This is a genomic window from Microbacterium alkaliflavum, from assembly GCF_044325405.1.
In the GTDB taxonomy this organism is placed as follows: domain Bacteria; phylum Actinomycetota; class Actinomycetes; order Actinomycetales; family Microbacteriaceae; genus Microbacterium; species Microbacterium alkaliflavum.
The window spans coordinates 53,110-108,429 of sequence record NZ_JBIQWL010000004.1 but is presented as its reverse complement, the minus strand read 5'-3'; the positions used below and the strand labels follow the sequence as shown (position 1 = coordinate 108,429).

At 70.3% G+C, this 55,320-nt stretch carries 54 protein-coding genes (1 of these 54 only partly in view); 22 read left to right on the top strand and 32 right to left on the bottom strand.

The features are described from left to right. From ACH3VR_RS12385 to ACH3VR_RS12355, 7 genes are all read right to left on the bottom strand, one after another. A protein-coding gene (locus ACH3VR_RS12385) for an acyl-CoA thioesterase (RefSeq protein WP_397556617.1) crosses the window boundary here: on the bottom strand, window positions 1–9 show its 5' portion. The gene continues 999 nt to the left of window position 1, outside the view; 9 of the gene's 1,008 nt are visible here — the first part of the coding sequence; the start codon lies at window positions 7–9; its stop codon lies beyond the left edge, outside the window. Window positions 10–787: 778 nt separating this feature from the next. Next, a complete protein-coding gene (pcaC, locus tag ACH3VR_RS12380) occupies window positions 788–1,183 on the bottom strand; it encodes a 4-carboxymuconolactone decarboxylase (protein WP_397556616.1) in 396 nt (131 codons plus the stop codon). Continuing rightward, on the bottom strand, window positions 1,180–1,962 hold the full coding sequence (locus ACH3VR_RS12375; protein ID WP_397556615.1) for an alpha/beta fold hydrolase: 783 nt from the start codon (window positions 1,960–1,962) through the stop codon (window positions 1,180–1,182). Before ACH3VR_RS12375 ends, pcaC begins: the two co-directional genes overlap by 4 nt. Continuing rightward, a complete protein-coding gene (locus ACH3VR_RS12370; protein WP_397556614.1) occupies window positions 1,959–3,302 on the bottom strand; it encodes a lyase family protein in 1,344 nt (447 codons plus the stop codon). Before ACH3VR_RS12370 ends, ACH3VR_RS12375 begins: the two co-directional genes overlap by 4 nt. 31 nt (window positions 3,303–3,333) lie before the next feature. After that, window positions 3,334–3,924 carry a protocatechuate 3,4-dioxygenase subunit alpha gene (gene pcaG / locus ACH3VR_RS12365; RefSeq protein ID WP_397556613.1) on the bottom strand — a complete coding sequence of 197 codons (591 nt, stop codon included), beginning with the start codon at window positions 3,922–3,924 and terminating at the stop codon, window positions 3,334–3,336. A 73-nt stretch (window positions 3,925–3,997) separates the two neighbouring features. Then, window positions 3,998–4,861, bottom strand: coding sequence for a protocatechuate 3,4-dioxygenase subunit beta (pcaH, locus tag ACH3VR_RS12360; protein WP_397556612.1), 864 nt, complete (start codon window positions 4,859–4,861; stop codon window positions 3,998–4,000). Window positions 4,862–4,941: 80 nt separating this feature from the next. Next, window positions 4,942–5,703 carry an IclR family transcriptional regulator gene (locus ACH3VR_RS12355; protein WP_397556611.1) on the bottom strand — a complete coding sequence of 254 codons (762 nt, stop codon included), beginning with the start codon at window positions 5,701–5,703 and terminating at the stop codon, window positions 4,942–4,944. 102 nt (window positions 5,704–5,805) lie between these two features. On the opposite strand from ACH3VR_RS12355, the gene ACH3VR_RS12350 reads away from it, so the two are divergent. Together ACH3VR_RS12350 and ACH3VR_RS12345 are read left to right on the top strand one after the other, a co-directional pair. Continuing rightward, window positions 5,806–6,555, top strand: a complete 750-nt coding sequence (locus ACH3VR_RS12350; protein ID WP_397556610.1) for an IclR family transcriptional regulator — start codon at window positions 5,806–5,808, stop codon at window positions 6,553–6,555. Window positions 6,556–6,802: 247 nt separating this feature from the next. Then, window positions 6,803–7,987 (top strand): 4-hydroxybenzoate 3-monooxygenase, encoded by a 1,185-nt coding sequence (locus ACH3VR_RS12345; protein ID WP_397556609.1) that lies wholly within the window; start codon window positions 6,803–6,805, stop codon window positions 7,985–7,987. Between the two features lie 76 nt (window positions 7,988–8,063). On the opposite strand, the gene ACH3VR_RS12340 is transcribed toward ACH3VR_RS12345, so the two are convergent. Continuing rightward, window positions 8,064–8,972: a hypothetical protein gene (locus ACH3VR_RS12340; RefSeq protein WP_397556608.1), complete on the bottom strand. Its 909-nt coding sequence runs from the start codon at window positions 8,970–8,972 to the stop codon at window positions 8,064–8,066. A gap of 333 nt (window positions 8,973–9,305) precedes the next feature. Between ACH3VR_RS12340 and ACH3VR_RS12335 the strand changes: the two genes are divergently transcribed. Beyond that, window positions 9,306–10,505: an MFS transporter gene (locus ACH3VR_RS12335; RefSeq protein WP_397556607.1), complete on the top strand. Its 1,200-nt coding sequence runs from the start codon at window positions 9,306–9,308 to the stop codon at window positions 10,503–10,505. Window positions 10,506–10,596: 91 nt separating this feature from the next. On the opposite strand, the gene ACH3VR_RS12330 is transcribed toward ACH3VR_RS12335, so the two are convergent. The 9 genes from ACH3VR_RS12330 to ACH3VR_RS12290 all read right to left on the bottom strand — a co-directional run bounded on the left by ACH3VR_RS12330 (window position 10,597) and on the right by ACH3VR_RS12290 (window position 20,485). Continuing rightward, window positions 10,597–12,084 carry an aldehyde dehydrogenase family protein gene (locus ACH3VR_RS12330; protein WP_397556606.1) on the bottom strand — a complete coding sequence of 496 codons (1,488 nt, stop codon included), beginning with the start codon at window positions 12,082–12,084 and terminating at the stop codon, window positions 10,597–10,599. 71 nt (window positions 12,085–12,155) lie between these two features. Further along, window positions 12,156–13,061, bottom strand: a complete 906-nt coding sequence (locus ACH3VR_RS12325; protein WP_397556605.1) for a sugar phosphate isomerase/epimerase family protein — start codon at window positions 13,059–13,061, stop codon at window positions 12,156–12,158. 16 nt (window positions 13,062–13,077) lie between these two features. Beyond that, window positions 13,078–13,860: an SDR family NAD(P)-dependent oxidoreductase gene (locus ACH3VR_RS12320; RefSeq protein WP_397556604.1), complete on the bottom strand. Its 783-nt coding sequence runs from the start codon at window positions 13,858–13,860 to the stop codon at window positions 13,078–13,080. A 77-nt stretch (window positions 13,861–13,937) separates the two neighbouring features. After that, complete coding sequence (locus ACH3VR_RS12315; protein WP_397556603.1) at window positions 13,938–14,927, bottom strand: sugar ABC transporter substrate-binding protein; 990 nt, start codon at window positions 14,925–14,927, stop codon at window positions 13,938–13,940. 102 nt (window positions 14,928–15,029) lie between these two features. Further along, window positions 15,030–16,034 carry an ABC transporter permease gene (locus ACH3VR_RS12310; protein WP_397556602.1) on the bottom strand — a complete coding sequence of 335 codons (1,005 nt, stop codon included), beginning with the start codon at window positions 16,032–16,034 and terminating at the stop codon, window positions 15,030–15,032. After that, window positions 16,031–17,557: a sugar ABC transporter ATP-binding protein gene (locus ACH3VR_RS12305; RefSeq protein WP_397556601.1), complete on the bottom strand. Its 1,527-nt coding sequence runs from the start codon at window positions 17,555–17,557 to the stop codon at window positions 16,031–16,033. The genes ACH3VR_RS12310 and ACH3VR_RS12305 overlap by 4 nt, the downstream gene beginning before the upstream one ends. Next, window positions 17,554–18,618, bottom strand: a complete 1,065-nt coding sequence (locus ACH3VR_RS12300; protein WP_397556600.1) for a zinc-dependent alcohol dehydrogenase — start codon at window positions 18,616–18,618, stop codon at window positions 17,554–17,556. Before ACH3VR_RS12300 ends, ACH3VR_RS12305 begins: the two co-directional genes overlap by 4 nt. An 11-nt stretch (window positions 18,619–18,629) precedes the next feature. Then, on the bottom strand, window positions 18,630–19,595 hold the full coding sequence (locus ACH3VR_RS12295) for a transketolase family protein (protein ID WP_397556599.1): 966 nt from the start codon (window positions 19,593–19,595) through the stop codon (window positions 18,630–18,632). Next, window positions 19,595–20,485, bottom strand: a complete 891-nt coding sequence (locus tag ACH3VR_RS12290; protein ID WP_397556598.1) for a transketolase — start codon at window positions 20,483–20,485, stop codon at window positions 19,595–19,597. The genes ACH3VR_RS12295 and ACH3VR_RS12290 overlap by 1 nt, the downstream gene beginning before the upstream one ends. A gap of 204 nt (window positions 20,486–20,689) precedes the next feature. Here ACH3VR_RS12290 and ACH3VR_RS12285 point away from each other — a divergent pair, with 204 nt between their 5' ends. Both ACH3VR_RS12285 and ACH3VR_RS12280 read left to right on the top strand, forming a co-directional pair. Further along, a complete protein-coding gene (locus ACH3VR_RS12285; protein ID WP_397556597.1) occupies window positions 20,690–22,186 on the top strand; it encodes an aldehyde dehydrogenase family protein in 1,497 nt (498 codons plus the stop codon). Window positions 22,187–22,292: 106 nt separating this feature from the next. After that, on the top strand, window positions 22,293–22,832 hold the full coding sequence (locus ACH3VR_RS12280; protein ID WP_397556596.1) for a MarR family winged helix-turn-helix transcriptional regulator: 540 nt from the start codon (window positions 22,293–22,295) through the stop codon (window positions 22,830–22,832). Window positions 22,833–22,940: 108 nt separating this feature from the next. On the opposite strand, the gene ACH3VR_RS12275 is transcribed toward ACH3VR_RS12280, so the two are convergent. The 3 genes from ACH3VR_RS12275 to ACH3VR_RS12265 are packed head-to-tail and all read right to left on the bottom strand — an operon-like array spanning window position 22,941 to window position 26,911. Then, entirely contained in the window at window positions 22,941–23,879 is a 939-nt protein-coding gene (locus ACH3VR_RS12275) for a PDR/VanB family oxidoreductase (RefSeq protein WP_397556595.1), read from the bottom strand. A gap of 3 nt (window positions 23,880–23,882) precedes the next feature. Next, window positions 23,883–25,709 carry a dihydroxyacetone kinase family protein gene (locus ACH3VR_RS12270; protein WP_397556594.1) on the bottom strand — a complete coding sequence of 609 codons (1,827 nt, stop codon included), beginning with the start codon at window positions 25,707–25,709 and terminating at the stop codon, window positions 23,883–23,885. Beyond that, window positions 25,706–26,911 carry a cytochrome P450 gene (locus ACH3VR_RS12265; protein ID WP_397556593.1) on the bottom strand — a complete coding sequence of 402 codons (1,206 nt, stop codon included), beginning with the start codon at window positions 26,909–26,911 and terminating at the stop codon, window positions 25,706–25,708. The genes ACH3VR_RS12270 and ACH3VR_RS12265 overlap by 4 nt, the downstream gene beginning before the upstream one ends. 95 nt (window positions 26,912–27,006) lie before the next feature. On the opposite strand from ACH3VR_RS12265, the gene ACH3VR_RS12260 reads away from it, so the two are divergent. The 7 genes from ACH3VR_RS12260 to ACH3VR_RS12230 all read left to right on the top strand — a co-directional run bounded on the left by ACH3VR_RS12260 (window position 27,007) and on the right by ACH3VR_RS12230 (window position 32,747). Continuing rightward, on the top strand, window positions 27,007–27,561 hold the full coding sequence (locus ACH3VR_RS12260) for a MarR family winged helix-turn-helix transcriptional regulator (RefSeq protein ID WP_397556592.1): 555 nt from the start codon (window positions 27,007–27,009) through the stop codon (window positions 27,559–27,561). 243 nt (window positions 27,562–27,804) lie between these two features. Beyond that, entirely contained in the window at window positions 27,805–28,626 is an 822-nt protein-coding gene (locus ACH3VR_RS12255) for a methylenetetrahydrofolate reductase (RefSeq protein ID WP_397556977.1), read from the top strand. Window positions 28,627–28,639: 13 nt separating this feature from the next. Then, window positions 28,640–29,515, top strand: coding sequence for a formyltetrahydrofolate deformylase (purU, locus tag ACH3VR_RS12250; protein ID WP_397556591.1), 876 nt, complete (start codon window positions 28,640–28,642; stop codon window positions 29,513–29,515). Between the two features lie 61 nt (window positions 29,516–29,576). Continuing rightward, window positions 29,577–30,986, top strand: a complete 1,410-nt coding sequence (gene ligM / locus ACH3VR_RS12245) for a vanillate/3-O-methylgallate O-demethylase (RefSeq protein WP_397556590.1) — start codon at window positions 29,577–29,579, stop codon at window positions 30,984–30,986. A 131-nt stretch (window positions 30,987–31,117) separates the two neighbouring features. After that, complete coding sequence (locus tag ACH3VR_RS12240; RefSeq protein ID WP_397556589.1) at window positions 31,118–31,699, top strand: PadR family transcriptional regulator; 582 nt, start codon at window positions 31,118–31,120, stop codon at window positions 31,697–31,699. Continuing rightward, complete coding sequence (locus tag ACH3VR_RS12235; RefSeq protein ID WP_397556588.1) at window positions 31,696–32,208, top strand: hypothetical protein; 513 nt, start codon at window positions 31,696–31,698, stop codon at window positions 32,206–32,208. The genes ACH3VR_RS12240 and ACH3VR_RS12235 overlap by 4 nt, the downstream gene beginning before the upstream one ends. Window positions 32,209–32,246: 38 nt before the next feature. Continuing rightward, a complete protein-coding gene (locus ACH3VR_RS12230) occupies window positions 32,247–32,747 on the top strand; it encodes a hypothetical protein (protein WP_397556587.1) in 501 nt (166 codons plus the stop codon). Between the two features lie 8 nt (window positions 32,748–32,755). Here the strand turns inward: ACH3VR_RS12230 and ACH3VR_RS12225 are convergent, their stop codons facing one another. After that, window positions 32,756–33,676, bottom strand: coding sequence for a serine hydrolase (locus ACH3VR_RS12225; protein ID WP_397556586.1), 921 nt, complete (start codon window positions 33,674–33,676; stop codon window positions 32,756–32,758). Between the two features lie 101 nt (window positions 33,677–33,777). Then, on the bottom strand, window positions 33,778–35,805 hold the full coding sequence (locus tag ACH3VR_RS12220) for a M13 family metallopeptidase (RefSeq protein WP_397556585.1): 2,028 nt from the start codon (window positions 35,803–35,805) through the stop codon (window positions 33,778–33,780). A gap of 148 nt (window positions 35,806–35,953) precedes the next feature. Here ACH3VR_RS12220 and ACH3VR_RS12215 point away from each other — a divergent pair, with 148 nt between their 5' ends. Next, a complete protein-coding gene (locus ACH3VR_RS12215; protein ID WP_397556584.1) occupies window positions 35,954–37,273 on the top strand; it encodes an MATE family efflux transporter in 1,320 nt (439 codons plus the stop codon). 120 nt (window positions 37,274–37,393) lie between these two features. After that, window positions 37,394–37,606: a hypothetical protein gene (locus ACH3VR_RS12210; protein ID WP_397556583.1), complete on the top strand. Its 213-nt coding sequence runs from the start codon at window positions 37,394–37,396 to the stop codon at window positions 37,604–37,606. Between the two features lie 6 nt (window positions 37,607–37,612). Here the strand turns inward: ACH3VR_RS12210 and ACH3VR_RS12205 are convergent, their stop codons facing one another. Next, window positions 37,613–38,242: a TrmH family RNA methyltransferase gene (locus tag ACH3VR_RS12205; RefSeq protein WP_397556582.1), complete on the bottom strand. Its 630-nt coding sequence runs from the start codon at window positions 38,240–38,242 to the stop codon at window positions 37,613–37,615. A gap of 293 nt (window positions 38,243–38,535) precedes the next feature. Between ACH3VR_RS12205 and ACH3VR_RS12200 the strand changes: the two genes are divergently transcribed. After that, a complete protein-coding gene (locus ACH3VR_RS12200; RefSeq protein WP_397556581.1) occupies window positions 38,536–39,870 on the top strand; it encodes an Nramp family divalent metal transporter in 1,335 nt (444 codons plus the stop codon). A gap of 9 nt (window positions 39,871–39,879) precedes the next feature. Further along, window positions 39,880–40,515 (top strand): metal-dependent transcriptional regulator, encoded by a 636-nt coding sequence (locus ACH3VR_RS12195; protein ID WP_397556580.1) that lies wholly within the window; start codon window positions 39,880–39,882, stop codon window positions 40,513–40,515. A gap of 131 nt (window positions 40,516–40,646) precedes the next feature. Here the strand turns inward: ACH3VR_RS12195 and ACH3VR_RS12190 are convergent, their stop codons facing one another. After that, window positions 40,647–41,600, bottom strand: coding sequence for an SDR family NAD(P)-dependent oxidoreductase (locus ACH3VR_RS12190; RefSeq protein WP_397556579.1), 954 nt, complete (start codon window positions 41,598–41,600; stop codon window positions 40,647–40,649). A 43-nt stretch (window positions 41,601–41,643) separates the two neighbouring features. On the opposite strand from ACH3VR_RS12190, the gene ACH3VR_RS12185 reads away from it, so the two are divergent. From ACH3VR_RS12185 to ACH3VR_RS12175, 3 genes are all read left to right on the top strand, one after another. Further along, window positions 41,644–42,453, top strand: a complete 810-nt coding sequence (locus tag ACH3VR_RS12185; protein WP_397556578.1) for an HAD-IIA family hydrolase — start codon at window positions 41,644–41,646, stop codon at window positions 42,451–42,453. Next, complete coding sequence (locus ACH3VR_RS12180) at window positions 42,453–43,028, top strand: YdeI/OmpD-associated family protein (protein WP_397556577.1); 576 nt, start codon at window positions 42,453–42,455, stop codon at window positions 43,026–43,028. Before ACH3VR_RS12185 ends, ACH3VR_RS12180 begins: the two co-directional genes overlap by 1 nt. Window positions 43,029–43,144: 116 nt before the next feature. Continuing rightward, on the top strand, window positions 43,145–43,456 hold the full coding sequence (locus ACH3VR_RS12175) for a hypothetical protein (RefSeq protein WP_397556576.1): 312 nt from the start codon (window positions 43,145–43,147) through the stop codon (window positions 43,454–43,456). A gap of 6 nt (window positions 43,457–43,462) precedes the next feature. Here ACH3VR_RS12175 and ACH3VR_RS12170 read toward each other — a convergent pair whose 3' ends face one another. Continuing rightward, entirely contained in the window at window positions 43,463–44,515 is a 1,053-nt protein-coding gene (locus tag ACH3VR_RS12170) for a C1 family peptidase (RefSeq protein WP_397556575.1), read from the bottom strand. Window positions 44,516–44,609: 94 nt separating this feature from the next. On the opposite strand from ACH3VR_RS12170, the gene ACH3VR_RS12165 reads away from it, so the two are divergent. Beyond that, the gene (locus tag ACH3VR_RS12165; RefSeq protein WP_397556574.1) at window positions 44,610–44,792 is read left to right on the top strand and encodes a hypothetical protein; all 183 of its coding nucleotides are present in this window, start codon (window positions 44,610–44,612) and stop codon (window positions 44,790–44,792) included. Between the two features lie 20 nt (window positions 44,793–44,812). Here the strand turns inward: ACH3VR_RS12165 and pyrE are convergent, their stop codons facing one another. Next, window positions 44,813–45,391: an orotate phosphoribosyltransferase gene (gene pyrE, locus ACH3VR_RS12160; protein WP_397556573.1), complete on the bottom strand. Its 579-nt coding sequence runs from the start codon at window positions 45,389–45,391 to the stop codon at window positions 44,813–44,815. Window positions 45,392–45,546: 155 nt separating this feature from the next. Between pyrE and ACH3VR_RS12155 the strand changes: the two genes are divergently transcribed. Together ACH3VR_RS12155 and pntB are read left to right on the top strand one after the other, a co-directional pair. After that, window positions 45,547–47,085 carry a Re/Si-specific NAD(P)(+) transhydrogenase subunit alpha gene (locus ACH3VR_RS12155; protein ID WP_397556572.1) on the top strand — a complete coding sequence of 513 codons (1,539 nt, stop codon included), beginning with the start codon at window positions 45,547–45,549 and terminating at the stop codon, window positions 47,083–47,085. Continuing rightward, window positions 47,082–48,524: a Re/Si-specific NAD(P)(+) transhydrogenase subunit beta gene (pntB, locus tag ACH3VR_RS12150; protein WP_397556571.1), complete on the top strand. Its 1,443-nt coding sequence runs from the start codon at window positions 47,082–47,084 to the stop codon at window positions 48,522–48,524. The genes ACH3VR_RS12155 and pntB overlap by 4 nt, the downstream gene beginning before the upstream one ends. A gap of 153 nt (window positions 48,525–48,677) precedes the next feature. Here pntB and ACH3VR_RS12145 read toward each other — a convergent pair whose 3' ends face one another. The 6 genes from ACH3VR_RS12145 to ACH3VR_RS12120 all read right to left on the bottom strand — a co-directional run bounded on the left by ACH3VR_RS12145 (window position 48,678) and on the right by ACH3VR_RS12120 (window position 55,255). Then, window positions 48,678–49,943, bottom strand: a complete 1,266-nt coding sequence (locus tag ACH3VR_RS12145; protein WP_397556570.1) for a sugar ABC transporter permease — start codon at window positions 49,941–49,943, stop codon at window positions 48,678–48,680. After that, window positions 49,940–50,728: an ATP-binding cassette domain-containing protein gene (locus ACH3VR_RS12140; RefSeq protein ID WP_397556569.1), complete on the bottom strand. Its 789-nt coding sequence runs from the start codon at window positions 50,726–50,728 to the stop codon at window positions 49,940–49,942. The genes ACH3VR_RS12145 and ACH3VR_RS12140 overlap by 4 nt, the downstream gene beginning before the upstream one ends. A gap of 73 nt (window positions 50,729–50,801) precedes the next feature. Then, a complete protein-coding gene (locus tag ACH3VR_RS12135; RefSeq protein WP_397556568.1) occupies window positions 50,802–51,830 on the bottom strand; it encodes a sugar ABC transporter substrate-binding protein in 1,029 nt (342 codons plus the stop codon). Between the two features lie 210 nt (window positions 51,831–52,040). Next, a complete protein-coding gene (locus ACH3VR_RS12130) occupies window positions 52,041–53,237 on the bottom strand; it encodes a sugar ABC transporter permease (RefSeq protein WP_397556976.1) in 1,197 nt (398 codons plus the stop codon). 56 nt (window positions 53,238–53,293) lie between these two features. Beyond that, complete coding sequence (locus tag ACH3VR_RS12125) at window positions 53,294–54,172, bottom strand: ATP-binding cassette domain-containing protein (RefSeq protein WP_397556567.1); 879 nt, start codon at window positions 54,170–54,172, stop codon at window positions 53,294–53,296. A 3-nt stretch (window positions 54,173–54,175) separates the two neighbouring features. Then, window positions 54,176–55,255, bottom strand: a complete 1,080-nt coding sequence (locus tag ACH3VR_RS12120; RefSeq protein WP_397556566.1) for a substrate-binding domain-containing protein — start codon at window positions 55,253–55,255, stop codon at window positions 54,176–54,178. Between the last annotated feature and the right edge of the window lie 65 nt (window positions 55,256–55,320).

Here is a 55,320-nt window from a genome sequence, read left to right as displayed (position 1 = left end):
GTCGGTCACGGCGCCAGCCTAAAGGCGTGGCATCCCTCCGGACAGGCGGATGCCGGGGCGGTACCGCGCCGGATTGCCGCTCGCGAAGGATTCCGGATCCTTACTCGTCCGCTGCGCTCGCAGACCCTCGAAGGCTGAGACTCGACCCCTCGACAAGCTCGGGGACCAATTCCTGCCGATCGCCGAACCGGGCGCCGGACCCTCCCCGGTCGCTGAGCTTGTCGAAGCGTCGAAGCCCCAGCCCGCGAGGAACACCCTGGCGCACGACCCCTCGACAAGCTCGGGGACCAATCCCTGTCGATCACCGAACCCGGCGCCGGACCCTCCCCGGTCGCTGAGCTTGTCGAAGCGTCGAAGCCCCAGCCCGCGAGGAACACCCTGGCGCACGGCCCCTCGACAAGCTCGGGGACCAATCCCGGTCGATCACCGAACACGGCGCCGGACCCTCCCCGGTCGCTGAGCTTGTCGAAGCGTCGAAGCCCCAGCCCGCGAGGAACACCCTGGCGCACGGCCCCTCGACAAGCTCGGGGACCCATCCCGGTCGATCACCGCACCCGACGCCGGACCCTCCCCGGGCGCTGAGCGTGTCGAAGCGTCGAAGCCCCACCCCGCGAGGAACACTCTGGCGCACGGCCCCTCGACAAGCTCGGGGACCAATTCCTGCCTCTCGCCGCACCGGGCGCCGGACCCTCCCCGGTCGCTGAGCTTGTCGAAGCGTCGAAGCCCCAGCCCGCGAGGAACACCCTGGCGCACGACCCCTCGACAAGCTCGGGGACCGCGGCGGGCTTCACTCCTCGTCGGCGAGGACCTCGGACGCGATGCGGAAGGCCGTGTTGGCGGCGGGGACCCCGGAGTACACGGCCGACTGGAGGATGATCTCGCGGATCTCGCCGACCGTGAGGCCGTTGCGCACGGCCGCGCGCAGGTGCATCGCGAGCTCCTCGTGATGGCCGTGCGCGATGAGCGAGGTCAGCACCGCGATCGACCGGGAGCGACGATCGAGCCCGGGCCGCGACCACACGTCACCCCACGCGACGCGCGTGATGAAGTCCTGGAAGTCTGCCGTGAGGTCGGTCGTGTTCGCGATCGAGCGGTCGACGTGCTCGTCGCCGAGCACCTGCCGGCGCACCTTCATGCCCTGTTCCCAGCGCTCGGCGTCTGAGAGTCCTTCGTTCGTCGTCATGCGGCATCCTCCTCGGCGAAGAAATCGTTGAGCAGCGTCGCGACTCCCGCGGCGTCGTCGGCGGGCGGCAGATGCGAGGCGCCTGGCAGTCCGACCGCGCGCCCATCCTGCACGCCCTCGGCGATGAGGCGCAATGAGCTCTCGGGCGTGACCTCGTCGTGGTCGCCCCACAGGGCCAGCACGGGCACGGCGATCTCGCCGAGCCGGTCGCGCACGTCGTACGCAGCGAGTGCCTCGCAGCACTTCGCGTAGCTCTCGTCGTCGGTGTCCTGCAGCACGTGGAGCAGCCGGCCCGTGATGACGGGGTTGCGCTCGATCGACCCGGGCGCGAACCAGCGCTGCGCCGACCCGATGATGAGGGTCGAGGTGCTCATCGCGCGTACCTGCGCGGCGCGATCGATCCAGCCCTGCGGCTCGCCCAGCGTCGCACCCGACGCGATGATCGCGGCGGCCGAGACGAGTCCGGGATGCCGCAGCAGGAGCTCCAGGCCCACGGCTCCGCCGAGCGACACCCCCGCGTAGAGGACGTGCTCCTCGCCGAGCTCGGCGACGGCGCGCGCGACGGCATCCGCGATCTCGCCGATCGTGAACGGCTCCGTCACGGGAGCGGATGCCCCGTGCCCCGGCATGTCGACGACGGCGACGCGGTACTGCGCGGCGAGGGCGGGCAGCGCGTCCTCCCACAGCACGCTCGACGTGCCGAGCGACGCGCCGAGCACGAGCAGCGGCGCCCCTTCCGGGCCGACGGGTGCGGTGACGGCGATGGGCGGAACGGTCATGGAACCTCGTTCTGATCGTCGGCGAGGGCGCGATCGACGAGGTCGACGGCCAGTCCGGTGTAGTTCGCGGGGTCGAGGAGGGGGCCGACGTCGACGCGCGACGTGCCCGCCTCGATGAGGGCCTCGTCGACGAGCCCTTCGAGGTCCTCGCCCTCGCCCGCGGCGCCGACGATCTCGGCGACGCGCTCGGCGCCGATCACGGGCCCGAGCACGAGCGACAAGCGCTCCGCGACGATGAGTCCGCGCGTCGCGGCGAGGTTGCGCGCGACGGCGTCGAGGTCGACGCGCAGGCCCGCGACGAGCGTCACGGCGTGCGCCGTCGCGCCGAGCGCGAGGCGCAGGAGCTCGCGCAGGGTCGGCCATTCGGCGTGCCACGCGCCGTCGGGACGCTCATCGACGGCGAACGCGGCGGCCAGGTGCAGGGTCGCACCCAACTGCGGCGCGCGGAGGGCCGCGGAGCGGATGAGGACGGATGCCGCGGGATTCTGCTTCTGCGGCATCGCCGACGATCCCCCGCCCGAGCCCTCGGCGAGCTCGCCGATCTCGGTGCGCGAGAGCGTCGCGACATCGGCCGCGATCACTCCGGCCGCGTCGATCGCCTGCACGAGAGCGTCGCCGAGCTCGGTGACGGGCCAGCGCGTCGTGTGCCAGGGCGCCTCGGGCTCGGCCAGGCCGACCGCGTGCGCGAACGCTCCGGGAAGGGTCGCGGCCGCCTGGGCACCCGCGGCCTCGACGGACGCCGCGAGTGTGCCGCCTGCTCCGCCGAGCTGAGCGGGAAGGGCGCGGGTCGCGGCATCCACCCTCTCCTCGGCCCGGCGCACGGCGCGCAGCCAGGCGGTGGCGCGGAGCCCGACCGTCGTGGGCACGGCGTGCTGCGTCAGGGTGCGGGCCGCGGCGACGTCGTCGCGGTGCGCCGCGGCGAACGCCCGGAGCGCCTCGGCGGTCTCGCGCAGCGCCCCGGCGACGAGGTCGGACGCGTCGCGCGCGACGAGCATGAGGGCGGTGTCGACGATGTCCTGGCTCGTCGCACCCCGGTGGACCCACATGCGCACGTCGGCGGGCACGCGCTCCTTGAGGAGTCCGACGAGCGGGATCACGGGGTTGCCGCCTGCGACGGCGTCGGCGGCGAGCGCCGCCGCGTCGATCGGGGCCGACGCGTTCAGGGCCGCCTGCATCGCGTCGCCCGTGCCGGACGGTGCCGCCCCCACGGCTTCGTAGGCACGGGCGAGCGCGACTTCTGCGTGCACGAGCGCCGCGAGGATCGCGGCATCCGTGACGGCGTCGTCGTTGCCGACGGCGACGGGATTGACCAGACCGACGTCGAGAGGCGGCTCACTCATGGTCGGTCCCTTCTCACGAGGGTCAGCGCACTCAATACGCGAGGAAGACCGTCTCCTGCTCGCCCTGCAGCCGGATGTCGAAGTGCAGCGACCCGTCGGGCTCGCGCGTCGCGATGAGCGTAGCGCGCTCGCGCTCGTCGAGGGAGGCCAGCAGCGGATCCGCTGCGAGGCGCGCTTCGTCCTCCGGCAGGTAGATGCGCGTGTGCAGCTTGTTCGGCAGGCCGCGCGCGAACACGATGGCGGCGAAGAAGGGCGCCTCGCCGTCGACCGAGCCGGGGTTGCGGGTCCAGAACTCGTAGCGGCCCTCGTCGGTCGTGTAGGACCGTCCGAAGCCCGTGAAGGTGTGGTCGTCGCGACGGCGGGACCCGCGGCCGCGCGGGATCGTCCCGTCGGAGTCGGCGCCCCAGATCTCGATGCATGCGTCGGGGATGGGGCTGCCCGCCCCGTCGTACACCGTGCCCCCGAGCACGATCGCTCCCGGCGAGTGCGGGAAGGCGACCTCGTGCATCTTCGGGTAGTTGATGCCGAACGCGAAGAACGGGCCGATCGTCTGGCCGGGCGCGGGCTCGTGCGTCTTGGCGGGCCGGGCGGCGAGGGCTGCGGCGGTGTCGTGCGCGGTCATCAGTGCTCACCCTCCTCGGGCTCGCCCTTCGACAGGCTCAGGAACCGGCTTCGACTCGTTGCTGTTCGCATGTTCACTCTCCGTCCTGCTCGAACCAGGTGGCATCGGGGCCGTCGACGACGATGTCCCAGCGGTAGCCCATCGAGAACTCGGGCACCGTGAGGTCGTGGTCGTACGTCGCGATGAGGCGGTCGCGGTCCTTCTGGCTGCGGATCGTGTTGTAGATGGGGTCGAGCGCGAACAGCGGGTCGCCGGGGAAGTAGACCTGCGTGATGATCCGCTGCGTGAAGCCCGCGCCGAAGAGCGAGAAGTGGATGTGCGCCGGACGCCACGCGTTGATGTGGTTCTTCCACGGGTACGGGCCGGGCTTGATCGTCGTGAACTTGTACTCGCCGTTGTCGTTCGTGACGATGCGCCCGGCGCCCGTGAAGTTGGGGTCGAGCGGAGCGGGGTGCTGGTCGCGCTGGTGGATGTAGCGCCCGGCGGCGTTGGCCTGCCAGATCTCGACGAGCTGGTTGCGCAGGGGCCGGCCCCACGAGTCGAGGAGGCGGCCCTCGATCGTCATGCGCTCACCCTGCGGCTCGCCCGTGTGCTGCAGCGTCAGGTCGGACTCGATCTGCGCGACGTCGCGCTGCCCGAAGGCGGGCGACCACAGCTCGATGGTCTCGGGGTCGACGAGTCGCGGGTTCTTCGTCGGGTGGCGCAGGATGCTCGAGCGGTACGGCGCGAAGTCGTACAGCGTCGCGGGCACGCGCTCGCCGGCGGCGACGCGGGCTCCCGCCTCGGCGTGCAGATCGATGATCTCCTGCGTGATCTGGCTCTGCGACGGCATGTCGTGCGAGGCGAGCAGCGTCTCCGGCGCAGCCGCCGTCTGCTCGAGCACGACGGAGGACGAGAACGCCTCCTCGACCCGCGAGTCGGGATCGACAGCGGTCATGGGGTCTCCTTCGACGGTCCGCTGGATAGGTCTCGACCAGCGTGACATCCGGCTCCGCGAGCGCCGGAGAGGACTCCCATTCAGCGGGAGAGGAGGGCCGTGCGGATGTCTCGCGCAGCCTGCACGACGAGCGGGCCCAGCCGGCGCTCGTCGGCGCGGTCGAGACGCACGACGACTCCGACGGCGGCCTGCGGCAGGCCTTCGACCGCGCCGAGGGGAGCTGCGACCGAGACGTTGCCGAGCGTCATCTCCTCGTGCGTCGTGGCGTAGCCGCGGGTGCGCGCGCGCTCGAGCTCGGCGCGCAGCTCGGTCTCGCTCGTGATCGAGTGCGTCGTCTCGCGTTCGAGCGGATGCGCGAAGAACCGCTGCAGCCACAGCTCGTCGCGGGTCGCGAGGAGCGCCTTGCCGACTCCCGTCGTGTGGAGCGGATGCCGCCCGCCCATGCGGCTGAGCGTGGGGATCGACCCCGATCCGGTGATGCGTCCGACGAACAGCGCGATCGCCGTCTCGGGCGTCGGCGCCTCGAGCACCGCGAGGTGCACGTTCTCGCCCGTCGCCTCGTAGAGGCGCAGCATGTGCGGCAGGGCCGTCTCGCGCAGTTCGAGCGAGAGGGGCGAGAGCTCACCGAGCTCCCACAGCCGCACGCCGATCGTGTACCGGTGTCCAGGCGCCTTCGCGAGCATCCCGAACGTGGTCAGCTGCCCTAACAGCCGGTGCAGCGACGACGACGGCAATCCCGTCAGCTCGCCGATCCGCGCCGCCGTGAGCGCCGGCTCATCATCCGTGAAGCATTGCAGCACGCGCATCGCGCGCGTCAGCAGGCCCTCGCCGTCGTCGGCCACCGCGTCCTCCCGCGTCGAGGCTACTCCCGCCCGCGGGCACAGTGGGGTCGCCGGGCGCCGGCTTCGACTGCGGGCGCGATGGGGCGTGGCATCCTGGGGCGCATGGCCAACTCGCCGTCAGGCGACTCGATGACGCAGCGTCTCGTGCGCGTGCTCGAGACGTTCACGGCCGAGCGCACCGTGCAGACGGCCTCCGAGATCGGGCGCCGTGCAGGCCTCCCGTCGTCGACGGCGCACCGGGTCGTCGACGAGCTCGTGCGCGAGGGACTGCTCGAGCGCGACGACGAGCACCGGGTGCGCCTGGGGCTGCGGCTGTGGGAGCTCGCGCTGCGCGGGTCGCGCGCCCTGCGCCTGCGGCAGGCCGCGCTGCCCTCGATGGAGCGCATCCAGGCGCGCGTGCGCGAGCACACGCAGCTCGCGGTGCTCGAGCAGGACTCGGCGCTCTTCCTCGAGCGCCTTTCGCACCCCGAGGCGGGCGCGAACATCACGGCCATCGCAGGCAGATTGCCGTTGCACGCATCGTCGTCGGGGCTCGTGCTGCTCGCCTACGCCGATCCGGAACTGCAGGACCGCGTGCTGATGGGACCGCTGCCCGCGCTCGGGCCGGAGACGGCGACGGATGCCTCAACCCTGCGCCGCACGCTCGCCGAGGTGCGCCGGCAGGGCTTCGTCGTCGCGCGCGGCACGGTCGCGGCCGTGTCGACGGGGGTCGCCGTGCCGGTGCGCGACGAGAACGGCGCGGTCATCGCCGCACTGTCGGTCGCGCTTCCACGGGACGCGGCGCCCGAGGTCGCGATCACGGAGCTGCTCCGCGCGGCGCGCGAGATCAGAGCGGCACTCTCCGCGCGTTGACCCCTGCGGGCGATCCCTCTCTCAAACCCCATTGAACTTCGGGCTCACGCAGCCCCAGGCCGGAGAGGTGCTTGCCCTCAAACGACCTGTGTGAGCCTCAAGTTCAATGGGGTTTTCGAAGAATGAGAGAGCTCAGCCGACAGGACAGAACTTGCCTTCCCGTTGATCGGGAAGGCAAGGCGGACAACGGCACGCGCGCCCGCACACTGGAGCGCAGCATCCTGAATCGTCCGTCGAAGGAGACGTCATGACCGCCACCGTCCGCACCCGCGTCGCGATCGTCGGCGCAGGACCCGCGGGACTCCTGCTCTCGCACCTGCTCGCAGGCTCCGGCATCGAGTCGATCGTCATCGACCAGCGCAGCCGCGAGGAGATCGAGACGACGATCCGCGCCGGCATCCTCGAGCAGGGCACGGTCGAGGTGCTCGCATCGTCGGGCGCGTCGGACCGCGTGCTCACGGCAGCCCACCGCCACGAGGGCATCGAGCTGCGCTTCGCGGGGGACGGGCACCGCATCGACTTCGCGGCCCTCGTCGACCGCGCCGTCTACCTCTACCCGCAGCACGAAGCGCTCAAAGACCTCATCACGGCGCGCCTCGCGGCGGGCCAGGACCTGCGCTTCGGCGTCACGGCGCAGCGCGTGGAGGGCGCCGAGACCGACCGCCCCGCCGTCATCGCAACAGACGCCGACGGGCAGGCCCTCACGATCGAGGCCGAGTTCGTCGTCGGCGCCGACGGATCGCGCAGCGTCGCCCGCGCGGCGGTCTCGGGATCGCGCAACGGCTACTTCCGCGAGTACCCGTTCGCATGGTTCGGCATCCTGTGCGAGGCGCCGCCCAGCGCCGAGGAGCTCATCTACTCGAACTCCCCCGACGGTTTCGCCCTCATCAGCCAGCGGAGCGACACCGTGCAGCGCATGTACTTCCAGTGCGACCCCGAGGTCGACCCGGACTCGTTCAGCCAGGAGCAGCTCTGGGACGAGCTGCAGAAGCGCGTGCCCGGCACGACCCTCAAAGAGGGCCCGATCTTCCAGCGCGACGTGCTGCGGTTCCGCAGCTTCGTCGCGCACGAGCTGCTGAAGGGACGCGTCGCGCTCATTGGCGACGCCGCGCACACCGTCCCGCCGACGGGCGCGAAGGGCATGAACCTCGCCGTCGCCGACGTGCTCGTGCTCGAGAAGGCACTGCGCGCGCTTCTCCTGGAAGACGACCACCGCCTGCTCGAGGCCTTCCCCGAGACGGCGCTGCACCGCATCTGGAAGGCCCAGCACTTCTCCTGGTGGATGACGAGCATGCTGCACGTGGCACCGGAGGCGTCGGACTTCGACCGCCTGCGCCAGCTCGGCGAGCTGCGCTCGGTCGTCGAGTCGGAGGCGGGCCGCCGCTTCCTCGCCGAGGCGTACACGGGCTGGCCGCTGGAAGGCCTGCAGTAGAACCCAGACGGCCGGGTTCTACCTCCGTCAGGTTGGGGTCATCTGTACCTTCGTCGAGCGGATGACCTCACGCCCGTTATGGCTTACCCCGAGGTTTCCCCAAACGTCGAAGCCTCACCTTGAGTCTGCCCCAGCGAGTCGTCGGCGCCGGGGTAGCCGGCATCACAGGAGCCGTAGCGCTTGACGCAGCGACTTCGACAAGCGGCCGAAAGCCGATCAGTTCGTCCAAGAGTCCGCCGATTCCGACTGCAAGAAACGACGCGAAGAGGCCCGCGAGTACGCCGGCGAAGAAGACAGTCGAGTTGCGCTCCGACTCGGCGATGGTGTCCGAATATCGGGCGATGATCGCGTCGTTTATGCCGGACAGCGAATCGGGGCTCCCGGCCCAGCCAGCAGTCGACTTGGCAAACGAATCCTTGGTCTGGTCGCGAGAACTCGGCGCCGGATATCCCTCTTGATAGTAGAGACTGTCTCCACGCTGAACGTTGATCCGAGAATTGATGTCGAGATCAATGGCGTCTGTGTCGATTGCCGGCGCTGATGCGGCGACTCCCACGATAGGTGTCTCGAGATCCCAGAACGCGCTCTGCGCCCGATTCCAGATCTCCTCGGTCGACATCACGCAATTCATCCATAGCGACTGAGTGGTCTGAGATCCGGTTGGCGGATCGAAGTCCTTCGAGAACTGCACTCGAGTGAATGCGAGCCCACTTGCACGTTCGGCCAGTTCCAGGTTGTTGGTGGTGGCTTCCTCTGGCGAAGCCCGCCTGAGGAGGCTGAAGGTGATGGTCTTCTGCAGTTCGGTGAAGTCGTTGAAGGAGACCTCCGAGGACTGGCCGACATCGCACGTCCTATGGGCCCGCGCGAGCCGGCCTTGCAGAAGCACCGCGCCGGAGAATTGCCAAGGCTCCGTTTGCGCAGGGAACTGGATCACAACGGTGAGCTTGGAAGTCTTCTCCTGGTCCGCTCCGTCTCGGGGCGCCATCGCATCCAGTGTGACCCAGACGTCTGGCGGGGAGGCAACCGGAGTGTCGACAGACACGGCCAGGAACTCGTGGGATGTCTGGAGCGGCGGACGTGGTTGATTCGACGACTGGTACATCGGCCAAACAATGACCGCCAGACCGAGAATTCCAAGTACTGCGAACACAATGAATCGAATTGACGCACTAAACCAGCGACGCATTCAGTTGCCCCTTCTGTCGCGCCGTATTGGATTTGCATATCCCCAAACGAACATCTAGCAGTGCGAGCACCACTATGACAAATCGCCTCGCCTCCCCTCGGCCTGCTCGGAGGGGTGTAGCATCCCTTGCCTATGGGCGTAGGCAAACGCAGCGAAGCGATCGTCGGACTCGTCGTCGCGACGTGCCTCGTCGCGGCCAACATGCGGCCGACGATCACGGCCGTCGGTCCCCTGCTCGCCCAGATCGGCGACGACACGGGGCTGCCGCCGACGATGCTCGGCCTGCTGGGCGCCGTGCCGCTCATCACGTGGGCCCTCGTCTCGCCCCTCGCACGCGACGTGAGCCGCCGCTTCGGGATGTCGCGGGCCGTGACGTGGTCGCTCGTCGTCCTGTCCGTCGGCACCGTCGTGCGATCGCTGCCGGGCCCGACGGCGAGTCTGTGGCTCGGCACGGCGATCATCGGCTGCGCCCTCGCGATCGTCAACGTGCTCATGCCCGCGGCGATCAAGCGCGACTTCCCGGAGCGCGTGCCGGCCATGATGGCCGCCTACACGGCGCTCCTCGGCGGGCTCGGAGCCGTCGCGTCGGGCATCGCGGTGCCTGTGTCGCACCTCGAGCTGCCGACCGGCGAGGCCGGCTGGCGCTTCGCGCTGTTCCTCATCGGGTTCGCCCTGCTCCCGTTCGCGATCGGGGCGTGGGCGTGGGCGACGCGCGGCGCGGGACGCGAAGCGGCGAACGGGGCCGCGCACGGCCGCACCGGCATCTGGCGCGACCCCGTCGCGTGGACCGTCGCGGCGTACATGGGCTTCCAGGCATCCACCTTCTACATGCTCCTGACGTGGCTGGCCTCGATCTCGACGTCGACGGGCCGCAGCGCCGTCGTCGCGGGCGTCGACGTCATGATCTTCCAGATCTTCTCGGTCGCAGGTTCCCTCGTCATCCCGTTCCTCCTGCGCGGACGTCTCGAGCGGTGGGTGCCCGCCCTCATCCCGCCGCTCGGCATCGTGGGCGTCGTGGGCCTCATGGCCGCCCCCGACGCGATCCTCGCGTGGGTCGTGCTGATCGGCCTGTCGTCGGGCGCATCGCTCGGCATGACGCTGACGCTCATGGCGCAGCGCGCCCGCGACCACGACGCGTCGGCGGCCCTCTCGGGCATGTCCCAATCGGTCGGCTACGTACTCGCGGCGCTGGGCCCCGTACTGTTCGGCTGGGTGCACGCGACGGTCGGCGGCTGGGTCGTGCCGCTCGCCCTCGTGCTCCTCGTCATGGTCGGGCAGACCGTCACCGGCGTCTTCGCAGGGCGCGAGACGTACGTGCTGGAACGCCGCTGACGCTCTCCGAGCCGTCTGGGAATCGCAGATTCCGGATGCCTCGAACCGGCGATTCCTGGACCGGGGACGCGTTCCTCGGCGGCGACGGGGACTAGAGCGGGTACTGGCCGGGCTCGCGCCGGAGCGTGATCCAGCGCGTCTCGGTGAAGGCGTCGATGTTCGCCTGCGCGCCGCCGTGACGCGACCCCGTGCCCGACGCGCCCACGCCGCCGAACGGGGCGTTCGCCTCGTCGTTGACGGTCTGGTCGTTGATGTGCACGATCCCCGACGGGATGCGCTGCGCCATCGCGAGCGCCGCCATGACGTCGCGGCTCACGATGCCCAGCGCCAGTCCGTACTCGGTCCTGGCGGCGAGCTCGACGGCTTCGTCGTCGGTCGAGTACGGCACGACGGATGCCACGGGCCCGAAGACCTCGTCGTGGTAGGCCGCGGCATCCTGCGGCGTGTTCGCGAGCACCGTCGGGCGGTAGAAGAGGCTCTCGTAGTCGCCGCCGGCACGGAGGTCGGCGCCCTGCGCGACGGCGTCCTGCACGAGGGTGTGCACGCGGTCGCGCTGCACCTCGTCGATGAGCGGACCCAGGTGCACCTGGCCTGCGGCGGGGTCGCCGACGACCATGGAGTCGGCCTTCGCGCTGAGCCTCGCGACGTACTCCTCGAAGATCGACTCGTGCACGATGTGCCGGCCGACCGTCATGCAGATCTGACCCTGGTGCAGGTACGAGCCCCACGTCGCGAGGTTGACGGCCTGGTCGACGTCGGCGTCCTCGCGGATGATGAACGCGGAGTTGCCGCCGAGCTCGAGGTGGACGCGCTTGAGGTGCTTGCCGGCGAGCTCGCCGACGATCCGGCCGGCGCGGGTCGACCCCGTGAAGGCGATGACGTCGACGTTCGGGTCGGTCACCATGGCCTCGCCGACGTCGGCCCCGCCCGGCACGAGCTGCAGGAGGCCGGCGGGCAGGCCCGCCTCCTCGAAGATGCGCACCATCGAGACGCCGCCCGTGACGATCGTGCGGGGGTCGGGCTTGAGCAGCACGGCGTTGCCGAGCGCGAGCGCGGGGGCGACGGCGCGGATGCCGAGGATGAGCGGCACGTTGAACGGCGAGATGACGCCCACGACCCCGACAGGCACCTGCTGAGCGAGCGACAGGCGCGGCTCCTCGCTCGCCAGGATCGAGCCGAGCGGCGCGGACGGCAGCGACGCGGCCTCGTAGCACTCGGCCGCCGTGACGTGCAGGGCGAAGCCCGCGAGCGGCGGAATGGCGCCGACCTCGCGCACATTCCAGCTCATGATCTCGTCGGCGTGCTCCTCCCAGAGCTGCGCCGCCCGGCGGAGCACGGCGGCGCGGGCCGGGTGCGGCGTCGCGGCCCACTCCTTCTGCGCCTTCGCGGCGCCGGCCGCGGCGCGCGCGACGTCGGCGGGCGAGGCGATGCCCACCGTCGCGATGGTCTCGCCGGTCGCGGGGGCGACGGAGGCGATCTCGCCGCCTCCCGCGGCGACCCACTCCCCGTCGATGAAGATCCGGCCGCTGAACGCGGTCTCGTCGATGAGCGGTGTCGTCGCTTGGATCGTGGTGGACATCGTCGTTCCTTCCGTCGGGTGCGGGGCTGAGTCGTCTCGGGTGCGGGTGCCGGCTCCGCCGGGTGCGGGTGTCAGCCGGCGCTGCGGGAGAGTCGGTGGGCGCGCCGGCCGGGTGCGCTCTCGGCCCAGCCTCTGCGGACCACGCGGACCGCATCCGAGGCCTGCTCGAATCCATCATCGAACGGAGCGCGCCAGATCGCGAGCATGTCTCCCGCGCCCTCGCCGACGAGCGGCCGGGAGAACGCCTCGACGCCCCAGCGGCCCTCGTAGCCGTCGTCGAGTGTCTGGCGCACGACGCCCGAGATGTCGACGGCGCCCGTGGAGAGCAGGCCGCGACCTGACTGGCCGAGCTCGAGGTAGCCGAGCTTCGGGAGCGCGGCGCGGATGGCGGCCGCCATGTCGGCCTCCTCGATCGCCATGTGGAACGTGTCGAGGTGGATGCGCAGGTTGTCGGAGCCGCTCGCCTCGACGAACTCGAGCGCCTGCGCCGCCGTGTTGATCGCCGACGTCTCGTAGCGGTTCAGCACCTCGAACGTCATCATGACGCCATGGTCGGACGCGTAGTCGGCGACGACCCCGACCTCGCGGGCGGCGCGCTCCAGCGCACCTGCGGGCGTGGGCCGTCCGGGCGGCCCGAACAGCCCGTACGGCACGCCGTTGAGCTGATCGGCACCGAGGGCGACGGCGAAGTCCACTGCGGCACGGAGTGCCGCGGCACCCGCCCGGCGCTCGGCGTGGTCATCCGACGAGACGTCGGCGCCGGGGCGCTGCCCCGTCATCGCGATGGGGTTCATGCCCGCCTCCGCGAAGGTGCGGTGCAGGGCCGCGGCATCCGTCCCCGCGGGATCGAGGGGTGGGAGCACCGCACGGCGGTAGCCCGCCGTGGCGAGCTCTTCCAGGAGCGGGCCGAGCGCGGCCGGCGTCGGATCGGCCACGGCGATGCTGACGTGGAAGGCGAGGTCCAGATCGAGGTTCACGCGCTCGGCCCCCTGCTCAGAAGACCGGCAGGTCGAGGCGCTGCTTGAACACCGAGTAGCCGTCGTCGACGCTCACGACGGTGCCGTTGATGACGTTGGCCTCGTCGGAGGCGAGGAACGCCACGACGTTGGCGATCTCCTCGGGCTCGGTGAGCTTGTTGCGCAGCTGCTCCGAGGCGAAGACGGCCTTCAGCTCCTCGCTGAACTGGTTGATGATCGGCGTGCCCACCCGTCCGGGCGTGATGGCGACGGCGCGCACGCCGTACTCGGCGAGCTCGTACGCGGCCGAGCGCGTGAAGGAGATGACGGCGGCTTTCGCGGCGCTGTACGTGAACGACAGCTCGGCCGCCTGCTCGCCGTAGATCGAGGACGTCGAGATGATGACGCCGCCCGTGCCCTGCGCGCGGAACTGGCGGCCCGCGGCGAGGATGCCGTAGTAGACGCCGTCCTGGTCGACGCGGATGATCGGCTCGTAGTCGGCGACCGGGTCGTGCTCCAGGAGCGGCTTGCCCCCGGCGATGCCGGCGTTGTTGAAGATGACGTCGAGCTTGCCGAAGACCTCGACGGCGCGCGCGACGGCGGCCTCGACCTCGGCGAACACCGACACGTTGACGCGCACCGCCGCGACGGAGCCCTCGAAGCCCTCCGCGGCGATCGCGGCGGCCGCGGCCTCCGCCTGGTCGAGGTTGATGTCGGCGATGACGACCTTGGCCCCTTCGCGGACGAACTTCCGCGAGGTGGCGAGACCGATTCCGCTTGCGCCGCCCGTGATGAGGGCGACTTTGCCGTCGAGGCGCATGGGTTTCCTTCTTTCGTGGGGAGGGGTGGGCGCGGGGGCGGCCCGATGGCCGGGCCGCCCCCGCGAGTGGATGTCGGTCAGCCGAGCTTGTCCGACGGGGTGATGGTCGCCGCGTTGTCCTTGTTGACGAGAGTCACGTCGACGGCGACGAACTTGTCCTTCGGCAGCGTCCCGTCGGCCTGGTACGCCTGCACGTCCTTGACGAGCAGGTCGAGGATGCTGGGCCACGGCTGCTCGATCGTCGCGAGGAAGTTGCCGTCCTTCTGGATCGCCGCGAGCGTCTCGCTGAGGGCGTCGACACCCGTGACCTTGGCGTCGGAGCCGGCCTCGCCCAGTGCCTGCGCGGCACCCAGGCCCGCGTCGTCCCAGCCTGCCCACACGGCGTCGAGGCCATTGGGGTTCGCGGAAAGGTAGTCGGCGACGAGGTTGAGCGCCTCGGTGCGTCCGGTCGCGGGGTTGGTCACCTGCTGCGGCTCGCCCCCGACGACCGTTGCGCCGGCCTTCTCGAAGGCATCGACCGCGAGGTTCGAGCGCAGGCGGATGCCGGCGTGCGGGTCGTGGCCGATCACCATGACGGTCTTGCCGTCGAGGCCGCCGATCGAGTCGCCGATCGCGCCGACCGTCTTGTCGACGATCTGCTGCTGGTCGGTGGTGATGTTCGTGACGAAGGCGGGATTCTCCTCGGTCACGGCATCCATCGCGAAGATCGGGATCTCGGCGTCCTTGGCCGCCGTGACGATCGAGCCGATCGAAGCGGCGTCGGTGAAGCCGTCGAGGATGACGTCGGCGCCCTGGCCGATCGCGCTCTCCACGGCGGGGTTCATCTTCTGGAAGTCGAAGTCGCCCTGGATCATCGTGAGATCCCAGCCCTCCTCCTTCGCCTTCTCGGTGACGGCCTTGACCCACCAGGCGCCGACCGGCGTCTGGTTGCCCGACGTGAACGCGATGACCTTGAAGGGTGCGTCGCCGCCGCCCGCGCCGGCCGAGTCGCCGCCAGACGAGCAGCCGGTGAGGGCCAGTGCCGCTGCGACACCGAGGGCCGCGATCGCCTTGAAACGTGTACGCACGAGTTACTCCTTTGTGTGGTTGACGTACCTGGATGGACACGCGGGCCGGGCGCCCGCGCGACGTGTGCCCGCGGGCCGGGTGCCCGCGGACGAGGAGAGCGGCTAGCGCTCGCGATGGCGCAGCGACGACAGCGTCACGGCGGCGATGATGATGATTCCCGTGACGACCTGCTGGATGTAGGCGTTGACGCCGAGGATGTTCAGGCCGTTGCTCATGACGCCGATGATCGCCACGCCGATCATCGTGCCGCCGAGGTTGGCGGCGCCGGAGCGGATGACGGTCATGCCGAGGAAGACCGCCGCGACCGAGAACATCATGTTGTCGCCGCCCTGCTCGGCGCTCGCGCTGCCGAGCCGGGCCGCCAGCAGGATGCCGCCGATCGCCGACACGAAGCCGGCCAGCGTGAAGGCGAGCAGCCGCGCGAAGCGCACGTTGACGCCGGAGAGGCGGGCGACCTCGACGTTGCCGCCGATCGCGTGCCAGCGGCGGCCGACCGTCGTGAACCGCAGCATCGCCCAGATGACGAGCGAGATCACGATCGCGAAGTACACGGGCAGCGGGATGTTGAGGAAGCGTCCCTGTCCCAGCTGCGTGAACGAGTCGGGCATGCCGAACAGCGTCGTGCCCGCGGTCACGAGGTACGCGAGGCCCACGACCGAGGTCATCGTCGCGAGCGTCGCGACGAACGCCGAGAGGTTGAGGTACGCGATCAGCACGCCGTTGATGAGGCCGACGAGGAGGCCGACGCCGAGACCCGCGAGGATCGCGACCGGCACCGACGTCGGGTCGTCGGCGATCATGAGCGCCGCCGCGACCGAGCCCGCGAGCGACGAGGTCGCGCCCACCGACAGGTCGAAGTCGCCCACGACCATGACGATGGTCTGCGCACCGGCGATGATCGCGAGGATCGACACTTGGTAGAGGATGTTCCGCACGTTCACGAACGAGAGGAATGTGTCGGGCCGCATCGCGAAGAAGAACGCGACGAGGAGGATCAGCGCGACGACCGTGCCGCCCGACAGGAGCAGGCGCCCCGCCGTCCGGGACTGCTGGGCGACGATCGTCGCCGTCGACGTCGTCGTGGTGGATTCTTTCTGGCTGGTCATGACCGTTCCGACCTTCCGTAGGCGTAGGAGAGAAGAAGCTCGTCGTCGGCGCCTTCGGCGGGGACGACACCCGAGACCGCACCCTCGTGCATGATGAGGATCCGGTCGCTCATCCCGATCAGCTCGGGCAGCTCGGAGCTGACGGCGATGACGGCAGTGCCGCCCGCCGCCAGTTCGCGGATGAGGCGGTAGATCTCGGCTTTCGTGCCGACATCGATGCCGCGCGTGGGCTCGTCCATGAGGAGCACCTTGGGCCGGCGTGCGAGCATCTTCGCGAGCACGACCTTCTGCTGGTTTCCGCCGGACAGCTCGCCCACAGGCTGGCGGGTGCTGCGCGCCTTGATCTGGAGGTCGGCCATGCCGCGCTTGGCGATCTTGGCGATCTGTCCGCCCGACACGAGACCGCCGCGGCTCACCGAGGCGATGTTCGCGAGGGCGATGTTGTCCTGGATCGAGGCACCGAGCATGACGCCCTGGCTGCGCCTCTCCTCGGGCACGAGCGCGATGCCCGCGTCGAGCACGCGGCCCACGGCGGGCCGGGCCGGCAGCGTCTCGCCGCCGATCGTGATGACACCGCCGCGGTGGCGCTGGGCTCCCGCGAGAATACGCAGCAGCTCGCTGCGGCCCGACCCGGCGAGGCCGCCGATGCCGAGCACTTCGCCCGCGTAGGCGGTGAAGGAAACGTCTTTGACGCGACGCCCGTCGAGGTTCGCGACGTCGAGGACGACGTCGGTCGTCGCCGTGCCGCGATCGGGGTAGAGCGACTCGGGGGCACGGCCGACCATCGTCGAGATGACCTCGTCGATGTTCGTGTCGGCGACGTCCTTCGTGATGATCGTCTGGCCGTTGCGCATGATCGTGAGGCGGTCGCAGAGCTCGAAGACCTCCTCGAGCCGGTGCGAGACGTAGACGATCGCGACGCCTTCGTCGCGCAGCGACCGCAGCACCTCGAACATGTCGCGGATCTCGGTGTCGGTGAGGGATGCCGTCGGCTCGTCGAGGATGAGCACGCGGGCGTCGGCGGCGAGGGCCCGGGCGAGCGAGACCATCGTCTGCTGCACGGGCGACAGGTCCATGCCGAGCTTGCGCGTCGGGATCTTCTGGTGGAGTCGCTCGAGCTGCGCCTTCGCGGTCTTCACGAGCGCCCGCCCGTCGACGACGCCCGCCCGCGTGGGCATGTGCTCGCCGAGCAGGATGTTCTCGGCGACGCTGATCGTCGGCACGACCGAGAGCTCCTGGTAGAGCGCGACCACGCCCGCGCGACGCGCATCGCGCACGCTCGAGAACTGGTGGTCCTCGCCGCCTCGCCGGATGCGGCCCGAGTCGGGGGCGTAGAGGCCCGTCACGACCTTGATGAGCGTCGACTTGCCGGCGCCGTTCTCGCCGAGGAGCGCATGGATCTCGCCGGGCCGCACGTCGAAGGTCACGCCGCGCAGGGCGTGCACGCCGTCGAAGCTCTTCACGATGTCGATCGCCTCGAGCGCGGCGGGCCGCTCGTCGAGGGCCGTCTGCACGATGGTCATGCCGCTTCCTCCTCGAGGTCGTTGCAGCGGATGACGACCTTGGGATGCTGCCCCGAGACGTGGGCCGCGAAGGCTTCGACGGCGTCTTCGAGCGGGAAGATCGCCCGGGTGAGCTCGTCGACGTCGAGGTGCGGCAGGATCTGCAGGGCGCGCGGGAACGCGTACGGCGAGACGAAGACGCCCGTGAGCGTGAGCTCCTTGAGGTAGAGGTAGCCCGAGAGGTTGAGCGGCAGCGCGAAGTGCTCGGGGTACATCGCGCCGTAGACGATGGTCGCCCCCTTGGCGGCGAGGTCGAGGAGGCCCGCGACGGCGTGGACGGAGCCGGAGGCATCCACCACGACGTCGTAGCCGCGACCGCCGGTGATCTCGGCCGCGCGCGCGTTCTGGTCCTCGTTCAGGGGGTCGATGACGTGCTGGGCGCCGTGACGGAGCGCCATCTCGCGGCGCTCCGCGATCGGCTCCACCATGGTCAGCGAGGTCGCGCCGTGTATCTTGAGCACCTGCAGCACGAGCTGCCCGATGGGTCCGCCGCCGCACACGAGCACGCGGTCGCCGACCTTGATGTTCGTCTTGTCGGCGATGCGCACGGCCACCGAGGTGGGCTCCAGGAGGCATCCCTTCAGGAGCGACACGTCGTCGGGCAGCTTGTAGACCTGCGATTCGTGCCACGTGACGGTCTCGGCCATGCCGGGACGGTTGTAGTCCTGGATGTGCTCGCAGAACTGCTGGCGGCCCTCCTGGCAGGGACGGCATGTGCCGCAGAAGCGCAGGAAGTTTCCCGCGACGCGGTCGCCGACCTGCAGCCCGTTGCGGTGCGCGCGCTCGCCGAGCGCCTCGACGACGCCCGACAGCTCGTGCCCCAGGCCGATCGGCACATCGGTGCCGAAGAACCCCTCGGCCAGGTGCGGGTCCGACCCGCAGATGGCCGAGTACGCGACGCGGATGCGCACGTCCTCCGCTCCGAGCTCCTGCTCGGGGAAGTCGACGACGCCGATACGGCCGCGGGTGTCGTCGTCGGGGTCGCGGAGACTCCCGATCTTGGTGACGGCTACGGTCCTCATGCCCGGGCTCCTCAGCGCACCGCGGCGATCGCGCGGCGCACCGCGGCGACCGTCGCCGACAGGCCGTAGCCGTGCTTGTCACGCAGCTGCTCGTCCTCGCCGAAGCCGGCGTACACCTGCGGGATGCCGAGCCGCTCGAACGACGTGAGGTGGATGCCGCGGTCGGCGACGACGTCGGCGATGCGCGTCGCGAGGCCGCCGTAGGAGAGGTGGTCCTCGAGCACGACGAATCGTCCGCCGGTCTCGGCCGCGCACTGCGCGATGAGCTCGTCGTCGATCGGCTTGAGCGTGAACATGTCGACGACGCGGACCGAGTGGCCGTCCTGTGCGAGGTCGTCGGCGGCCTGGATCGCCTGCGCGACCGTCGTGCCGTGCGTGAAGATCGTGGCATCCGTCCCCTGGCGGGCGACGATCCCCTTGCCGATGCGGATGTCGTGCTCGCCGGGCTCGTAGAGCACCATGTCCTTCTTGCCGACCGCCAGGCGGATGTAGATGGGGCCCTGCATCGTCATCGACTGGCGGATGATCTCGCCGACCATGAGCGGGTCGCCGATCGACGTCACCGTCATGTTGGTGAGGGCGCACATGAGGGCGAGGTCCTCGACCGCATAGTGCGTCGAGCCGCCGTTGCCGACGAGGCCGCCGTGCGTGCCGATGATCTTGACGGGGAGGTTCGGGTAGCAGACGTCGGTGCGCACCTGCTCGAGCGCGCGCATCGAGAGGAAGGGCAGCATCCCGGACACGACCGGGATGTTCCCGTCGTACGCGAGGCCCGCCGAGATGCCGACGCACGCCTGCTCGGCCAGGCCCACGTCGAGGAAGCGCTCCGGGAACTTGTCGCGGAACTCGACGAGCGTCGCCCCGATGTCGGGGGTCAGCACCCACAGGTTGGGGTACTCGTCGCCGAGCTCGGCGAGGGTGGACCCGATCACCGATCGGGCCGACAGCATCTCACCGAAGGTGAAGGTCACGGGCATCAGACGGTCTCCTTCTCACGGGTGGCCTCACGCGAGGCGTTGAGCGCCGCGAGGGCGCGTTCGAGGTCGGCTGCGCCGAGCGATCCGGCGTGCCAGGCGAGGTTGCGCTCCATGAAGTCGACGCCCTTGCCCTTCACCGTCTCGGCGATGATGACGGTCGGGGTCTCGCTGTCAGGCTCGGGGAGTGCGTCGAGCGCCGCGACGAGCTCGCCCATGTCGTGGCCGTCGATGTGCACCACGTTCCAGCCGAAGGCGCGCCACTTGTCGGGGTAGGGCTCGAAGGCGACGCGCTCCTCGGCGAAGCTCGTCATGAGCTGACGGTTGCGGTCGACGAAGGCGACGAGGTTGCCGAGCTTGTTACTGCGGGCGGCCATGACGGCCTCCCACACCGAGCCTTCACCCGTCTCGCCGTCGCCGAGCAGCGTGAAGACGCGGTGCTCATCGCCGCGGTGGCGGGCGCTCAGCGCCATGCCGACGGCCAGCGGAAGACCGTGGCCGAGAGAGCCGGTGGATGCCTCGACACCGGGCAGCTGCACCTTGCACGGGTGCATGCCGTAGGCGCTGTCGAGCTGACCGTAGGTGTCGACGATGCCCTGGTAGGAGAAGAAGCCGCGCATCGCCATCGCGATGTACATGCAGACGGCGGCGTGGCCCTTCGACAGCACGAACCGGTCGCGCTCGGGATTGCCGATGTCGGTCGGGTCGACGTTCAGGCCGTAGTGGAACAGGGCCGTGAAGATGTCGGCGGCCGACAGGTCGCCGCCGATGTGCACGGCCCCCTCGTACGTTCCGCACAGCTCCAGCAGCTTCTGCCGCAGCTCGAAGGACAGCTCCTCGAGCTCCTCCACGCTGTGCCGCTCCTCGGTCGCGGCGATCCACTTCCGACCCATCGCATCCTCCTCGTCGAGCGAGTGACGCGGACGGCTTGCGCGAATCCACATCGACTCTCGGGTTGCTGTCGCCGGCTTCGGTGTGGGCGACGAGGGCGAAGCTAGCACGAACTCATTTACAAGTAAACATGAATGCACCTAAACTTGTTGACGTGTGATGCAACGACTGCATCGCGCGCTCGGAACACAGAGAGGTGGAAGAGGATGTCGGACATCACGACGGCGGTAGGGGTCCGCACGGGCTTGTTCATCGGGGGCGAGGAGCGGTTCACGCAGGACGTGCTGCGGGTCGCCGACCCGGGCAAGAAGGGCGTCATCGTGGGTGAGGCGGCCGCCGCCACGCCCGGGGATGTGGCGGACGCGGTCGCCGCGGCGAAGGCGGCCTACCCTGGGTGGTCGGCGCTGAGCCCGCGGGAGCGTGCCGCGAAGATGGCCGACGCGATCGCGGGGATCGACGAGGACCGGGACACGGACGCGGCGATCCTGTCGCAGGAGAACGGCAAGGTCCGGTTCGAGGCGTGGGTGGACGCGCTGGTGTTCGAGCTGCGCTGGAACCTCGCCCTGATGCTGGCCGACGAGGTGGACACCGGCAAGACCCTGCCCGTCGTGCCCGGCGCGATCCCCATGACCACCGAGGTGACCCATCAGTCGCTGGGCGTGGTGTCGATCATCGTGCCGTTCAACTGGCCCATCGCGATCCTCGCCGCCTCGCTCCCGCACGCCCTGCTGGCCGGGAACACCGTCATCGTCAAGGCGCCCCCGTCGGCCCCGCTGGCCACGGCGCGGCTCACCCAGCGGGTCGCCGAGAAGCTCCCCGCCGGCGTGCTGAACGTCGTGACGGGCCGCGACGAGGACATGGCCGGGCTGATCCAGAACACCGACATCGCGAAGGTCTGCTTCACCGGCAGCGTGGGCGGCGGGAAGCGGATCATGCAGATGGCCTCCACCTCGCTGACCCGGGTCACGCTCGAACTGGGCGGCAACGACGCGGCGGTGTTCCTTCAGGACGCGGTCATCGACGACGCGCACCTGGACCGCCTGTTCGGCGCGATCTACGACACCACCGGGCAGATCTGCATGAACGCCAAACGCGTCTACGCACACCGCTCCCGCCTCGACGAGATCGTCGCCGGCCTGTCGGCGCGCCTGCAGAACACCGTGCTCGGCTACGGGCTGGACGAGGGCACCACGATGGGCCCGCTGCACTCCCCCGTCCAGAAGGCGTTCGTGGCCGACATCATCCAGGAAGCCAAGGACGCCGGCGCCGACGTCCGCGAATTCGGCACCCTCCCCGGCGGCGACCTCGAAGGCGGCAACTTCATCCGCCCCGCGATCGTCATCGACCCCGACCCGAGCCTGCGGATCGTCACGCAGGAACAGTTCGGCCCCGTCATCCCGATCATCCCGTTCGACACCGAACAGGAAGCCGTCGCCGCCGCCAACGACACCTGGGCGGGCCTCGGCGGCTCGGTCTGGACCGCCGACCCCGAAGCCGCCCAGCGCGTCGGCTCCCAGCTCGTGTGCGGCTACGTCTGGATCAACGACCACGGCGCCAACCGCTGCGACCTGCGCGCCCCGTTCGGCGGCATGAAGCAATCCGGCATCGGCCGCGAACAAGGCATCGAAGGCATCCGCGCCTTCCAAGACACCCGCTCCATCGCCACCATCGACCCCGACGCCCTCGCCGCCATGGCGCACTGAACCCGGTTGTGGGATCCGGCCCCGCCACGGGGCCGGATCCCGCGACGTCTGACACACTCGATCCCAGCCAGCGGGATCGCGACGACGCAGTCCGAAAGGAGCAGGCATGGCGACCTACGATCCGTCACGAGACGATCAGCCCGCCGATGAGATCATCACGGAGCCCCTGCGCGACATCATCGACCCTGAGAACTTCACTCCGCGTCTGCTCGCCCTGCTCTCCAACGCCCTCGTGTGGCGCGAGTCGCACGAGCTTCGCCGCCGCTACGGCCTCGGCACGAACGACTGGCGCGTCATCTCGGCGCTGGCCTTCCGCCCGGGACTCGCCGCGACCGATGTCTCGGAGTTCATCGGCGTCAACAAGGCCGTCGTCTCCAAGAGCGTGAGCGCTCTCGCCGGCCGCGGGCTGATCGTGCTCCTGGACGGTCCGCGCGGATCGCGCCCGATGTACCTCACCCGCGCGGGCGCCGAGATGCACGACCTCATGCTGCCCATCTCGATGCGCGGACAGGAGATCGTGCTCGCGCACTTCAGCCCCATCGAGATCGAGCGGCTCAACGACCTGCTGCGCCGCATGCTCGACGAGACGCGCGAGCTGCAGACGCTCGAGAGCGAGGCGGGCGTGGCAGCCGCTTCCGAGGACTGAGTCGCCCGTTTCGCCGAACCCGAGTCATCTCGGCGAGACGCAGCGCCGCGCCCTCGGTCTCGACGAGAATCCCCTGCCTCGGCGGACCCCTCGAAATGGAGCGCTCGCTCACAGCTCCAGCACGAGGCGATCGCCCCGGCAGCGCGAGACGCAGATCATCATGACCTCGCTCTCCTCGCGCTCGCGCGCGTTGAGCACGGCGTCGCGGTGATCGGGCTGCCCTTCCAGTACGAACGTCTCGCACGTGCCGCACGTGCCGCCGCGGCACGACGAGGGAGCGGGGATGCCGGCGGCCACGACCTTGTCGAGGATCGACTCGCCGGGGTTCACCGTGATCGTCCTGCCCGTCACCGACAGCTCGACCTCGAACGGATGGTCGTCCTCGCTCGTGACGACGGCGTCGTTGACGAACCGCTCGACCACGAGCTCGACCCCCGCCGACTCGGCCTCCGCCTCGAGCGCGTCGAGGAGGCGCGACGGGCCGCACGCATAGATCACGGCGTCGCCGGCGCCCGCGACGATCCGCGGCACCGCCATCCGCTGCCCCTGCGATCCGACGTACACCCGCACGCGGTCGCCGTACTGCTCGAGATGCCCGCCGAACGCCATGCCCTCGGGCTCCCGCCCTGCGTAGTGCAGCTCCCAGTCGCTGCCGGCGGCGTCGGCCGCGGCGATCATCGGCAGCAGCGGCGTGATGCCGATCCCGCCCGCGACGAACACCATGCGCGGGCGCACAGCGTAGCGGAACAGCGAACGGGGCTCCGATACCCGTACGAGCTGCCCCTGCCGCACCCGGTCGTGGATGTGGATGCTGCCGTCCCCGTCCTCCTCGCGCAGCACGGCGATGCGGTACGCGGCCTCGTCGCCGGGGTCGCCGCACAGCGAGTACTGCCGCACGAGCGCGGCGTCGCCGGGTCGGTCGATGTGCACGTCGATGTGCGCGCCCGGCTCCCACCGCGGCAGCGGCAGTCCCTGGGGGTCGGTCAGCACGAGTCCCGCGATGCCCTGGGCCTCGTCGATGCGCGCGGCGACCTGGAGCGTCAGCATCCCTCAGCCCTCCACGGGGGCGAGCGCCACAGCGAGCGTCTCGAGCATGATCGCAACGGCGACCGCGCCGGGATCGGGGACTCCGACGGCGCGGCCGCCGACCTGGACACGGCGGCCGCCGCGGCGCGCGCGGGCGCGGAGGCGACAGCCGGGCTGCGTCCCTCTCTCGGCCGCAGCAGCTGCCTCGGCGACCGCGCCGGGATCGGGGACTCCGACGGCGCAGTCGCCGAGGTAGCTGCTGCGGCCGAGAGAGGGGCGCAGCCCGGCTGTCGCCTCCGCGCCCGCGCGCGCCGCGGCGGCCGCCGCGTCCAGGTGGCCGACCGTGCAGAGCGCGTCGGCGGCGGGCTGCAGCGCGTCGATCATGGTGCTGTCGCCGGGTGCGGCGCCGCCCACCTGCCGGATGCGCGCGACGCCCGCGGCGACCGCGTCGGCCCACTGCGACGTCGACGGCTCGGCACCGGCCGCGTCGGCGGAGAGCCGCTCGGCGATGCTCAGGAGCAGGATGCTGTACAGCGGCCCCGACGTGCCGCCGACCTCGCGCCGCACGATGTCGGACACCGCCGCGAGGTACTCGGCGGCGCCGGCGTGTGCCGCGAGGTCCGCAGTCAGCAGCGCCTCCGCGCCGCGGGCGAGATTGAGTCCGAGATCGCCGTCGCCTACCCGCCGGTCGAGCCCCGTGAGCTCGGGCTCGGCGGCGACCACGGCGCGGGCGACGGCGCCGACCGCGGCGTGCACGCGCTCGGCGGCACCGTCGGACGATGCGGCGCCCAGTCGCGGCGCGAAGGCGTGCGGCGAGGCGACGACGAGCTCGCGCTGCGGGTCGTGCGGCGCCGTCGCGCGCGGGAAGGCCAGCACACGCGCCTCGGCCCCGAGGAGGCCGAGCAGCTCGTGGTCGACCCGCGCGAGCGTGACCGAGGCCCCGGGCATCTCGAGCGACGTGAGGAACGGGCCCGCCCAGGTCATCCGCACGGGGATGCCGCGCTCGGCGAGGGCGGTCAGCACGTCGCCGTGCAGGATGCGCAGCTCGAGGTCGGGCGTCGCTCCGAGCGAGTTGACGAGGGCGACGACCTCCTCGCCCTCGGCGAGCGCGAGGTCGTCGACGACGCGGCCCACGAGCGTCTCGGCGATCTGCCGGCTCGTTGCGAGCGTCCCGCGCTCGCTGCCGGCCTCGCCGTGGATGCCGAGCCCCCACTCGACCTCGTCGCCCTGGAGGTCGAAGTTCGCGGCGGCGGCGCCGGGCACGGAGCATGGGCCGAGCGCGACGCCCATGGTCGCGGCGCCGGCGAGGAACCGGTCCGCGAGCGCGACGATGTCGTCGAGGCTCCGCCCGGCGTCGGCGGCGGCGCCGGCGATCTTGTGCACCAGCACCGTCGCCGTGAGGCCGCGACGCCCGGCGCGCGAGCTGTCCCCGAGCGCCGCGTCGTCGGCGACGACGAGGGTCGCGACGCGGATGCCGTCGGCCCGGGCCATCTCGGCGGCGAGGCCGAAGTTGAGCCGGTCGCCCGTGTAGTTCTTGACGACGAGCAGCACGCCGGCGTCCGTCGCGACGGCGCGGATCGCCGCGTACACGGCGTCGACCGACGGCGACGTGAACACGGGGCCCAGCACGGCGGCATCCAGCATCCCGGATCCGACATAGCCGGCGTGCGCGGGCTCGTGACCCGAGCCGCCGCCCGACACGATCGCGACGCGGTCCGGCGACTTCGCCGACGCCCGCACGATGACGGGCCAGCCGTCCAGCCGCGCGAGGTGCTCGGTGCCGCGCACAAGGCCCAGGATGTACTCCTCGACGACGTCGCGCGGGTCGTTGATGATCTTCTTCGCGGTCATCGCAGCGTCACCTTCACGGGGAGGCTCTCGAATCCCCGGAGCCAGTTGGAGTGGAAGCGCACCGGCTCGGCGGTGAGCTCGATGGTCTGGACCCGGCGGGCGAGGGCCGACAGGAGGCACGTCGCCTCCATCCGCGCCATCATCTGGCCGACGCAGCCGTGGATGCCGGTGCCGAAGGCGAGGTGCCCGCTCGTGTCGCGCGACAGGTCGTAGACCTCCGGGCGGTCCCACCGCTGGGGGTCGCGGTTGGCGGCTGCGAGGTCCATGACGACCTTCTCCCCCGCCTCGAGCCGCACGCCGTCGATCTCGGTCTCGCGGGCCGTCGTGCGGCCGATGAAGGGGCTCGGCGCGTTCCAGCGCAGCGCCTCCTCGAAGGCCGTGCGGGCCAGGCCCGGGTCGTCGCGCAGCAGCGACCACGATGCGGGATCCTGCGCGAGGGCGAGGAGGGCGAACTGGATGCCGAAGATCGTCGTGTCGACGCCCGCCGAGAGGAAGGTGCGCACGAGCATGCCGGCATCCTCTTCGCTGATCTCGCCGTCGTCGACGTACGCGTAGATCGTGTGGCCGAGCCCGCCCTCCTCGAGGGCGTCGCGGCGCATCTGCCACGCGACGTAGGCGCTCGCCTCCTCGGCGGCGGCGAGCGCGCGCTCATACAGCTCGTTGCGCGGGCCCATCGCCTGGAAGTTGAGGTTGGAGTAGGGCAGGAGGTACTTGACGCCCTCCGGCTGCACGCCGACGGCGGCGGGGAGGACGCTCAGGGGATAGGCCTCGGCGAGCGCCGTGGCGGCGTCGAACTCGGCGGACGAGACGACCTCGTCGACGAGCTCGTCGGCCCGCGCCTGGAACGTCTCGGTGAGCCGGCGCACGACGCGCTGGCTGAGGATCGACGCCATGATGCGGCGGTACTTCGTGTGGCCGGGCGGGTCGTTCTCCAGGATGACGCTGGGCTTGCGCCAGTTCTCGGCGCGCTTGACGTTCCACATGCCCGTGCCGGACGACGACTCGAAGGTCTCGTAGTCGCGGAAGACGCGCTCGGCGACGTCGTAGCGGCCCGTGAACCACACGTCGTACTTCTCGAGCCGGACGATCGGTCCCGCGTCGCGGATCGCGGCGTCGATCGCGTGCGGATCGTCGAGTCCCTCCGCCGAGAACGGATCGATGTCGAGGGACGGCGCACCGTCCCGGATCGTCGCCTGCACCATGGCCCTGATCTCCCGCCTCTTCGCTGAGCACATTTAGATTACTTTTAAACCAGTTCAAGTGCAAACAGATTCTGGATGCCGCGTAGACTGCGAGCATGTCGACTCCCGCCGCGCCCGACGACGTCGTCGCGCGTGCCGTCCAGGCGGGGCTGCAGACCGAGCGGCTGCCCCGCACGATCGATCGCGACACCTACACGCCGGCCCTCATCGGACTGCTCAACAACCTTCTCGTCTGGGGCGGCTCTCGGGTCTTCCACCAGCTCCACGACGTCGGCACGAACGAGTGGCGCGTCATCAGCGCGCTCGGCAACTTCCCGGGATCGACGGCGAGCGACCTGTGCGACGTGCTCGGCATGAACAAGTCGATCGCTTCGAAGAGCGTCAACACCCTCCTCGCCCGGCAGCTCATCGCCCAGCTCGACGGACGTCGCGGATCGCGCCATCTCTACCTCACCGACGAGGGCGCCCGCATGCACGACGACCTGCTCCCCCTCGCGCTCGAACGCGAGCGCATCCTGCACACCGACCTCACGGCCGCGGAGATCGAACAGCTCAATGCCCTGCTCGTGCGCATGCTCGGCTCCGCGCCCGCTCTGCAGGCCTTCGAAGTGCAGGTCGCCGACGGCTCGACCGGCGACCCCGCGGCCTGACATCCCGCGCGGCATCCGTTCATCGGAACCCGCGCGATACCGCGTCGACGCGACGCTCAGGATGTCCTCGGCGACTGCGGATCATTTCCCTATTGCCATTACCTATGTCGATAGGTAATCTGACAGACACCGCGGTGCGAAGTCGCCCGCGAAGAGGAAAGGACCTCGATACCCGTGGCACGTACGACTCCCGCACCGAACCGCCAGGCGGCTCGCGAACTCGTTCGCGACTTCTCCCTCGAGATGACGGGCAAAGACGTCCCCGGTCTGGAAGAGGCCGGCCACGCGATCCCCCTCGGGACGAAGATCAACGTCACCTTCCTCGGCAACGAAGACCTCGACATGCGCGTCGCCGCCGCGAAGGCAGTGAAGGACGCCGGCTTCGTGCCGGTGCCGCACATCTCGGCCCGGCGCCTCCAGTCGCAGGCCCAGCTCGAGGAGTTCCTCGGACGCCTCCAGGAGGTCGGCGCGACCGAGCACGTGTTCTCGGTCGGCGGCGACCCGACCACGCCCGAGGGCCCCTACGACTCGTCGCTCGCGGTCATCCAGACGGGCCTGCTGCAGAAGTACGGCGTCCGCGAGGTCTCCATCGCCGGGTACCCCGAGGGCCACCCCGACATCAAGGAAGACGTGCTCTGGCGGCACCTGGAGGACAAGTCCGCCTCGCTCAAGGAGCAGGGGCTGGATGCCGTCATCCTCACGCAGTTCGCGTTCGACACCGACCCCGTCCTGGCCTGGATCAAGAACGTCCGCGACCGCGGCATCGACAGCCAGATCCGCATCGGCACCCCCGGCCCCGCCGGCATCAAGCGGCTCCTCGGCTTCGCCCGCCGCTTCGGCATCGGCGCGAACGCCATGATCGTGAAGAAGTACGGCTTCTCGCTCACGAACCTCATGGGAACCGCCGGACCCGACCGGTTCGTCACCGACCTGTCGACCCTGCTCGCAGACCCTTCGACAGGCTCAGGGACCATTGCTGGAGGTGTCAAACTGCACTTCTACACGTTCGGCGGGCTGCTGGCGACCTCGGAATGGGCGCGCGAATTCAGCGCCGCCCAGTCCTAGGGAGCACCGACCCATGACCCTGCACACCGAGTCCCTCCGCGACCACGCGTGCCTGACCGTGCACGGCCCCGACCAGGCAGGCCTCGTCGCCGCCGTCACGGCGCTCATCACGCGCAACAAGGGCAACATCGTCTCGCTCGACCAGTACTCGTCCGACCCCGAGGGCGGCGACTTCTTCCAGCGCGTCGTGTTCCACCGTCCCGACCTGCAGGCGGCGCTGCCCGACATCCAGGACGATGTCGCCAAGACGCTCAAGCCGTACGGCATGGAGCATCGGCTGACGGATCAGTCGATCCCCAAGCGCATGGCGATCCTCGCTTCGACGAGCGACCACTGCCTGCTCGAGCTGCTGTGGCGGCACCGCCGGGGCGAGCTGCCCGTCACGATCCCGATGGTCATCTCCAACCACACCAACACGGCCGAGGACGTCCGCTCGTTCGGCATCCCCTTCTTCCACGTGCCCTCGCAGGGGCCCGACAAGTCGGCCGCCGAGGCGCGCATCGTCGAGCTGCTCGCCGGCAACGTCGACTTCGTCGTGCTGGCCCGCTACATGCAGATCCTCTCCGACTCGTTCCTGGAGAAGGTCGGCGTGCCCGTCATCAACATCCACCACTCGTTCCTGCCCGCCTTCATCGGCGCCGCCCCCTACCGCAAGGCGTGGGAGCGGGGCGTCAAGCTCATCGGCGCGACCAGCCACTACGTCACGAAGGACCTCGACGAGGGCCCGATCATCGAGCAGGACGTCGCCCGCGTCACGCACGCGCACACCGCCGCCGACCTGCAGGCCCGCGGCGCCTACGTCGAGCGCGCCGTGCTCTCCCGCGCCGTGCAGTGGCACGCCGAAGACCGCGTCATCCGACACGGCAACCACACCATCGTCTTCGCCTAGAAGACGCACAGACCGGATGCCTCGCCCGAGGCATCCTCGTAAGAACAGAGAGGTTCATCCCGTGGCCAGCAATCTGCAAGAGCTGCTCGACGAGAAGGGAAGCGCGGTCGAGCTGCTGCGCAACTCCCAGATCGGCTCCTACATCTATCCCGTCGTGCCGGCGGACTTCCAGAACTGGATCAAGGAGCAGAAGGCCTGGCGCGACACCGCCGTCCTGTACGACCAGTCGCACCACATGGACAACGTGTTCCTCCGCGGGTCCGACGCGATCAAGCTGATCTCCGACACGGCGATCAACTCGGTCTCGACCTTCCCCGTCAACCGCGCCAAGCAGTACGTGCCGACGACCGCGTCGGGCCACGTCATCGGCGACGGCATCCTGTTCCACGAGGCCGAGGACGAGTACGTCTACGTCGGACGCGCCCCCGCCTCCAACTGGCTGCTGTACCACGGCGAGAAGGGCGGTTACCAGAACCTCGACATCGAGGTCGACCGCCGCTCCCCCTCGCGCCCCTACGGCGACGCCGTCGGCCGCCGCTACTACCGCTTCCAGATCCAGGGCCCCGCCGCGTGGAACGTCATCGAGAAGCTCAACGGCGGCCCGCTCGAGCAGCTGCGCTTCTTCAGCATGGCCGAGATGCAGATCGGCGGCGCGAACGTCCGCACGCTCCGTCACGGCATGGCCGGTGCGCCGGGCCTCGAGATCTGGGGCCCCTACGCCGACCACCACCGCGTCCGCGACATCATCGTCGAGGCCGGCGCCGAGTTCGGGCTCGTCCCGGTCGGATCGCGCGCCTACCCGTCGAACACGCTCGAGTCGGGCTGGATCCCCTCGCCGCTCCCCGCCATCTACACGGGCGCCGAGGAGCGCGGCTACCGCGAGTGGCTGCCCGCCGACAGCTACGAGGCGACCGGCACGCTCGCCGGCTCCTTCGTGTCGGACGACATCGAGGACTACTACCTCACGCCGTGGGAGCTCGGCTACGGCTCGTTCGTGAAGTTCGACCACGACTTCATCGGCCGCGACGCCCTCGAGGCCGTCGACCCCGCGTCGCAGCGCAAGAAGGTCACGCTCGCGTGGAACGCCGAGGACGTCACGAAGATCTTCGCGTCGCTCTTCGACACCGAGAACGAGAGCTACAAGTTCTTCGACCTCCCGCTCGCGAACTACGGCTCGGCGAACTACGACGCCGTTCAGGATGCCGACGGCAACGTCGTGGGCTACTCGATGTTCACGGGCTACAGCGCCAACGAGAAGCGCGCCCTGTCGCTCGCGACCGTCGACCCCGAGGTGCCCGAGGGCGCCGAGATCACGGTCGTCTGGGGCGAGCCCAACGGCGGCAGCAAGAAGGCCTCCGTCGAGCCGCACCGCCAGCTCGAGGTGCGCGCCGTCGTCTCCCCCGTGCCCTACTCGACGGTCGCCCGCTCGACGTACCACGGCGGCTGGCGCACGCAGTACCAGCCCGCCTGACCTCATTCAGCACCGAAGTCGGTGAGCCTCCATCTGACCGCCGAGAACGTGGGTGACACCCGCGTTCTCGGCGGCCCAGTGGAGGCTCACTGCGTTGGGGGGTCGGTACGCTCGTGGGACGAAGGGGGCACATGAGTCTCAGATACGCACTGCTGGCGATCCTGCGGGTCGGGCCGCTGTCGGGCTACGACCTGCAGAAGCAGTTCCACCAGTCGGTGGGGCACGTCTGGCATGCCCCCGACTCGCAGATCTACCCCGAACTGCGCAAGATGGAGAGCGACGGCCTGATCGAGGCGGAGGAGCAGACCCGCGGCGTGCGCGGCACGCGCCGCCTGTATCACGTGACGGATGCCGGCGAACAGGCTTTCCTCGACTGGATGGCCGCTCCCCTCGACTACCAGCGCGTGCGCGACCCCGCGCACCTGCGCGCCGCCTACCTCGAGGCGGCGACGCCCGACAGCGCGCGACGGTTCCTCGAAGCCCACATCGTCGAGTGGGAGGGTGAGCTCGCCCAGTGGGAGGGTGAGCTCGCGCACATCGAGGCGCTGTCCAACCCCATGCTGACGCGCCGCCTCTCGGTGACTCCCGAGGCCGAGCGCGAGCGCACGATCGCCTACAAGCGCTTCGCCTACGAGGGGCTCGTCGAGCGCGCGCGCGGCGAGATCGAGTGGGCGCGTCGCGGCCTGTCCCTGGTCGATCGCCTGTACCCGTGAGCCCCCGCGTGCCCGGGCGGTACTGGGTGGAGGGGAACAAGGCGACGATCGTCCTCCTCGTGTGCTTCTCGGTCCTGCTCATCAGCGTGCCCGTTGCCGCGTTCGTCCTGCCCTTCGCCGGCGCCCAGTCCGTCGCCGACGCCCGCACCGAGGCCTCGGATCACCTCGATGCGATCGTCGCGACGCTTCCGGCGCAGCTCGTGCGCTCGGACGAGCAGGAGTCGGCGACCGAGGAGGCCTGCCCGGGCAACCCCGAGGACGAGGTCGTCCAGATCCAGCGCGTCGTCGTCGTCGATCCGGCGTTCGACAAGGCCGGATGGCTCCACGAGCTCGACCGGCGGTTCGAGGATTGGCGGTTGAGCCGGCGAACACTCGACTCCGACGGTGCCCTCCGCGTGTCGCTCGTCGCGCCGGACTCCTCCTTCGTCAGCGTGCAATCGGCCGAGACGGAGGGCGGCACCGAGTTCACGCTGATCTCGCGCTCGCCGTGCCTGCACGCTCCTGAGTAGCCCTGGATCGGCCTCGCCGGCCGGGCGTACTCTGGGGCATGACCTCGCCTCGCCGCAAGAGGGTCAAGAGGGGGACGATCGCCTTCGTCGTCGCATGCCTCGTGTTGCTGCTCGCCGTCCCGATCGTGTGGCTCCTCCTCCCGGATCAGCGGCCGAGCACATCCGACGACGCGTTGCACGTGCTCACCTCTCACATGGACGACGTCGTCGCGACGCTGCCGGCTGAGCTCATCTCCTCCGACGAGCAGTCCTCGCACGAAGGTCTGTGCCCCGCCGACACCGGAGTGTCACTCGTGGAGCTCCGGCGCGTGCTCGTCCTCGATGACGCGTTCGACCAGCTCGCCTGGCCGACGACGCTCCGGGAGAGCTTCCCCGCCGCCGACGGATGGCGGGTCCGCACGCAGAATCTCGCCACCGGCACCATGCAGCAGATCACGCTCGCCGGATTGGACCTCTCCCTCGTCAACGTCGTCGCCGAGGAGGAAGATGAGGGCGTCAGGCTCACGATGACGTCGTCGTCACCCTGCACAGCCGGGTGAGGTCCGCGTCAGAACACGTACTCCATCAGGTCGACGCCCAGCGTGCGGAACGCATCGTGCACGCGCAGCCGGTGCATGATCGAGAGGTCGTCGAAGCACACGATGAGCGCGTACGACACGCCGGCCCGCGGTCCGGCTATGACGCCCGCTTCGACGCGGATGCCGGCATCCCGACCCGTCTTGTTGATGAAGAGCAGCCCGTGCTCGTCGTTCTCGTGCGAGAAGGGGTCGAGGCCCGTCGCGGATGCCACGAGCGAGAGGTCGTGGTTGAGGCTCAGCCACTCCGCGACCTGAGCGCTGACCCCCGGCGAGACCGCCTGCGCGTTGACGAGCGCCGCGAACACCTCGGCGAGCTCGCGAGCCGACCCCAGCGCGACGTGCGGCGCGTCGTCGGGTCCGCGCTCGTCGCGGAAGCGGTCGAGCAGCGCCGCCTGCGAGAGGCCGAGGCGCTCGATGCGCGCGCGCACGGCCTCGAGCCCGACGCGGGCGATCAGGAGGTTCGCCGCCGTCGCGTCGCCCGTCGCCGCGGTGAGCACCGCGAGGTCGGACAGCGGAAGGGCCGGCGCCTTGAGGTGCTGCCAGACGCCGCCCACTGTGACGGGATCGGTCGAGGACCGCTCGACGATCTCGAGCGGGTCGAGCGTGCCCGCCTCGAAGCCTGCGGCCACCTCGATGAGCAGCGGCACGACGCCGAGACCGGCGACGGGGAGCGTGACGAAGTCGTCGCCCACGAGCACCGCCGTGCCGCGGTCGAGGTCGTTGACGCGCACCGAGATGCGCGCGCCGAAGCCGGCGAGCTGGTCGAGCGACTTGAGCGTGGATACGAAGGATCGCCGCCCGACGGCAGCCCGGCGGGGCAGTCGGCGGTTGCTGCGACGCAACTCCCGGAACGAGTCGGTGGCTCGCTCGGGTTCAGGCGAGGTGCCCACGAGGGCACTTCCTTTCGGGATGTTCGGGGGTGGGGTGCTGAAACGGGTACTGCGTCATCATGCGCCGCCCGACCGGGTACCCGGGCGGCGCCGTGCATGTGTCACCAGATCGTGACGCGCTGTTCCTCCGGAAGCCAGAGGCCGTCCGCATCGGTGACGCCGAAGGCATCGTAGAACGCGCCGATGTTGCGGACGATCTGATTGCAGCGGAACTCGTTGGGCGAGTGCGGGTCGATCGTCAGCAGGCGGATGGTCTCGGCATCCCGGCCCTTCTGCTGCCAGATCTGCGCCCAGCTCAGGAAGAGGCGCTGGATGCCGGTGAACCCGTCGATCTCGGGCGCGCCTGCCGCGTCCCCATCGCCGTCGCCGTCTCCCTCGCGGCTGCCGTCGCCGCTGCCGTCGCCGCTGCCGTCGCCGAGCGAGAGCTCGTACGCCTTGAGCGCGATGCCGAGGCCCCCGAGGTCGCCGATGTTCTCGCCGATCGTGAGCGCCCCGTTCACCTTGTACTCGTCGGACAGGCCCAGCGGGGTGAGCGCGCTGTACTGATCGATGAGGCTCTTCGTGCGCTCCTCGAAGGCGGACCGGTCCTCATCGGTCCACCAGTCGCGCAGCGACCCGTCGCCGTCGAAGCGGCTGCCCTGGTCGTCGAAGCCGTGGCCGATCTCGTGCCCGATGACGGCGCCGATGCCGCCGTAGTTGGCCGCGGCGTCGCGATCCGCCTCGAAGAACGGGTGCTGCAGGATCGCCGCCGGGAACACGATCTCGTTCATGAGCGGGTTGTAGTACGCGTTGACGGTCTGCGGCGTCATGTACCACTCGTCGCGGTCGATGGGCTTGCCCACCTTGTCGAGCTGGCGCTCGTGCTCGAGCACATGCGAGCGGCCCACGTTGCCGACGAGGTCGGCGGGGTCGATCTCGAGGCCCGAGTAGTCCTTCCACTTGACCGGGTAGCCGATCTTGGGCGTGAAGGCGTCGAGCTTGGCGAGCGCGCGCTCGCGGGTCTCGGGGCTCATCCACTCCAGGTCGGCGATCGAGCGGCGGTACGCCTCGATGAGGTTCGCGACGAGCTCGTCCATCGCCTCTTTGGCCGCCGGCGGGAAATGGCGCTCGACGTAGACCTTGCCGATGGCCTCGCCCATCGCGGCCTCCGCGAGGCCGACGCCCCGCTTCCAGCGCTCGCGGATCACCGGAACGCCGGTGAGCTGCGTGCCGTAGAACGCGAAGTTCTCGTCGACGAACGCGTCGGTGAGGAACGGCGCCGCGGCGTGCACGACCGAGAACCGCAGCCACGCCTTCCAGTCGTCGAGGCGGTCCTCCACGAGCAGCGCCCCGAGCCCCTCGAGGAAGCTCGGCTGGTAGACCACGACCTCGGCGAAGGCATCGGGATGCCCCGGCGCGACGCCGTCGAGCCACGGCTGCAGGTCGACGCCCACGAGCTCCTGGACCTCGGCCCACGTCTTGAGGTTGTAGGTCGCAACGGCGTCGCGACTGCGCACGTTGTCCCAGTGGTGCGTCGCGAGCTCGGTCTCGAGCGTCGTGATGCGATCGGCGGACGCCGCGGGCTCCGCGATGCCGCCGAGCTCCAGCATCCGCTCGATGTGCTCGCGGAACGCGATGCGGGTCTCGCCGAAGTTCTCGAGGCGGTAGTACGACTCGTCGGGCAGCGACAGGCCGCCCTGCACGAGGAACGGCAGGTAGCGCGTCGGATTGCCGGGGTCGGGCTCGACGTACAGCGTGATCATGCCGCCCAGCCCGTCACGCTCGAACTCGCCGACGGTGTGCAGCAGGTCGGCGATCGACGAGATCGCGTCGACCTTCGCCAGGCGATCGGCCAGCGGCGCGGCACCGGCCTCGGCGATGCGCTCGGTGTCCATGAAGCTCGAGTAGAGGTCGCCGATCTTCCGGGCCTCACTGCCGGGCTCGGCCTGCTGCGACTCCTCGACGATGGCGCGGACGTCTTTCTCGGCCTGCTCCGCGATGAGGTGGAAGGACCCCCAGCGCGCCTTGTCGTCCGGGATCTCGGTGCGCGCGAGCCACGCGCCGTTGACGTGTCGGAAGAGGTCGTCCTGCGGGCGGATCTCAGGGCTCAGTTCATCGAGCGTGAGACCGGATCGGGGGGTCTCGGTCATTCGACCAGGATATGCCGTCCGCCGACACGGGAACCCGGATGCCCCCCGTCGGAGCGGATCACGATCGTCGGACGATTCGGCGGGAATCCTCCGACGCCGACGCGACTCTCCGACGTACCCGCCGCCGCGCCCCCCGTAGGCTCGGAGGGTGGCCCCCGACACGCTGAACCGCGACATCCTGCGGCTCGCGGTGCCGGCGCTGGGCGCGCTCATCGCCGAACCGCTCTTCCTCATCGTCGATTCGGCCCTCGTCGGGCACCTCGGCGTCGAGCCGCTCGCGGGCCTCGGCATCGCCTCGGCCGTGCTCCAGACGATCGTCGGGCTCATGGTGTTCCTCGCCTACTCGACGACTCCGGCCGTCGCACGCCGCTTCGGCGCGGGCGACCCCACGAAGGCCGTCTCGGTCGGCATCGACGGCATGTGGCTCGCGCTCGGCCTCGGCGCGATCCTCGCCCTCGCCGGATTCGTCGCGACGCCGTTCCTCGTGGGGCTCTTCGGCGCGACCCCCGGCGTCGCCGCCGAGGCCGTGACGTATCTCGGCATCTCGATGTGGGGCCTTCCCGCCATGCTCGTCGTGTTCGCCGCGACGGGACTCCTCCGCGGCCTGCAGGACACCGTGACGCCGCTGTGGATCGCAGGCCTCGGATTCGCCGCGAACGCCCTCCTGAACTGGGCCTTCATCTACGGCCTCGGCTGGGGCATCGCGGGCTCGGCCGCCGGCACCGTCGTGGCGCAGTGGGGCATGGTGGGCGCGTACGTCGTCGTCGTGGGGCGGCTCGCGCGCCGGCACGAGGCATCCGTCCGCCCGCATCGCGAGGGCGTGCGCGGGTCGGCGCGGTCCGGGGGCTGGCTGTTCCTGCGCACGGTGTCGCTTCGTGTCGCGCTGCTCGCGACGGTCGTCGTCGCGACGGCGCTCGGCACGGACGAGCTCGCGGGGTGGCAGGTCGCCTTCACGATCTTCTCGACCGCCGCCTTCGCCCTGGACGCCCTGGCGATCGCGGCGCAGGCGCTCATCGGCAAGGGCCTCGGCGCCGACGACGACCGGCTCGTGCATCGCGTGCTGGGCCGGACGGTCGCGTGGGGCGTGTGGTTCGGTGTCGTGGTCGGCGCCGTCATCGGCCTGCTCTCGGGCGTCATCGGCCTGCTGTTCACGGGGAGCGCCGAGATCGCGGCCCTCGTGCAGCCCGCCCTCATCGTGCTCGCGGTCGCCCAGCCGGTCTGCGGCGTCGTGTTCGTGCTCGACGGCGTGCTGATCGGCGCGGGTGACGGCCGGTACCTCGCGATCGCGGGCGGCATCAACCTCGTCCCGTTCCTCCCGTTCCTCGCCGTGCTCGCGTGGCTGCAGCCTTCGGGCGCGGCCGGCCTCGCATGGCTGGCGGTCGCGTTCTTCGGCGTCTACATGCTCGCGCGGCTGGGCACGCTCGGCTGGCGCGTGCGCGGCGCCGCCTGGATGACCGCCGGCGCCTGATGGGGTCCTCCCCAGGCCGAGCAGGATGGTGGCTTCTCCACCGACGCACTCAATCAGCCCGCTCTGGACCGCTCTGGTGACAACGTGAAGGGCTCGGGCCATGATGAAGGAGTGCTGACCGTGACCGAACCCCAGGTGTGGACGCTGATCGGTGTGTTCACGGCGCTCATGTTCGGAATGCTGACGATCGTCTCGACGCTCTTCGTCCAAGTCGTCCGCAGCGAGATCGGCGGCCTGCGGTCCGAGGTCCGCGGCATCCACACCCGGATCGACGCCCTCGATCGCGATGTGCAGGCGCTCATGCGCCACATCTTCGGAATCGACCGCGACTGACGGCTCCTAGGCCCAGCGGCGGCACCACTCGTACATCACGACGGCGGCGGCGGCACTCGCGTTGATCGAGCGCGTCGAGCCGTACTGCGTGATCTCGATGGTCCCGGATGCCGCGGCGAGCGCCTCGGGCGACAGGCCCGGCCCCTCCTGCCCGAACAGCAGCACGCAGCGCTCGGGCATCTCGGCCTCATCGAGCGCCACGGAGCCCTCGACGTTGTCGATCGCCAGCACAGGCAGCGATGCCGCGGATGCCCACGCGGCGAATGCCGCGACGTCCTCGTGGTGCCGCACATGCTGGTACCGGTCGGTGACCATCGCGCCCCGGCGGTTCCACCGCCGCTTGCCGATGATGTGCACCTCGGCGGCGAGGAACGCGTTGGCCGACCGCACGATCGAGCCGATGTTCATGTCGTGCTGCCAGTTCTCGATCGCGACGTGGAACGCATGCCGCCTCCCGTCGAGATCGGCGACGATCGCATCCATCGACCAGTACCGGTACGCGTCGACGACGTTGCGGGTGTCGCCCTGCGCGAGGAGCTCCGGGTCGTAGCGCGGGTCGTCGGGCCACTCTCCGGGCCAGGGTCCGACCCCGACGGGCAGCTTCGGCTCGGCGTGGGCGTCCTGCTCCTCGGTCACCGCCTCAGGCTAGCCGCCGAGCCCGCCGAGTCGAGGTCGCGGGCCCGGGTCGAGGCCGAGGGTCTCAGTCGCCGCCGCGGGCCCCAGTCGCCGCCGCGGGCCCGAGTCGAGATCCCGGGCCCGAGTCGAGACCCGGGTCCGAGTCGAGACCCCGGGTCCGACTCGAGGCCCCGGGTCCGAGTCGAGCCGCCGCGCGCCTCGACTCGCCCCCCGAACCTCGACCGACGGCCTGAACCTCGACTGACCGGGCGCCAGATCTTTCGGTCCACCGAAATCTAGGGTAGTTTTTCGGTATGCCGAAAACAGCGACGGAGCTGCCCGCCGTCGAGACCGCTCGCAGCGGCGGACTGCCGCGCGTCGCGTGGCTCATAGGCCCTGCCCTCGTCGCGGGCGTCGCCTACCTCGACCCCGGCAACGTCGCGAGCAACATGACCGCAGGCGCCCGCTACGGCTATCTGCTCGTCTGGGTCGTCGTGCTCGGCAACGTCATGGCGTGGCTCATCCAGTACCTCTCGGCCAAGCTCGGCATCGTCACGGGCATGAGCCTTCCCGAGGCGCTCGGCCGCCGCATCCGCAGCACGTGGGGCCGGCGCGCCTACTGGCTGCAGGCCGAGCTCGTCGCGATGGCCACCGACATCGCCGAGGTGATCGGCGGCGCCGTCGCCCTCAACCTGCTGTTCGGCGTCCCCCTGCTGTGGGGCGGCGTCATCACGGGCACCGTCTCGATCGGGATGCTGCTCATCCAGGCCCGCCGCGGGCCGAAGACGTTCGAGTTCGTCGTGATCGGGCTCATCGTCGTCATCGCCGTCGGCTTCACGTACGGGGTCATCGTCGCGCCGCCCGATCCGGCAGGCGTCGTCTCGGGCCTCGTCCCGCGCTTCGAGGATGCGGGCTCTGTGCTGCTCGCCGCCTCGATCCTGGGCGCCACGATCATGCCGCACGCGATCTATGCGCACAGCGCCCTCGCACGCGACCGCTTCGCGCCCACCGGCTCGCCGGCGTCCTCCGGGGGGATGGATGCCGGCGAGCCGACCTCCCCGCAGCGACCCGACCTCGCGGAGCTGCGGGGCATCTCGACGACCCGGCTGCTGCGCGCGACGCGGTGGGACGTGACGATCGCCATGATCATCGCGGGCACCGTGAACCTCTGCATCCTCCTCCTGGCCGCCGCCAACCTCGCCGGCGTGCCCGGCACGACATCGCTCGAGGGCGCCTACGAGGCGCTGTACGCGGGACTCGGCCCGGTCGTCGCGACGCTCTTCGCGGTGGGCCTGCTCGCCAGCGGCCTCGCCTCGACGTCGGTCGGGGCCTACGCGGGCGCCGAGATCATGCACGGCCTCCTGCACATCGACGTGCCGCTGCTGGCACGCCGCCTCGTCACGCTCGTCCCGGCGCTCCTCATCCTCGCCGCGGGCTTCGACCCGACGCTCGCGCTCGTGCTGAGCCAGGTGGTGCTGTCGTTCGGCATCCCGTTCGCGCTCATCCCGCTCGTGGCCCTCACGGCGAAGCGCGAGGTGCTCGGCCCCTTCCGCAGCCACCCTGCGACGACGGCCGCGGGGATCGCGGCATCCGTCTTCCTCATCGCCCTCAACGCGACGCTTCTCTGGCTCGTCTTCACCGGCGGGTAGCCTTTCAGCGTGCCGTCCCCCGCCATCGACGACTATCTGAAGACGATCTACCACCACACCGAGTGGCAGGACGATCGCATCACGCCGTCGCAGCTGGCCGGCGAGCTGGGTCTCGCGCCGTCGAGCGTCACCGAGATGGTGCAGAAGCTCGCCGCGCAGGGCCTCGTGGCGCACCGGCCGTACGGGCCGATCGGGCTGACCGACGAGGGCGAGCTGCGCGCCGCCGCGATCATCCGGCGGCATCGGCTCATCGAGACGTGGCTCGTCCGCGAGTTCGGCTACGGCTGGGACGAGGTGCACGACGAGGCCGAGGTGCTCGAGCACGCCGTCAGCGACCGCCTGCTCGAGGGCATCGACGAGCGGCTGGGCCGCCCGACGCACGATCCGCACGGCGACGCGATCCCGGATGCCGCGGGCCGCGTGCACCGCGAGCCCTTCGTGCTCCTCGGGGCGGCGGCGACCGGGCACAGCGGCCGCGTGCTGCGGGTGAGCGACCGCGATCCCGAGCTGCTGCGGTCGATCGAGAGCGCGGGCGTCGCCGTCGGCACGATCGCGACGGTTCAGGATGCCGCGACCCTGCGCATCGGCGAGGCCATGGTCGCCCTCCCCGACGCCGCGGCCACCGCCGTGTGGCTCAGCGCCTGACCCGGCCCCTCAGCGCCTGACCCGGGCCCTCGGCGCTTCACGAGCCGATACGGCGCGCACGAGCCGATACGGCAGTCGGCGTGTGAACCGTGTCGGCTCGTCAGAGACGTATCGGCTCGCGGACTCGCGGGTCAGCGCCGCTTGACCTTGGCGGCCTTCTCGAAGGGCCAGAGCAGGCGCGTCGCGTCTTCGCAGGCGGACCAGATGCGCTCGGCGATCTCGGGGCTGCGCACGATGCGCGCGGGAGTCGTGATGCGCGGCTCGCCGCGTGCGCCGAAGCGCGGTCCGACGAAGTCGCCGCCGACGACGGTGGGGTCGACGAGGGCGCGCACGAGCGGCCACGCACCGCGCTCCTTCGACTGCGAGAACGCCGCCTGGAGGGCGCCTCCGACGCGCGTCGAGCGGGTCGGCTCGTTGACGCCCTCGACGTCGGCGGTGCGGCCGCTCGTCGAATAGCCCGGGTGGGCGACGATGCTCCACACGTGCACGCCGGCGGCGCGCAGCCGCCGGTCGGCCTCGAAGCCGAGCACGCTCGTCGCGACCTTCGACTGCACGTAGGCGCGCCACGCCGTGTAGTTCTTGCGCAGCTGCGGGTCGACGGGGTCGTAGGGGCTGATGGCGGTCGACATGCTGCCGAGCCACACCATGCGCCCCGACCACCCCGCGAGCGACGTCAGCAGCTCCCCCGCCAGCGCGTAGTGGCCGAGGGCGTTGGTCGCGAAGACGAGCTCGTTGCCGTCCGGCGTCTGCTGGCGCTCCTTCGGAGCGTGCACGATGCCCGCGTTGAGCAGCACGCCGTCGAGCCGTCCGCGACCGCGCACGGTCGCGGCCGCCGCCCGCACCGAGCCGAGGTTGCTCGTATCGATGATGAGGCTCTCCAGCCGGGCATCCGGCACCTTCCGCAGCACGGCGGCGCGCGCGGCCGAGAGCCGGTTGGGATTACGTGCGGTCATGATGACCTCGGCGCCGGTCGCCGCGAGCTGCTCGACGGCGAAATATCCGAGACCGGCGTTGGAGCCCGTCACGAGATACGTACGTCCGCGCATGTCGGGGAGGTGCTGGGGATCCCAGTCGGGTCGGGCCACGGCTTAGAGATTACGTGTCCGGGCGCCCGGATAGGCTGGCCCCATGCGGACACGCGCCGACATCGAATGCTGGCTCACCGACATGGACGGCGTGCTCGTCCACGAGAACCGCCCCATCCCCGGCGCTGCCGAGCTGCTGGCGCAGTGGCGCGACGCCGGCACCCCCTTCCTGGTGCTGACGAACAACCCGATCTTCACGCCGCGCGACCTCAGCGCGCGGCTGCGCCGCTCCGGCCTGGACGTCCCCGAGGACCGCATCTGGACGTCGGCTCTCGCGACCGCCGAGTTCCTGCGCTCGCAGCTGCCCGGTGGCACGGCGTTCGTCATCGGCGAGGCGGGACTCACGACAGCACTCCACGAGGCCGGCTACATCATGACCGAGTCGCAGCCCGACTACGTCGTCGTCGGCGAGACGCGGCAGTACTCCTTCGAGGCGATCACGAAGGCGATCCGCTTCATCAATGCGGGCGCGCGCTTCATCGTGACGAATCCGGATGCCACGGGCCCGACCCCGACAGGCGTGGTGCCGGCGACGGGCTCGTTCGCGGCGCTCATCACGAAGGCCACGGGCAAGGAGCCCTACGTCGTCGGCAAGCCGAACCCCATGATGTTCCGCTCCGCGCTCAACCGCATCGGCGCGCACTCCGAGACGACCGGCATGATCGGCGACCGCATGGACACCGACGTCGTCGCGGGCATCGAGGCGGGCCTGCACACCGTGCTCGTGCTCACCGGCATCAGCGACCCGGCCGAGATCGAGCGCTACCCGTTCCGCCCCGACGAGATGCTGGACTCCGTCGCCGACCTCGTGGCGGTCGAGCCCGCCGAGTCCGAGCTGCCCGAGGGCATCTGATGGGTGCGCTCGATGAGGGCGAGCGGGTCGTCGCACGGGATGCCGCGACGTGGCGCGCCTGGCTCGAGCAGAACCACGCCAGCTCCAAGGGCGCGTGGCTCGTGCGCCCGCGCCCCGGATCCGACCTCGAGCTGATCGACTACGAGGACGCCATCCTGCAGGCCCTGTGCTTCGGGTGGATCGACGGCCCGGTGCGCTCGTTCGACGAACAGACCGGCGGCCTGTGGTTCGCGCCGCGGCGCGCTTCGAGCGGGTGGGCGGCGACCAACAAGGCCCGCCTGCTGCTGCTCGAGGAGCAGGGGCTCATGGCCGACGCGGGCGTCAAAGCGGTCGAGCTCGCGAAGGCGAACGGCTCCTGGACGATCCTCGACAACGCCGAGGCGATGCGCGAGCCCGACGACCTCGCGTCGGCGCTCGATGCCGACGCGACGGCGCGGGCGAACTGGGACGGCTTCCCGCCGTCGTCGCGCAAGTTCGGCATCGCGGCAGTCGACAGCGCGCGCCGGCCCGAGACCCGCGCCGCGCGCGTCGCGAAGCTCGTGACCGATGCCGCGGCGGGCCGGAGGCCCAACTGATGCCCCTCGACCAGGCGCTGCTCTACGGCGTCACGATCGTCATCCTGACAGGCACGCTCATCGTGTGGATCATCGCCTACCGCCGCATGAACCGCCGCGACAAGGACTGAGCAGACATGGACGACCGGGCCCCCGAGCCCCCGGCCCAGCCGGAACCCGATGCCGTCGGCACCGTGGGCGCGCCGTTCGCGCTGCCACTGCCGGCGGGCGCCGCGACGGGAGCCGAGTGGCGGCTCGAACTGCCCGAGGGCCTGCGACCGGCGGGAGAGTCCGACGCATCCGCACCGGGCGAGCCGGGTGACCCCATCGACGCGCTCCCGCTCGTCGTCGCGGACGAAGCAGGGGCGTACCAGGTGGTCGCCCACCTGATACGCCCGTGGGATGCCTCGGTCCTGCGCACCGTCACGCTTCAGGTCGCGGTGCGCTGAGCCGCCTCAGTGGATCGGGGCGCGTTCGGGAACGCGCAGCGGTCCCGGGTCGGGAATCGGGATGCGGCGCAGCTGCTCGAGCCGCACGGGGTCGAGCACGATCGGACGCAGGAGCGGCGGCCGGACGCCGCGAGCCCCGTACATCGGCTGGTTGTCGATGTTGCTGTCGCCGTACTTGATGCGGAAGAAGCCCGCACCCGTGCCGTCGGGATCGGCCGGGCCGCCCCACGTGGTGCCCCACGAGTTGCGGCAGATCCAGCTGCCTTCGACGTCGTCGTAGCCGATCACGAGCACGGCGTGCCCGCCGCGGACGTTGCCCCACGCGTGGCTGTACTGGCCGCCGCCGTAGGCGTCGAAGTCCTGGTACACCGTGAATCCCGCGATGAGCGGACCGACGGTCGCCAGGTACAGCTTGCGGTCGTCGCCGGTGTGCGCGGTCGAGTTGGTGATGCCGTACGAGCGCAGGGCGCGCAGCGGCTGGCTGCGGTCGTGCGCGATCCACAGGTTGTCGCCGCCGAACGCCGGCGGCGAGTCGAACGCCGTCATGTAGGGGAACGACCCCTCGACGGCGATCCCGCGATGGCGCACCTCGTCGAGCGACGACTGGTTGTTCCACCCGCCGCAGTTGGCGCCGTGCGCGGAGGCGAAGTGCTGGTCCGCCTCCGACAGGTCGACCGGCGAGACCCCGAGCTCGATCGCCGCCTGTGCGCCGACGAGGCCCGCGGTCGCGAACGACACACACGATCCGCACTGTCCCTGGTCGGTGACCGGGCCGATCGCGCCGCGGTCGCGCCAGTCCCACCGCTTCGGCCGGAGCAGGAAGTGGAACTTCAACAGGTCCGGCCGGATGAGCCGGTTGAGCAGCACATCCTGATCACCGGCCTTGATCCGGGCGATCAGCTCGTCGCCGTACGCTTCGGCGAACGCGACCTGGTCGGCCGGCACGTCCTCGGCACCGAGACCACGGATGACGGGCTCGGCGAGCACACGCCATCGCAGGCCCTGGTCGGCCACGGCCTTGCGCACCGCCGCGATGTCGATCTTCGAATCTTCAGCCATTTCGCACCCCTTTCAGGTGCGCCGACCCACGTCGGCGTCACCTGCGAGGAGTGCCCACCGTGCCCCGCTGATACCGCGGTCCTACGATCGGATCATGTCGCTCGGAGTCGTCGCCCTCGCCCTCGGATGCCTCGTCGCCGCGACGATCCTGTGGCAGCGCAACAAGAAGGCGGGCGTCGACGGCGTCGGCCGCGGTGGGACGCGCGTCGCGATCATCGTGCTGACGATCGCCGGAGTGCTCCTGGCCCTCGCCTCGCAGACGTTCTTCCGCTCCTGACCGCTCGTGAACTCCGCGCGCTACTGGGGCTGGAGCCCCAGGTCGTCGAGGTCGATCGCGGCGAGCCACTGGAGGCCCTCGGCCTCGACGGCGGCCTGCGCACCCGTCTTGCGGTCGACGATGACGGCGACCGCGACAGGCTCGGCGCCTTCGCGGCGCAGCGCCGCGACGGCCTTGAGCGCGGACTGGCCCGTCGTCGAGGTGTCTTCGACCACGACGACGCGCTTGCCCGAGACCTCGGCACCCTCGACCTGGCGTCCGCGGCCATGGTCCTTCGGCTCCTTGCGCACGACGAACGCGTCGAGCGGGGCGTCGCTGCGCGCCGACTCGTGCATGACCGCGTTGGCGATGGGGTCTGCCCCGAGCGTCAGCCCGCCCACGGCGACGATCCCGTCGACATCGCGCACAAGATCGAGCATGATGCGCCCGATCGCGGGTGCGGCGCGGTGGTCGAGCGTGAGCTTGCGCATGTCGACGTAGTAGGACGCCTTCTTGCCGCTCGACAGGGTGAAGTCGCCGTGGAATACGGCCTCGGCCTTGATGAGGTCGATGAGGCGCTGGCGGTCGGCTTCGAGTTCGGGCGTGGAGGCGGCGGTCATGGGCACGAGTCTACGGAGGTGCACGGTCACATCCGGATTTCGCAAGAAGGCCTGTTGTTTCGGTCCGCCGTCCCGTAAAGAGGAGGGACGGCCCCGAGCCGTCCGGCATGATGGCCAACCGCGCCCCCTGCGCCCCGACCCGAACTGGAGTGTGTATGAGCCGCATCGGCATCGTCGCGGAGCTTCCCGGCGAAACGAGGGTCTCGGCGACCCCGTCCACCGTCGGCAAGCTCATCGCCCTGGGGTACGACGTGGTCGTCGAGGCGGGGGCGGGTCAGGCATCCGCCTTCCCTGACGATGCGTACCGGGATGCCGGTGGCGCGGTCGTGGACTGTGCGACGGCGTGGCAGGCGGACATCGTCCTGAAGGTCGATGCGCCGACACCGGCGGAGGTCGATCGGCTCGCCGACGGCGCGACGCTGATCGGCCTGCTCAGCCCCGCGCTGCGCCCCGACGTGCGCGAGTCGCTCGCGACCCGCGGGATCACGGCGCTCGCCCTGGACGCGGTGCCGCGCATCTCGCGCGCGCAGTCGATGGATGTGCTCAGCTCGATGGCGAACATCTCCGGCTACCGCGCCGTCGTGGAGGCCGCTCACGAGTTCGGCCGGTTCTTCACCGGGCAGGTCACTGCCGCCGGCAAGGTGCCGCCCGCGAAGGTGCTCGTCGCGGGCGCCGGCGTCGCGGGGCTCGCCGCGATCGGCGCGGCGTCGAGCCTCGGCGCGATCGTGCGGGCCACCGACCCGCGCCCCGAGGTCGCCGACCAGGTGCGCTCGATCGGCGGCGAGTACCTCCCGGTCGAGGCCGTCGTCGAGCAGTCCACCGACGGCTATGCGAAGGCGACGAGCGAGGCCTACGACCGGGCCGCCGCCGAGCTGTACTCGGCCCAGGCGCGCGACGTCGACATCATCATCACGACGGCCCTCATCCCCGGCCGGCCGGCGCCGCGCCTCATCACGGCGGCCGACGTCGCGGCGATGCAGCCGGGCAGCGTCATCGTCGACATGGCGGCCGGACAGGGCGGCAACGTCGAGGGCTCGGTCGCGGGCGAGCGCATCGTGACGCCCAACGGGGTCGTGATCCTCGGCTACACCGACCTGGCGGGGCGCCTCCCGACGCAGGCGTCGCAGCTGTACGGCACGAACCTCCTCAACCTCCTCAAGCTCCTCACCCCCGGCAAGGACGGCACGATCGTCCTCGACTTCGACGACGTCGTGCAGCGCTCCATCACCGTCGTCCGCGACGGCGAGTCGACCTGGCCGCCACCGCCGGTGTCGGTGTCGGTCGCACCCGCGGCGAAGCCCGAGGCCGCGGCATCCCCCGCACCCGCTCCGAAGCAGGGGATCTCGCAACGCGCGCGGACGGGGCTGGTCGCCTTCGGGATCGGCGTCTTCTTCCTCGTGGCGGCCACAGCTCCCGCGCCGCTTCCGCAGCACTTCACAGTGCTCATGCTGTCGGTCGTCGTCGGGTTCTACGTCATCGGGCACGTGCACCACGCCCTGCACACGCCGCTCATGAGCGTGACCAACGCGATCTCCGGCATCATCGTCGTCGGCGCGATGCTCCAGCTCGCGTCGCCGTTCCCCGTCGTGCAGGTACTCGCCGCGATCGCCGTGCTGCTGGCGAGCATCAACATCTTCGGCGGCTTCTCCGTCACGCGGCGAATGCTCGCGATGTTCCAGAAGGGCAGCCGGTGACCGCGGTCGCGGGGACGGCCGTGTACACGGCGGTGCCGTCGGTCGCAGAGTCCGTCGCGAGCGCCGCGTACATCGTGGCGGCGCTCCTGTTCATCCTCGCCCTGGCGGGGCTCAGCAAGCACGACACCGCACGCCGCGGCGTCGTCTACGGCATCGCGGGCATGACGATCGCACTCCTCGCGACGGCATGGATCACGATCGAGGATCTGTGGGCACAGCCGCAGGCGACCACGGGGCTGCTCCTGCTCGTCGTCGCGGTGCTCGTCGGCGGCGGAATCGGCCTGTGGCGCGCGCGCCGCGTCGAGATGACCGGGATGCCCGAACTCATCGCCCTGTTCCACAGCTTCGTCGGTCTCGCGGCCGTGCTGGTCGGATGGAACGGCGCTGCCTCGACCGCCGAGGTCTCGCCCGATCTCGTCGGCATCCACAACGCCGAGGTCTTCATCGGCGTCTTCATCGGCGCCGTGACCTTCACGGGGTCGATCGTCGCGTTCCTCAAGCTCTCGGCGCGGATGTCGTCGAGGCCGCTCATGCTGCCGGGCAAGAACGCCCTCAACGTCGGCGCACTCGTCGCGTTCGTCGTCCTGACGGTCTGGTACGTCGTCACGCCGAACATCTGGCTGCTCGTCGCCGTGACGATCCTCGCGCTCGCCCTCGGCTGGCACCTCGTCGCCTCGATCGGCGGCGGCGACATGCCCGTCGTCGTGTCGATGCTCAACAGCTACTCCGGCTGGGCGGCCGCTGCAGCCGGCTTCCTGCTGAACAACGACCTGCTCATCATCACGGGTGCGCTCGTCGGATCCTCGGGTGCCTACCTGAGCTACATCATGTGCAAGGCGATGAACCGGTCGTTCATCTCGGTCATCGCGGGCGGCTTCGGCATCGAGGCACCGCGCACGTCCGACGAGGAGGAGGGCGAGCACCGCGAGACCGACGCCGAGAGCGTCGCCGACCTGCTGACGACTTCGTCCCGCGTCGTCATCACGCCGGGGTACGGGATGGCCGTCGCGCAGGCCCAGTACCCCGTCGCCGAGCTCGCCTCGCGGCTGCGCGAGCGCGGCGTCGACGTGCGGTTCGGCATCCATCCCGTCGCGGGACGCCTTCCGGGCCACATGAACGTGCTCCTGGCCGAAGCGAAGGTGCCGTACGACATCGTCCTCGAGATGGACGAGATCAACGACGACTTCGCCGCCACGTCGGTCGTGCTCGTCATCGGGGCCAACGACACCGTCAACCCCGCCGCGGCCGAAGACCCCGGAAGCCCCATCGCCGGCATGCCCGTGCTGCGCGTGTGGGATGCCGACAACGTCGTCGTCTTCAAGCGATCGATGGCCTCCGGCTACGCCGGCGTGCAGAACCCGCTCTTCTACCGCGACAACGCCGCGATGCTCTTCGGCGACGCCAAGGAGCGGGTCGAGGACATCCTCCGCGCGCTCTGACCACGCCCTGTCGCTGAGCCTCCACCGGACTGCCGAGAGCGCGGGTGCCACCCGCGTGCTCGGCAGTCCCATGGAGGCTCACGGTCAAGCGCGACGGACAGAGCCCGCCCGGGGATGGATCCGGGCGGGCTCTGGTCTGACGATCCGGGAGCGTCAGGTCCGCACGCCGTTGCCGCGGAGGCGGCTGATGGCGTCGACGGTCGCGGCGAGGATGAGGACCGCGCCGGTGACCATGAGGTTGATGCCGGCGCCGAGGTTCAGCAGGCCCAGGCCGTTGGTGATGACCGCGATCACGAGAGCACCGATCGCGGCGTTGCTCAGCCGGCCCTTGCCGCCGAAGAGGCTGACACCGCCGACGACGGCCGCGGCGACGCCGCTGAGCACGATGTCGCGGCCGACGGTCGCGTCGACCGATCCGACGCGCGACACGCTGAGCAGCGCCGAGAACACGGCGAGCGTGGAACAGATCACGAATGCCCACCACTTGATCCAGCGCACCTTGACGCCCGACCGGCGGGCGGCTTCGGCGTTGCCGCCGATTGCGTAGATGTAGCGGCCGTACTTCGTGCGGTCCAGCAGGAACGTGCCCAGCCACAGGATCACGAGCACGATCGGGACGATCATCGGCACGCCCTCGACTGCGAATAGGCCCTGCCCGCGGTTCTGGTTGAGGATGTAGATCGCGATGCCGCCGATGACGGCGATCACGGCGAGCTTGATCCACACGAGCGTGATGGTGCGGTTCGGGACGCCCGCGCGGTTGCGGCGGGCGCGGTCCCAGAACGACGTCGCCGCCGAGATCGCGAGGATGATCACGAGCATGGCCCAGCCGGCCCAAGGGGGCAGGTTGCCGTTCTGCAGCGCGATGAGCTCGGGAACCTCGACGCGGAACAGGCCGCCCGAGCCGATGATGAGCAGCGCGAGGCCCTGGTAACCGAGGAACAGACCCAGCGTCACGACGAACGACGGGATGCCGACCCTCGCGACGAAGAAGCCGATGATCGCGCCTGTCGCGACGCCGAACGCGAATCCGGCGATCAGCGCGATCGGCCACGGCACGTGGAAGTTCGCGTTGAGCACGACGAACAGCGCCATCGCGACACCGCCGGTGACACCGGCGGACAGGTCGATCTCGCCCAGGAGCAGCACGAACACCAGCGCCATGCCGAGCATGACGAGGGTCGCCGCCTGGTTGAGCAGGTTCGCGAAGTTGCGCTCGGTGAGGAAGAACGGGCTGAGCGACGCGAACAGGATCGACAGGACGACGAGGCCCCCGACGGCGGGCAGGGCGCCCATGTCGCCGGAGCGGACGCGCTGCCACCACGCCTGGATCTGGTCGCCCAGGCCGCCCTCGACGCCGCTGCCGATCATGTCGCTCGCGACGGGATCCGGAGCGGCCGTCGTACGTGTCGTGGTCATGCCGCACCCCCGTTGGTCTCGATGTTGGTCGTGCCGATGAGCTCGACCCCGTTGGTCTTCGTGCCGGTGATGTAGCCCACGACGTCGTCGCGGTTGGTGTCCTTCGTCTCGATCTGCGCGACCATCTGCCCGAGATACAGCACGGCGATGTCGTCGGCGACGGCGAACACGTCGGCCAGGTTGTGGCTGATCAGCACGACCGCGACGTTCTGCTCTGCGAGCCGCTCGACCAGGTGGAGCACCTGCTCGGTCTGGGCGACGCCGAGCGCGGCGGTCGGCTCGTCGAGGATCACGACGCGGGCCTTCTTCAGCACGGCGCGCGCGATCGCGACGGTCTGCCGCTGGCCGCCGGACAGGCTCGACACCTTCTGCCGCACCGACTTCACGGTGCGGACCGAGAGCGATCGGAGCGTGTCGGACGCCTCCTTCTCCATGCGGCCCTCGTCGAACGTGCCGAACGAGAGCTCCTCGCGGCCGAGGAACATGTTCTGCACGATGTCGAGGTTGTCGCATAGGGCGAGGTCCTGGTACACGACCTCGATCCCGAGCGCAGCGGCCTCGCGCGGCGTGTGCAGCGCGCGATGCTCGCCGTCGATGAGGACTTCTCCCTCGTCGTAGGGCTGCACGCCGGCGAGCCCCTTGATGAGGGTGGACTTGCCCGCGCCGTTGTCGCCGACGAGGGCCGTGACCTTGCCGGGGCGGACCTTCAGGTCCACGCCCTTGAGCACACTCACGGGGCCGAAGGACTTCTTCACGCCCCGCAGTTCGATGATGGGTTCTGACATGCTCGCTTCCTTGCGCTGTCGTGCGTGAAAGGGGCGTCGCGACGCCTGGTCGCGACGCCCCTCTCTGCGTACGTTACTGCGTGACGCCGTTCGCGTCGCAGGCGGCCTTCACATCGGCCGTGCAGACGTCGCTGTAGGAGGCGTCACCGGCGGCGATGACCTCCTTGACCTCCTTCGGGCCGACGAGCTGCGGCGTGACCTGGACGTACGGCGTGCCGTCGTCGAGCTTCGCCTGCGCGTTGACCTTCTCGCCCTTGAGCAGCGCGACCGCGGTCGCGACAGCCGCGGTGGCCTCGTCCTTCACGGGCTTGTAGACCGTGGCGGTCTGCCAGCCGAGCAGGATGTTCTGCAGGCCCGCGACGTTGGCGTCCTGGCCGGAGACGGCAACGCCCTTCAGGTTGTTGTCCTGGAGGACCTTGATGACACCGGCTGCGTTCGTGTCGTTCGCGACCCACACGCCGTCGACCTTGCCGCCGAGCGACGTGAGCGCCTGCTCGAAGTTGGTCTGCGACTTGGCCTGGTCCCAAACCCCCGGGGGCTCTGCCGCCGGCTTGATGCCGGCCGCTTCCATGACCTCGACGGCGCCGTCGTGGAACATCTTGGCGTTGCCGTCGGTCGGGTCGCCGCCCATGTAGACGACCGTCGCGGACGCCGGGTCCTTGCCGGCGGCCTTCAGGCCGTCGAGGACCGTCTGGCCCTCGAGCTTGCCGACCTCGTTGTTGTCGAACGACACGTAGTAGTCGGCGCCCGTGAACGGACGGTCGTAGGCGACGACGGGGATGCCCTCGTTCTTCGCCTTCGTCGCGACGCCCTCGGCGGCACCCTGGTAGTCGACGAGCAGCATGACACCGCAGCCCTTGGTGAGCTGCTGGTCGGCGATCGTCGCGTACTTGTTGACGTCGCCCTGCGCGTTCTGGATGTCGGCCTCGAAGCCCGCGGCCTTCAGGCCTTCTTCGAGGTACTTGCGGTCGAAGTTCTCCCAGCGCGGCGAGGACGCCGCGTCAGGCAGGATGACGCACGCACGCGTCGAACTGGCTTCGCCACCGCTCGTTCCGGTCGAGCTGCCTCCGCCCGAGCTGGAACAGCCGGCCAGAAGGGCCACCGCCGCACTCCCCAGTGCGACCGCGGCGATAACGGATGACTTCCTCATCATTCGCCTTTCATCGTTGAATGTGCAGACGCACCTCACGGGCTTTCGCGTCTGAAAGCGATCATGAGCGATGGCTTTCTTGGCGTCAAGTAGTGAACGTAACGCTTTGGCAACGGCCCCCATGCGTTCGCCACCTGAAGGCAGACGGGTCCCCGGGAACCCCTACGCGCGGCCGGTCGCGGCGCGCGTGCGGCGCGAGATCGAGTCGACGATGACGGCCAGCACGAGTACGACGCCCGTGATGATGAAGCGCACGGAGGAGTCGAGATTCAGCAGCGTCAGCCCCGACGAGATCGACTGGATGACGATGATGCCCAGCAGCGCCGAGAAGGCCGTCCCCCGGCCGCCGAAGAGGCTCGCGCCGCCGATGACGGCGGCGGCGATGGCGTTGAGGTTCGTGTCGCCGCCGCCCGAGCTCTGGTTGGCGGCCGCGAGCCGCGCCGCCGCGAGGATCCCGCCGACGGCGGCGAACGTCGAGCACAGGGCGAAGACCGAGTAGTAGATGCGGTCGACCCGGATCCCGGCGCGCCGCGCCGCCTCGACCGACCCGCCGACGGCGTAGACCGCACGCCCCCAGCGCGTGCGCGTGAGCACGAGGTGCATGACGACGACGAGCGCGATGAAGAACAGGAACATGAGACCGACGCCGCGGGAGAGGTTGAGGTACCAGACCGAGACGAGGAGGAACACGAGCAGGCCGCCCGTACGGATGCCGATCTCGAGGTAGCTCTGGCTCACGAGGTTGGCCGCGGCGCGCCGCTGCGCCCGGCGGACGAGCGAGACGCCGTACGCGGCGACGACGACCACCGCGAGGAGGTACGACGCCCACGGCGGCAGGAACATCTTCTGCGCGAACTGCACGAGCCACGAGTCGAACGGCAGGTTGATGGATCCCGAGCTGCCCAGCACCCACAGCTGCACCCCGAGGAAGCCCAGCAGCCCCGCGAGCGTGATGACGAAGCTCGGCAGCCCGAACCGCGTGTACAGGAACCCGTAGATCAGGCCCGCGGCCATGCCGGCGGCGACGGCGGCGAGGATCGCGAAGACCGCGTTCCACTGCAGCTCCACGAGCGTGACGGCGAGGATGGCAGCGGCCAGGCCCGAGACGGAGCCGACCGACAGGTCGATCTCGCCCACGAGCAGGACGACCACGATGCCCAGCGCCAGGGTGCCGATCGCGGCGCACTGCATCGTGAGGTTGACGAGGTTGGTGCTCGACAGGAACACGGGGTTGAGGATCTGGAAGATGCCCCAGATCACGACGAGGCCGACGATGACCGGGAGCGATCCGAGGTCGCCGCCCTTCACGCGATCGACGAACGCGTCCGCCGCACGGCGGATCGCGCCGGCGCTCAGCATCCGCTCGTCGCCTTGCAGGTCATCGTGCACGGCGGCCCGGTCGTCGCGCACGCCATTCACCGCTCGCCTCGCTCGGAGCGGTTCGAGGGGCGGCGAGTGGTGCTCTGCGGCATCCGGATGATCCGTCCGTCCTTCGCGGGCTCGGCCGGCCTCTCGGGCTCCGGCCGCGCCTTGCCGCGTGTCGTGGCACCCGTGATGGCGGCCACGAGCGTCTCGCTCGTGACGTCCACGGCGTTGAAGACGCCGTTGTTGCGGCCGAGCCGAAGCACCACGACGCGGTCGGCGACCGCGAGCACGTCCGCCATGTTGTGGCTGATCAGGATGACGCCGTGTCCGCGTTCGCGCAGGCGCTCGATGAGGTTGAGCACTTCGGCGGTCTGCGCGACACCGAGCGCCGCGGTCGGCTCGTCGAGGATCACGACCCGCGGGTCGCCGATGAGCGAGCGGGCGATCGCGACGGTCTGGCGCTGGCCGCCGGACAGGGCTGCGACGGGGCTGCGCACGGACGGGATCTTGGCCGACAGCTCGCGCAGGAGCGTCCAGGTGCGCTGCTCCATCTCGACCTCATCGAGGCCGCCGCCCGTGACGAGCTCGCGCCCGAGCCAGAGGTTCGCGACGACGTCGAGGTTGTCGCACAGTGCGAGGTCCTGGAAGATCGTCTCGATGCCGAGCTCCTGCGAGTCGGCGGGACTCGCGATCTCGACGGGCTCTCCGTCGAACTCGATCGAGCCGGCATCGGGCGGGTGCACGCCCGCGAGGATCTTGACGAGCGTCGACTTGCCTGCCCCGTTGTCGCCGACGAGTGCGACGACCTCGCCCTCGCTCACCGAGAATTCGACGTCGGTGAGCGCCTTGACCGCGCCGAAGTGCTTGCCGATCCCCCTCATCGTGAGGATCCGCTGGCGCCGCGGCGGCGAGCTGACCGGATTCGACATCGCTTAGAGAATGCCAGCCGCACGGCACGCCGCGGCGTAATCGGGGGTGCAGATGTCGTCCACGGTCCAGAATCCGTCGGCCACGACGGTGTCGAGGATGTCGTGGACCGTCACGGCGACGGGCTCGAGGAGCGTCGCCGGAGTGCCGTCGATCTCGAGCGGCGCGGTGATCTCCTGCCCGTGCAGCAGCTTAACCGCGACCTCGGCGGCGAGCTCGGCCTGCGGCTTGATCGCCTTGTACACGGTCATGTACTGGTCGCCCGAGACGATGCGCTGCAGCGCCGTGAGCTCGGCATCCTGTCCCGTGACGATCGGGAACGGTTCGACCGCGGCGGCCTTGAGCGCCGAGACCGCGCCGCCCGCCGTGCCGTCGTTCGCGGCGTACACCCCCGCGATCTCGTCGCCGAACTGCGCGATCTGACCCGCGACCCACTCCTGCGCCTTGTCGGGACTCCAGTCGGGTGTGTCGTACGACGCGAGCACGCGCAGGCCGTGCTCGTCGATGACGCGCTCGGCTCCCTTGCGGAACATGGCGGAGTTGCTGTCCGTCGGCGATCCGTTGACCATGAGGATGCCGCCCTCCGACGTGCCGCCGGCCTCCATCGCGTCGGCGAGCGCAGTGGCCTGCAGCTCGCCGACCTTCTCGTTGTCGAACGAGACGTAGTACGCGAGGTCTCCGCCGGAGATGAGGCGGTCGTACGAGACGACGGGCACGCCCTGCGAGTTCGCCTCGGCGACGATGCTCGCGGCGGCGTTCGTGTCGACGGCGTCGAGCACGAGCACGCCCGCCCCCGCGGCGAGCGCCGACTCGGCCTGCTGCTGCTGCTTCGCGGCATCCTGATCCGCGTTCGAGTACATCACCCGGTAGTCGCCCAGCTCCCCGACGCGCGCCTCGAAGAAGGGGCGGTCGAACGTCTCGTAGCGCGCCGTCTTGGCGTCGGGGAGGAGGAGTGCGATGACGTTCGACTCGCCTCCGACCGACGCGGGCGGCGTGCACCCGGCGAGGAGCGCCGCCGACAGAGCTGTCGCGACGCCGAGCGCGGCCGCGCGCAGGACGGGGGTCCATCGCCGGGAATGCGACATCGGGTGCACCTCGGCTCAGGCCGAGACGGGGATGACTTCGGCGTCGACGGTCACGTGGTCGAGGG

What these genes read in the sequence shown, in the direction of transcription:
- ACH3VR_RS12370 (WP_397556614.1), bottom strand. Translation starts at nt 3,302, where the DNA reads ATGAGTGAGCCGCCTCTCGACGTCGGTCTGGTCAATCCCGTCGCCGTC.
- ACH3VR_RS12280 (WP_397556596.1), top strand. Translation starts at nt 22,293, where the DNA reads ATGGCGACCTACGATCCGTCACGAGACGATCAGCCCGCCGATGAGATC.
- ACH3VR_RS12125 (WP_397556567.1), bottom strand. Translation starts at nt 54,172, where the DNA reads ATGTCGAATCCGGTCAGCTCGCCGCCGCGGCGCCAGCGGATCCTCACG.
- ACH3VR_RS12140 (WP_397556569.1), bottom strand. Translation starts at nt 50,728, where the DNA reads ATGTCAGAACCCATCATCGAACTGCGGGGCGTGAAGAAGTCCTTCGGC.
- ACH3VR_RS12255 (WP_397556977.1), top strand. Translation starts at nt 27,805, where the DNA reads ATGACGGGCAAAGACGTCCCCGGTCTGGAAGAGGCCGGCCACGCGATC.
- ACH3VR_RS12240 (WP_397556589.1), top strand. Translation starts at nt 31,118, where the DNA reads ATGAGTCTCAGATACGCACTGCTGGCGATCCTGCGGGTCGGGCCGCTG.
- ACH3VR_RS12345 (WP_397556609.1), top strand. Translation starts at nt 6,803, where the DNA reads ATGACCGCCACCGTCCGCACCCGCGTCGCGATCGTCGGCGCAGGACCC.
- purU (WP_397556591.1), top strand. Translation starts at nt 28,640, where the DNA reads ATGACCCTGCACACCGAGTCCCTCCGCGACCACGCGTGCCTGACCGTG.
- ACH3VR_RS12145 (WP_397556570.1), bottom strand. Translation starts at nt 49,943, where the DNA reads ATGACCACGACACGTACGACGGCCGCTCCGGATCCCGTCGCGAGCGAC.
- ACH3VR_RS12320 (WP_397556604.1), bottom strand. Translation starts at nt 13,860, where the DNA reads ATGCGCCTCGACGGCAAAGTCGCCCTCATCACGGGCGGCGCAAGCGGA.
- ACH3VR_RS12130 (WP_397556976.1), bottom strand. Translation starts at nt 53,237, where the DNA reads ATGCTGAGCGCCGGCGCGATCCGCCGTGCGGCGGACGCGTTCGTCGAT.
- ACH3VR_RS12265 (WP_397556593.1), bottom strand. Translation starts at nt 26,911, where the DNA reads ATGGTGCAGGCGACGATCCGGGACGGTGCGCCGTCCCTCGACATCGAT.
- ACH3VR_RS12200 (WP_397556581.1), top strand. Translation starts at nt 38,536, where the DNA reads ATGCCGAAAACAGCGACGGAGCTGCCCGCCGTCGAGACCGCTCGCAGC.
- pcaC (WP_397556616.1), bottom strand. Translation starts at nt 1,183, where the DNA reads ATGACGACGAACGAAGGACTCTCAGACGCCGAGCGCTGGGAACAGGGC.
- ACH3VR_RS12340 (WP_397556608.1), bottom strand. Translation starts at nt 8,972, where the DNA reads ATGGCGCCCCGAGACGGAGCGGACCAGGAGAAGACTTCCAAGCTCACC.
- ACH3VR_RS12120 (WP_397556566.1), bottom strand. Translation starts at nt 55,255, where the DNA reads ATGTCGCATTCCCGGCGATGGACCCCCGTCCTGCGCGCGGCCGCGCTC.
- ACH3VR_RS12335 (WP_397556607.1), top strand. Translation starts at nt 9,306, where the DNA reads ATGGGCGTAGGCAAACGCAGCGAAGCGATCGTCGGACTCGTCGTCGCG.
- ACH3VR_RS12165 (WP_397556574.1), top strand. Translation starts at nt 44,610, where the DNA reads ATGTCGCTCGGAGTCGTCGCCCTCGCCCTCGGATGCCTCGTCGCCGCG.
- ACH3VR_RS12330 (WP_397556606.1), bottom strand. Translation starts at nt 12,084, where the DNA reads ATGTCCACCACGATCCAAGCGACGACACCGCTCATCGACGAGACCGCG.
- ACH3VR_RS12285 (WP_397556597.1), top strand. Translation starts at nt 20,690, where the DNA reads ATGTCGGACATCACGACGGCGGTAGGGGTCCGCACGGGCTTGTTCATC.
- ACH3VR_RS12220 (WP_397556585.1), bottom strand. Translation starts at nt 35,805, where the DNA reads ATGACCGAGACCCCCCGATCCGGTCTCACGCTCGATGAACTGAGCCCT.
- ACH3VR_RS12185 (WP_397556578.1), top strand. Translation starts at nt 41,644, where the DNA reads ATGCGGACACGCGCCGACATCGAATGCTGGCTCACCGACATGGACGGC.
- ACH3VR_RS12230 (WP_397556587.1), top strand. Translation starts at nt 32,247, where the DNA reads ATGACCTCGCCTCGCCGCAAGAGGGTCAAGAGGGGGACGATCGCCTTC.
- ACH3VR_RS12305 (WP_397556601.1), bottom strand. Translation starts at nt 17,557, where the DNA reads ATGACCATCGTGCAGACGGCCCTCGACGAGCGGCCCGCCGCGCTCGAG.
- ACH3VR_RS12350 (WP_397556610.1), top strand. Translation starts at nt 5,806, where the DNA reads ATGGCCAACTCGCCGTCAGGCGACTCGATGACGCAGCGTCTCGTGCGC.
- pcaG (WP_397556613.1), bottom strand. Translation starts at nt 3,924, where the DNA reads ATGACCGCGCACGACACCGCCGCAGCCCTCGCCGCCCGGCCCGCCAAG.
- ACH3VR_RS12260 (WP_397556592.1), top strand. Translation starts at nt 27,007, where the DNA reads ATGTCGACTCCCGCCGCGCCCGACGACGTCGTCGCGCGTGCCGTCCAG.
- ACH3VR_RS12310 (WP_397556602.1), bottom strand. Translation starts at nt 16,034, where the DNA reads ATGACCAGCCAGAAAGAATCCACCACGACGACGTCGACGGCGACGATC.
- pyrE (WP_397556573.1), bottom strand. Translation starts at nt 45,391, where the DNA reads ATGACCGCCGCCTCCACGCCCGAACTCGAAGCCGACCGCCAGCGCCTC.
- ACH3VR_RS12270 (WP_397556594.1), bottom strand. Translation starts at nt 25,709, where the DNA reads ATGACCGCGAAGAAGATCATCAACGACCCGCGCGACGTCGTCGAGGAG.
- ACH3VR_RS12375 (WP_397556615.1), bottom strand. Translation starts at nt 1,962, where the DNA reads ATGACCGTTCCGCCCATCGCCGTCACCGCACCCGTCGGCCCGGAAGGG.
- ACH3VR_RS12300 (WP_397556600.1), bottom strand. Translation starts at nt 18,618, where the DNA reads ATGAGGACCGTAGCCGTCACCAAGATCGGGAGTCTCCGCGACCCCGAC.
- ACH3VR_RS12295 (WP_397556599.1), bottom strand. Translation starts at nt 19,595, where the DNA reads ATGCCCGTGACCTTCACCTTCGGTGAGATGCTGTCGGCCCGATCGGTG.
- ACH3VR_RS12290 (WP_397556598.1), bottom strand. Translation starts at nt 20,485, where the DNA reads ATGGGTCGGAAGTGGATCGCCGCGACCGAGGAGCGGCACAGCGTGGAG.
- ACH3VR_RS12155 (WP_397556572.1), top strand. Translation starts at nt 45,547, where the DNA reads ATGAGCCGCATCGGCATCGTCGCGGAGCTTCCCGGCGAAACGAGGGTC.
- pcaH (WP_397556612.1), bottom strand. Translation starts at nt 4,861, where the DNA reads ATGACCGCTGTCGATCCCGACTCGCGGGTCGAGGAGGCGTTCTCGTCC.
- ACH3VR_RS12170 (WP_397556575.1), bottom strand. Translation starts at nt 44,515, where the DNA reads ATGGCTGAAGATTCGAAGATCGACATCGCGGCGGTGCGCAAGGCCGTG.
- ACH3VR_RS12175 (WP_397556576.1), top strand. Translation starts at nt 43,145, where the DNA reads ATGGACGACCGGGCCCCCGAGCCCCCGGCCCAGCCGGAACCCGATGCC.
- ACH3VR_RS12180 (WP_397556577.1), top strand. Translation starts at nt 42,453, where the DNA reads ATGGGTGCGCTCGATGAGGGCGAGCGGGTCGTCGCACGGGATGCCGCG.
- ACH3VR_RS12275 (WP_397556595.1), bottom strand. Translation starts at nt 23,879, where the DNA reads ATGCTGACGCTCCAGGTCGCCGCGCGCATCGACGAGGCCCAGGGCATC.